Source organism: Neolewinella aurantiaca, from assembly GCF_008014675.1.
Taxonomy (GTDB): domain Bacteria; phylum Bacteroidota; class Bacteroidia; order Chitinophagales; family Saprospiraceae; genus Neolewinella; species Neolewinella aurantiaca.
The window spans coordinates 115,344-173,014 of record NZ_VOXD01000010.1 but is presented as its reverse complement, the minus strand read 5'-3'; the positions used below and the strand labels follow the sequence as shown (position 1 = coordinate 173,014).

Genomic DNA, 57,671 nt, shown 5'->3' with positions numbered 1-57,671 from the left:
CGGGTGCGGGGGTGGCTTTGAGGGCAGAGAATTGCTGCGTTTGGTGTCGGGTTAATTTGCTGGCATATATCGTTGTGGCTGAACAGAGATGGTGAAAGCGAGGTAAATGCCGGTCAGTATTCGTAATATTATGGTCGTTAACCACATTGATAAAACGTTGATTTGCCCGGTGATTCAGCCATAGCATTGAAAACTGATTTTTGCGAGCCGTGGCGGCGGAGAGGCCAGCCACGTTCTTTGCGGTGGAACCCTATCCGTAAGGCAAGCGAAATAGACGAACATCAAATTCGATGACCCACCATATATTCGAACCACATAAGGATCTGGCTCCATTCGTTAAATGTTACTGGACGCTGGAAGCGCCCAGAGAGGATACGCCAACGCGTAATACCATTGTCCCCGATGGCTGTATGAAGATGATTTTTCACTACGGTGCTCCGTACAAACACTATGATGAGCAAGGAACTGGTACGCTCCTTCCGAAAAGCTTTGTGATTGGACAATTGACCAGACCGTATGAAGTAGAGCCGGTTGGCGCTACCGGTACGTTTTTCGTGTGTTTTCATCCTAGCGGTTTTCAACCGTTTGCCACGAGACCGATAAAGAAAATGGAGAATACAGCCGTCTCATTGGAGGAATTATTCGGGGAGGACGGCCAGGAAATCGGGCAGAAGGTCTTGCAGGCTGAATTAACTTCAGAAAGAATCAGCCTTGTCGAAGCTTTTCTGCTTGGCCGGCTGGCGAATACAGAAACGATAGACCAGATAGTGCAGAGTACCGTAGAAACCATTCTGACTGCTAACGGGCAACTCTCCGTCGGAGAGCTGTCTCAACAAAATAATACCAACCGAAGGCAGTTAGCACGCAAGTTTTCGTCAGACATTGGTATAAGTCCCAAGCAGCTTTCTAAAACGGTAAGGCTTCAGGCTGCGCTGAAGATATTACTGAACAAGGATGTTGCCAGCCTTACCGACCTGGCTTACGAGCATGAATACTACGATCAGGCACACTTCATTAAGGACTTCAAGGAGTTTACCGGGCTCACGCCTAAAGAGTTTTATGGTGATCACCTGAAGATGTCTTTGGTCTTTGAAGGTGTGGATTAAACTGCATTCGAAGAATTAAGGTCAATGCACGAACGGCTGTTTTTTGCTCGAAATCGCAGACCAGAAATTCGACCAGGTAAAGTAATAACCCGGGTTTGTCCCATTTTTACAATTTTAGGTTTCGTTGCCGCCCCAACTTTGCATCGAACTTAAAATACAGTACAAATGAAAAGTGTAAATCCTGTTGGTTGGTTTGATATTCACGTGTCGAACATGGACCGCGCAAAGAAATTCTACGAAACCGTATTCAGCACCCAGCTTGTGGACTTCCCCATCGAGTGGGGCAGACAAGCAGCGTTCCCTTCAGACCACGGAGGCCTGAACATTTCAGGCGCTCTGGTGGAAAAGGAGGGCATGGCTGCAGGCGGAAATAACACTGTGGTCTACTTCGTTTCCGAAGACTGCTCCACGGAAGAAAACCGGGTTGAGGAAGCAGGAGGTAAAGTCGTCAGGCCCAAAATGTCGATTGGCGAATTCGGCTTTGTGTCCATACTCCAGGATACGGAGGGGAATATCATCGGGCTTCACTCGAGGAAATAACCAGACGGATCGCTGTCGTGCAGCAATCGATAAAGATTGCTGCACGACAATAATCCGGCGCACAGATAAAGGCCGTTGTGAACGAATTCGCAGACTTTACGAAACCGCCGGCTTTATTTGGTATGCTTTGCTTGGTATGAGTAGCGATTAAGGAGGGGCGTAACGCTCTGAACCGAAGGCGATTCAGAGTGTTACGCACCACCTCATGGTACAGGATTGTTATCGGTTTAGATCCCGAAAATTTCCAGCTGCTTTTCAATAATTTTTTTGACGTACAGCTTATCGTCAGCTACGATTATCTTACCGTAACCCGTAACACCTTCGTCGTTATTCGATCTCAACACTACCGCTGCTTCGTCTGGCTGCTGCAGGTCTTTAGCGTAGAGTTTATTGTCGCCCAACTGGGTAAAGTAAACGACGTCGTCTTTGATGTCGAATCCAATTATGTCTTCATATTCGTTGTCGTCTCCTGTGCCAGGAACGGTGTAAAGGAGTACAGATTCTTCGGTTGAACTACTCAGGTCGAATCGACGGACTTCGTTTTTAGATGAGAAGTAGAGGTAGTTGTCAATTACCCGCATATTTGCAGGGTGGATGAAGTCGTCGGTTGCAATCAATCGATCTGGAGATGATTGGCTGAATTCGTAGAAGTTATTAATGGGTGAATACGCATCAATACTTGAAGTGTAATACAATTTGCCCGAATCTTTAGACAACTGCGACCGTGAAATACCTACAATGGAGTGGGTGGATTGAACCCCCGCAGAAACATTATTCAGGTCCACAACTTTGATGTCCTGGGATTGTGCCCAGGAGTCGCCCTGATAGTATAAGGTGCTGCCTATGACTTTGAGTGTGTTGGGCCAATCCGTAGAATCTTCTATGACGAGTTCTGCGGTGTTTGTGCCTGAGTTCAGGTCTATACTGTAAATGGCCTGGTCGTAAATGAAGTAAAGGAATCCGTTCTCGACGTCGAAATCCTGAATTTCAGATGTTTCGTTTATTGAAGCAGAGAAATCTAGATTTTCGATGTACTGAGGGCCTGTTGTTTCTCCTGGGGCCGGGGTGATTGGATCATCGTCGTCGTTGCAGCTGGTACAAAGGAAAAGGAGGCAAAGGATGAATAAAAAATGGTTTTTCATTGCTTGGTTTTTTGGTAGCCTTATTCAGGCTTAGGAAAATGGATTTGGAAGGGGTGAAAATGACTATCAGTATACTGAATCTGGGTTTGGTGAGCAGTACCTGTGATATACCGGAACCAAAGTGGTTTGGGACTTTATCGCTTGTTATCGCGGCGTCTGGCGGCGTTGCTGAAAACCTTACCTAGCTCAGGCTAGGCGCGGCTTTCAGCGCCTAACCAGCCACCACGCTAACGGCGCGCTAATTGTCCCAAACCACTTCGTTTCCGGTATAACTGTAATATTTACGGTTGCAAATCTATCGCATTGAATCTCTCATAAAGAAAGTAATGAAGGAACGTAACAGTTATTTAAAGGAAAGAGGGTAGGAGGTTTTTCTCTGTTACTGTTTTTAACACAAAAGGGTAAAGGGACTGTAAAGTGCAGATTAACGCCCTCATGTTTGCCTCAATTTGGCCGAATGGCTTCCTGACGACCGAACTGCCCGGAGTTAAATGAAATTACGGTACTTCAGGGCACGAGAGCAGTATCTGGCCCGGAGTTCGGTTTTGAGAAATTGAGTGGAAGGCTGGTAAAGGGAACCCCGGGCTGGTTTAGTAGATAACGCCCTATCTTACCATCCCAAACCCCAGCTAAAATGATGAAAACGGTCTTTCTTTTACTTTGCTCATTAACCATTCTGCCCTGCACCAGCGTCCGCGCCCAAAAAACAACGCCAAAGAAACCGCCTGCAATTGAGGCGAAAACCGAAGGCCTCCAAAAAATGGATGGCTATTTCGACTTTTGGTACAGCGACGACGAGGGGAAGATTTACCTCGAGGTAGAGCGGATGGACGAAGAATTCCTCTACGTAAACAGCCTGGCCGCCGGCCTGGGGAGCAACGATATCGGACTGGACCGCAACCAACTCGGTAATACCCGGGTAGTAAGTTTTCACCGCGTTGGCCCTAAGGTGCTTTTGAAGCAACGTAACCTGGACTACCGCGCCATGAGCGATAACCCCGACGAAGTAGCCAGCGTCCGTGATGCTTTCGCGCAGTCTACCATTGCCGGTTTCAAGGTTGTCGCTAAAACCGGAGACGCGGTCCTGATTGACCTCACGCCGCTGCTGCTCTCCGACGCCCACGGCGTCGTATCCAAGCTGAAGCGCAGCAAGCAAGGCAACTACAAAGTGGATGCCAATCGCAGTGCTGTCTACCTCGACCGCACCAAAAATTTTCCGAAAAACAGCGAATTCGAAGCGAGCCTGACCTTCACGGGAGAGGCAACGGGAAGACAACTGCGCAGTGTTACCCCCACCAGCGGAGCCTTTACCCTGCGGATGCACCACAGCTTTGTGGAATTGCCCGACGAGAACTACACCCCCCGGACGTTCGACCCCCGCTCGGGCTATTACGCCCGCAGCTACGCCGATTACGCCACGCCGATTGACCAGCCGCTCGTAAAACGCTTCATTACCCGCCACCGCCTGGAGAAAAAAGACCCCTCTGCTAAAATGAGTGAGCCGGTAGAACCCATCGTTTATTACCTCGACCGCGGCGCTCCGGAACCCGTAAAATCAGCCCTGCTGGAAGGCGCCAGCTGGTGGAACCAGGCCTACGAAGCAGCAGGCTACAAAAATGCGTTTCAGGTAAAAGTCTTACCCGAAGGCGCCGACCCGATGGACGTGCGCTACAACGTCATCAACTGGGTGCACCGCAGTACCCGGGGGTGGAGCTACGGCAGCTCGGTTACGGATCCCCGCACCGGCGAAATCATAAAAGGGCACGTACTACTCGGTTCTTTGCGTGTGCGTCAGGATTTCCTGCTCGCACAGGGCCTCATCCCGGCTTACGCCGATGGTGTTACCCCTGACCCACGACTCGAAGAAATGGCGCTGGCGCGTCTGCGCCAGCTCAGTGCCCATGAAGTCGGTCACACCATTGGCCTCGCCCACAACTTTGCTGCGAGCACGAACGACCGGGCTTCGGTGATGGATTACCCGCATCCCTATATTACCCTGAAAAACGGTGAAGTAGACTTCAGCCAGGCTTACGCAGTCGGCATCGGAGAGTGGGACAAGCGGGCGATCATGTACGGTTACACGGATTTTCCGGAAGGGACGGACGAAAGTGCTGCGCTCGACCAAATTCTGAACGAAAATGATCGTCTGGGCCTGAAGTACATCTCTGATTCCGATGCCCGCCCGGCGGGCAGTATGCAACCCGATGCTCACCTGTGGGAAAACGGCACTGACCCAATCGAGGAAATGGACCGCCTGATGGACCTGCGGGAACACGCCCTCAATAACTTCGGGATGGACAACATCCCCGACGGAATGCCCGTATCTGAGCTCGAAAAAGTACTCGTGCCGGTTTACCTGATGCACCGCTACCAGGTGGAGGCCCTCGCTAAGCAAATCGGAGGCTACCACTATACCTACGCGGTAAAAACAAAAGGCCAGGGAAACAGCGTACGTCCCGTTGCCGCTGACCGGCAAAAGGCGGCAGTAGACATGTTGCTCAAATCAATGTCGCCCGCAGCACTCGCGCTGAACGAAAAACTACTGGGCCTGATTCCACCATCAGCGATGGGCTACTCGCGCGATCGCGAGTTGTTCAAGACCCACAACGGAGGAGCCTTCGATCCCCTGGCCATGGCGGAAACGGCCGCAGACAATAACCTCAAATTTTTGCTGCACCACCACCGTTTGGCCCGTATCGCAGAACAGCATGCGCTTTTCCCCGACTTTAGTGACGACGATAAATCGCTTTCGAAATACCTGGAATATGCTGGCGAAAGAATTCACGCCCAGCTCAAAGCGACCGGAGCCGGAAGCTACCCCAATCAGGTCGCTCAGATTGTCGAGAAACGTTACGTTGCTCACCTGTTGCAAGCCGCGGCTAATACAGGAGCCAGCGAACAGGTTCGTGCTGCAGCGCTGGGGGAACTGCTCAGGTTGAAGAATATTTTCAATGACTGGAAAGACCCCAAAGGTGCTAACGGCGCGCACTACGTTTACCTTACTCAGCAAATCGACCAATTCATCACTGACCCGGCAAGTGTGAAGATTACGCAGGCTCCGGCTCTGCCCGATGGTTCCCCGATCGGGTGTGGGGGGCTGCATTAAGGATCGGTTTCGGGTCGGAGAGCCGGCAGGAGCTCCGACCCGGAACGTTTTGTGCCGGTCTGTTCCGGAATATCCCTGCGGTAAAAGCAGGTCTGTATTAGTCTCTCTTCAAGAAAAACTCCTGTCATGTTACTCTACGTTCGCGGGATTACGCTATTGAATACGATACTTAGTGTCGGAGTTTTTTTGGGTGTCTCGCTGACGATTTTCTTGTTGTTCCGACAGTCGTACAAGAGTTATGCTAACATCTTTCTCGCGCTGGTGGTCTGCTGTTGCACAATGTGCATTTTGCCGGGGTACTTATACGGTGCCCGGCTTTTGCAGTACATCCCGCAATTTTCTAACGTCGGGATCATCCTCTTTCCAGTGCTTGGTCCTCTTATTTACCTGTACACCAAGGCGAGTACGCAACGCTCTTTCAGGCTGGAAGCACGCGATCTTTTTCACCTTGTTCCGTTTTTGCTGTTTTTTCTGCTCGACTGGAAGCTTTTGGTATCGTCCGACGTTAAGGTTTTTACCGACCATATAAGGATGCTGGAAGAAGGCATTTACCCTATTCCCGTATGGGAGCGCGCGCTGAAAATGCTGATAACCTTAGCTTATTTCCTGCTTTCGGTAAGGCGCGTCTTTCGCTACCAACAGCACCTTTCGGATACTTCGGTTCATATCGATCGTTCTTATGCGCAGTGGCTGCTGCTGTTCAGTTCAGTTTTGTTGATGCCGCTGGTAGCCATCGGCCTGGTGGTGTTTACCCAGTACCGGTTGGTTTCTGCTACGCTGCTTGCGGTGTCCTTCGTCAGCTTTATCCTGATGGTGTACCTGGCGGCTTTGCTGAAGCCGGCCCTGTTTCATAAGTTTCCCAACAGAATCGAAAAGGAGAGTGCAGCAGAGGTTGCCCGGAAGAAGTACGAAAGTTCTAACCTGCGGAGTGATCAGAAGAAAGCGATGGCGCAGAAGGTGTTGAGCTTCGTTGTCAACGAAAAACCGTACCTGGAGCCGGAGCTTACGCTGGGGCAACTGGCCGGGAAGGTTGGCATCCCATCTCACTATCTGTCGCAGGTAATCAATGAGGAAATTGAGCAATCTTTTGGCGATTTCATAAACGGTTACCGGGTCGAGAGGGCTAAGGCTATGCTTGCCGACGATGATTTTAGTCATTTCACCATCATCGCTATGGCTTACGAGGCCGGGTTCAACTCCAAAACTGCTTTTTATGAAGCGTTCAGGAAGTTCACGGGAACAACCCCGGGTAAATACCGTAAGTCTCTTTAGATCAGTGTGTTGAGTTGGTTTTAACGCATCCTGATTTGTAAATCAGGACATCCGGGATTTTAAATTTATAAGTCAGGAAGTACGCATTTATCTATCCGAACGCATCGGGTGAGAGGGGGCTATACATTTGCCATGTCTACAAAACAAACACTTGAACAGATTTATACTTTTATCCCATTATTTAACCCATTCCTTCAAAAAACACCCAGTCATGAATGTCCTTAAACAAGCCTTGATTATCGTTTTAGCCACCGGCTTTTCTTTTCTCTTAGCAGGGCCGGTTTCGGCCCAGTCCGTAGCGATGAGTTCTGCCGCTCCGGCTATTTTGCCGCTCAATGCCGGCAACATCGACATCGATGAAGTAGCGTTGTCAGCCCGTGAGCTGGAGAGCTACGGCGCGGGTTATCCCGGTGGCGCGGAGCAGCTGGAGACTTTTCTGAGGTCGAATGTTGTCTACCCGGAGTTGGCAAAAGAAAACAACTTCGAGGGCACGACCATCGTCCGCTTTAAAGTACTCGAAGACGGAAGCCTGAGTGAGTACAGCGTTCAGCAGTCTACCCACGAGATCTGTGACCAGGAGGTAATCGCCGCTCTTCGTGACATGAAAAAGTGGGTGCCCGCAAAAATCCGGGGCAAAAACGTCGCCACTTGGTGCAGTGTGGCCGTTAATTTTAAAATGACCTTTTGAGTATGCGCATTCGATTAAGTGCGTGATGAGCGTGTCCCTTATTGGGGATTTAGTGGCGCGATCGCAGGTGCAAAAGACGTTGAAGAACAAGGTATGTTCGTTCTCAACGCTCTTTGCATCCTGCGGTCGCGCCTTATTTTGTGCGCATGAATTTGCAACGTACCACAAATACTAATGAAGACTTTCGTGCCCTCGTACAACTCCTCGACGCCCATCTTGCGGTAACGGACGAAGACGAGCACGACTTTTACCATCAGTACAACGGCCTCGAGGATATCAAACACGTAGTAATCCTCTACGAACAAAACGTACCGTTGGCTTGCGGAGCTTTCAAGCACTACAACCCGGAGACGGTTGAAATCAAAAGGATGTTCACCGCCGAAACAGCGCGGGGCCGCGGACTGGCCGTGCGGGTGCTCGGTGAACTGGAAGCCTGGGCCGCCGAGGAAGGCTACCAAACGGCAATCCTCGAAACCGGAATACGGCAACCCTACGCCATTCGCCTCTACGAAAAACAAGGCTACCTGCGAATGACGGAGAACTACGGACAGTACGCTGGTGTTGAAAACAGCATCTGTATGAAGAAAAACCTCGGCTGAGTCAACATTCAGGACAGTTGTAAATTCTCAACAGACCAACGAATCAAAACACAAATCTCTCTTGATCCAGGAAGCTACCATAGAACGCATACTCGCCCGCTTAGAATCCGGTACCGATGATTTCAACGTCGAAATTCAGGACTTTGCCGAAGCGCAACCCAACCTCGCTGCTTACCTCACCAACGAGGACAGTGAAACACTGAACGAAGACGAACGGACACTGCTCTTGTTTGGCGCTATTGTCATCTACCAGTCCGTAATGGATGAGCGTATCGTCCGGGACGTTATCTCCGAAGAAATAATCGGGCAACTGGAAGAAGATAATTACGCCCTGATGCCGGCCAAGGGAGCCTTCCGGGACCGCCTTACACCTTTCTTCGAAGAGAGCGAAGAAGAAGAGCTGCTGGCTTTCGCCGAGGATCTCATCGTTGCGGAAGCCGACGAAGACGGCATCACTAAAGAAGCCCGCGAGCCGATGTTTATCGCCCTCAAAACAGTTATCGATTGCCTGCTCATTTGACGGGCGGAAAACCGGGTAAGAATATACGCCTGACCACTTTGACTTAGGTATAACCGTGCCTGCTGGCGCTACAATTCTACATCTCGTCTATATCCTCACCTATGCGGACGGGGCCTTCCTGTTGGCGATCGGCCACCTGATCGAGGGTTCCGTCTTCGAGGTGCATGCTCAACCAGGAACGACATTCTTTGAATGTCTCGAAGGAGTACTTCTCGTCGATGAGGCCGGGGATGAGGTTGATGCGCTCCATCATACTGCGGATCTGGGGATTCATGCCGACAAAGACAACCGCAATGCCACGACTCTGAAGGTCGAGTATAGCATCCTCCAACGCGTAAAGCCCCGATTGGTCAATGTACGGTACCTGGCCCATTCGCATGATGATGACTTCTACCGTTGGCAGGTTCTGGATGATGGCCTGGAATGAAGAAACGAAGCCGAAGAAAAGCGGACCGTCGAGGTGTTTAATGAACACCCGGTCGCCGACGCGCTTTACGAGGTCGCCTTCGTCTTCCCAGGGCTTGTCGCGGCTGAACTCTTTGAAACTGCCCGTAGAGGAGCCTTCCTCGACGGTGTCGGCAGTCTTCTTCATAAAGAGCATTGCCGCGAGAACCATGCCAATGGCGACGGCCTCGAGGAGACCGACGAAGACGGTGAGCACCAGTACCAGCAGCATCACTACGGCGTCACCTACCGGAATGGCCTTGAGGTGGCGGAACCCCTTATAATCGATGATGCCGATACCAACGGTAATCAGGATGCCCGCCAGTACACCGTTGGGGATGTACTGTACGATACCGCTGAGCCCCAGCAGAACCGCCAGCAGAAATACTCCCGCGATGATACCGGAAATTTTAGTCTTGCCTCCCGAATTCACATTAATCACCGTTCGCATGGTTGCTCCTGCACCGGGAAGTCCGCCAATGAAGGCCGCTCCCATGTTGCCGAGGCCCTGACCAATTAGCTCCTGATCGGGGTCGTGCTTGGTCTTTGTGATATTATCGGCCACTACCGAAGTAAGCAGCGAGTCGATAGCGCCGAGCGCTGCAAGCGTAAACGCAAATTCAATGATGCGCAGAAGGTAGTTGGTGTTAGAAAACTCACTGAAAAAGCCGAAATAAAAAGGAGGTAAGCCTTTTTCCACTTCCCCGATGACCGGGATCGCCCCCGGCTCGATGAAGAAGAATGCAACAATGGTAAAGGCGACGAGCGCGACCAGACTGGATGGTACCGCCGTCGTTATTCGTTTGAAACCATAAATGACAATTATCGTCCCGATGGCCAGCAAAAAGTTTAACCAATTGATGCCGTTGGTCTGGAAAGGGCGCAGGATGTTCTTCAGGGTACCAACGGTACCGCTTGCCTGGCGCTTGGCCTGGCGTTTGGCTTCATTCAGGATTTCCTCGTTCGTTACGTTGGAAAACGCTTCGTTGGTGGCCGCAATTACGGTGCCGTCCATTACTCCCTTCAGGATGCCTCTTTGTTCTTCTTCACGAATGATTCCTTCAAGAATCTGTTCCTCGGCGTGGACCATGCGCGATTCTACCAATGCAGTGTCTTCCTGTGGGTTGTATCCCAGTAAAGGAAACAACTGAGTGATGACAATGATGACCCCGATTCCACTCATAAATCCTGACACAACGGGGTAGGGAATGTACTTTATGTAACGCCCTAGTTTTATGATGCCAAAGATCATCTCAATCAGACCCGCAAGGAAGAAGGTCGCCAAAATCAAAGGCAGAGCTTCCTGAACCGTTTCTGCACCGGTCTCTACCATCGCATTGGCGATGATCGCGGCCGACACAACGGTCATCGGGGCCGTAGGGCCGGATACCTGGGTGGCGGTTCCCCCAAACATAGCGGCGATGATAGCGATCGCAATTGCACCATACAGACCAGCCATCGGCCCAAGCGCGGTCTGGGCTCCGAACGCAAGTGCGAGCGGAAGCGCTACGATACCTGCCGTAAGGCCCCCCAGAAAATCTCCCTTCAGGTTGCTGAAATCAAAGGTGAAAGGGTTTGTCATGATTAGGATTAAATTGAAGACTTGTTCGTCAAGCTTCTAAAGAAGAACGAAAGCAATCTTGATAGGTTTACTTGCATAGAAAGAATGATTGCTCTCACTCGTTTGTGTCGAATGACTTTATCCGGGCGCTAACGCAGGTGCAATGAACGGTTGAATGCATGGTTGCTACGCTGGGTGGGCGTTCCTGATAAAGCTTTGAATTTGAGCTAAATGTACAAAAAAATCGGCGCGGCCGAAACCCGTGACGATTTGGTTAGCTACAAAGCCTTATTACCCTCCTCACCTCCTTCATCGCTGAAACGACAACCACGCTGTGAGCCTGAATTATTGGCATGCCTCCGGCTGGTTGCTACCGGAGGCATCGGTCTTAATTCACGATAATTATGGGCAGGGTGCCCGATATGACGGGGTCTTTTACCGGTTGTGATGCGTAAAAAAAGTGATTTAATAACCGAACCATACTTGCCTTTTACAACTTACACCTTAAGCACGGCGTTGTTTTCTACTATACGAGTAACCATTTTACCTCCAGCTTTGACATCCGCTGAATTAAAAGACTATCTAAAACCTGAGAACGACCTGGAGGCCTCCTTCCTGGAAGATGCTGAATTTTGCAGAGGACTACAATGGGGAGTACCGCGTTTTGGCCACCCCGAAGGGTCCATCATGGCCCACATCTTAGAAGTAAATGCCAACATCGACCGTTTGCCCATTGATGCGGAAACCCGCAGACTGCTACGGATCATCTGCTGGGTACACGATACGTTCAAACACATCGAAGACAAAGGAAACCCCCGCGACTGGAGCAAGCACCACGCGGTTTATGCGCGCAACTTCCTCGCCCGCTACCTGTCTGATCCGCTATTGCTCAACGTTGTGGAGTTGCACGATGATGCCTACTACGCCTGGCGACTGGCACACCTTTACCACAAACTGGGCGAATGCGATGACCGTATCGAAATGGTAAAAGAAAAGGTCGGTAGCTACTGGCAACTCTTCTACCTCTTCTTTAAGTGCGATACCAGCACGGGAGACAAGAATCCCGCACCCCTCATCTGGTTCGAAAACACAATGGAGGATATTGAGGTCGTCGATTTTATCGACGAACCCAAAGGCGGAAGTGCTTAAAACCACAACGCTGAAAGGCCGAAGGCCTTACCTTCGCGCCCATGACTTCGGAAAGAATCATTATTGCCGTACTATTCGCCTGGACTCTCCTGGCCGTATTCTCTCACCTGGGCGATGTCCAGCTGGAGTTTTACGACGAAGCACGCCGTGGCGTCAGCGCATTAGAGATGTCGCGCGGCGAAGCACCTTCGCTGCTAACGCCGCCTTACTACGGCGCGCCAGACCACTGGGGAACCAAGCCACCTTTACTGGTCTGGTGCCAGGCCATCTGGATGAAGATTATCGGCCCGGGAGAACTGGCCGTACGGATGCCTTCTGCGCTGGCTACAATTGCGTTGTTCTGGCTTCTCACCTGGTGGGGGAAGCGCGACTGGGGCAGCCCGTTGGTGGGTAGCCTCGCCGCCGTTGCTGTACTTGGTAACTGGCTTTACATCAGTAACCACGGCGCAAGATCGGGAGATTTCGACGCGATGCTGATCCTGTTCCTTACCGCTCAGGTTGTTTTTTTCTACCGCTGGGTTACAAACGGCGAAAGCCGTTGGATCTGGTTGGCCGGCCTGTCCGTCTTTCTGGCCGGAATGACCAAAGGCGTCGCCGGCGGTTTTCTCCTGCCCGGCATTGGCGTCTGGTTGCTGCTCGACCCGGAGGGGCGAAAGAAACTGCTTAAGCCCGGCACATGGCTTATTCCCGGCGGAGCCATCGCTCTGGTCCTGTGCTATTACTTCCTCCGCGAACAAGTGGATCCCGGTTACCTGCAAATGGTCTTCGATAACGAGCTCGGGGGGCGCTTCGATGAAACCAACGAAGGCCATAAACACCCCTTTTATTACTACCTCCAACTGCTGGTCTCCGATTTTGGCTGGAGGCACTTGCTGCCGCTCCTGATTCCGGCTTTGGTTTACCTGTTCCTGTCCGAATACCGAAGGGTGACGTTGCTCCTCACCATCACAACGGTTTTATTTCTGGTGGTTGTCTCCGGCGCAGCGACCAAGCTGGTCTGGTACCACGCGCCCGCGCTCCCCCTGCTGGGGATGCTCATCGGTGCGGGGATGTTTCACCTCGGCAAATTGCTGTCGGAAAAAATCGGCGGACAAAAAGGAACCTTTATTGGCATTGCCCTGATGACCAGCCTCTTTATGGCTCCAATGATTCTCACAACCCACCACGTTCTGAACCGTAACCGCTACCCGGTAATGCATGAGTCGAAAAGCTCGCTGAAAGACTTCATGAGCCGACCCGAGGTGAAACCACCTTACTCGGTCGTGATAAAAGACTATCAGCCCAATTTCCGGTTCTACGTAGAACTGGCCCGGGGGCGCGGTGAAGCCGTAGAACTAAAACGCATCCAACGCCTGCGACCTTTCCTCTCCGCCGAGGTGCAACCCGTCTCCGAATTCGAGCCCGGAGAGCGCGTCGTTATCTGCCACGGCGAAACCTGGGAATACCTGTTCGACCGGTTCCAACTGAAACCCAAGTATAAGGACGGACGGTGCCAACTGGTGTTGCTGGGGGAGAGGAGATAGTGGGTAGAATGTAGTGGGTAGAGCGTAGTGCTGCCGCACAGGGGAGTTTGTAGAAAAAAGAGCGAAGTTGGTAGTGTTGCCGTGTTGAGGATGTGTACCAGGTATTTCACGATATAATTGTGCCACAGCGGGATAGCAAGAACTTCCCGAGACCAGTAAGTCGTACGTGTACTTGCACGAGCGAAGCGAGCATCCCCACTAAAACGTGCGGCAGCACTACCCACTACGCTCTACCGACTACCCACTAGAGTTCCTTCCTCAGTCGCGCTACCGGAAGGCCCAGTTGTTCCCGGTACTTGGCCACGGTTCGCCGGGCGATTTCGTAACCGGCTTCGGCGAGGGCTTTCTGGAGCTTGCCGTCGGCAAGCGGTTTGCGCTTATCTTCGTCGGCGATAATTTCGGAGAGCACCTTTTTGATCTGGGTGGTACTCACCTCCTCGCCTTCCTGGTTGGTCATCCCTTCGCTGAAGAACTCCCGCAGGGAGAAAGTCCCGAAGTCGGTCTGGATGTATTTGCTGTTGGCAACGCGGCTGATGGTACTGATGTCGAGCTCCGTCACTTCGGCAATATCCTTCAGGATCATCGGGCGGAGCATGGCGGTGTCTCCGGTTTTAAAGTAGCCTTCCTGATAGCGGAGAATAGCGTGCATCACACTAAAAAGTGTCTGCTGCCGCTGCTGAATAGCCTCGATAAACCAAGTAGCGGAATCGATATTCTGGCGGATGAACCCGGCAGCCTGTTTTTGGGCGGTGGAGAGTTTTCCGGCTTCCTTTTGTTTGCGGCGGTAATCGGCCAGCATTTGCTGATAATGATCGTTAACCCTGAGATCCGGAGCGTTACGGGCGGTGAGTTGAAGGCGGAATTTACCGTCTACGGTATTGAGGATGAAATCCGGCACTACCGCCTGGGCGGCCCGGCCTCCGGCGGCTCCGATGAGGCCTGAGGCTGGTTTGGGGTTAAGGCGGAGAATCTCGCCGAGTGCATCGCGAAGCTCGTCTTCGTCCACCTCCAGTTTCTCCCGGAGCTTGTCGTAGTGTTTTTTGGTGAAAAGCTCGAAGTGTTCCCGGATGATGGTCTGGGCAAGAATCAGGTCGGCATAAACCATGATGTCGAGGTCTTCGCCGTCTTCGATTTTGCTTTCCAATTGAAGCAGGAGGCATTCCCTGAGGTCGCGGGCAGCGAGCCCTGCGGGCTCGAGGGTCTGCACGATCTTGAGGACCCGCTCTATTTCCGATTTTGGAACGTCGAGGTGATAATTGATCAGCAGGTCATCGGAAATTGCGCTGAGGGTACGGCCCAGGTAGCCGTCATCATTGAGGTTTCCGATGATCTGCTTGCCGATCAGGATTTCCTGATGGCTCTCAAACTCGAGACTCATCAGCTGGTCCATCAGGTACTCGAAGAAGGAGGTCTCATCGGCGGTATAGCTGCCGGGGGCAACGTAGTCGTCGGTATCGGCACCGGCTTTTTGCTGGTAGCTGCCGGGGTCGTCGTCCATGTACTGCTGAAAATAATCGTCGTCGTATTCCGAGTTGCGCTCATCGGAGCCTTTGGCTTCGAACTCTTCCTGGCGGTCGGGGACTTCGCTTTCGTCATGACGGGCCTCTTCCAGAGTCGGGTTTTTTTCCAGTTCCTCTTTGATGCGTTGCTCCAACTCCATCACGGGCAGCTGTAACAGCTGCATGAGCTGAATTTGTCGTGGGCTGAAAACCTGGCCTTGCGAGATGTTTTGGGACTGTCCGAGCATGAAACTTATGGGTACTTGCTACGAAGAACAAACCGCAGGTAGTAAGGTTGGTGTTTTGGCCCGGTTTTTGCAGTAGCTTTTTTTTGGCGCAACCGCAGGTGCAAAGTCTCGCTTTAAAATCGGTAGATCATTAATACTCCTTCCAGAGCTTAAAGTCGAGTTTCGCCTGCAGCTTACCTCCGTCAACGGACGTAGCAATTTCCTCGAACTGAGGCTCTTTCCACTTAGAAACGGGTGGCCGTACAAAACCATAAGGCTCCTTCGGGATTCCCATCATGTTGAAGTCGAGCTTGCCGTTGCCGTTCAGGTCGTGGTATCCGGATATGACGTAATCGCCCGCGCTCGGGAGGTCAATTTCAAAACCAACAACATCGTCGTTGCACGCTTTTACCGCGCCCACAAGGGGGCGGCGTGCTTCGTAGTCGGCCGCGCTGGCGTATACCGCAAGGTGGAAATCTCCTTTGGCCGCAGCGGTAGAGCTTACCTGCAGGCTTACGTTTTGGGGAGAAGTAACAATAAAGAGGACGGACAGCAGAAAATGCATCAGCACAAAAGTGGGAGTTGGTTTACTAGGTAAACGCAAATAACTGCGGGCTTGTATGGGCGGAGGATGTTATTTTACCGTTAACGGGCCAGCCGGAAAACGGAGAGGGGTTAGGGGCAGTGCCACCGCAGGTGCTGGCAAGCGCACTCGTTTTGCTCATAAGCAAAAACGAGCAGGCTTCCCTTCAGGTGCGGTAGCACTGCCTTTCACACTAAGACTTCTAGCAGTAACGGTCGAAAGCCATTTTCAGGTTTTCGGCAATGATCTCTGCCGAGCGGCCTTCGATGTGGTGACGCTCAAGGAAGTGAACGAGTTTACCATCTTTGAACAGACCGATTGCCGGGCTGCTGGGAGGGTAGGGCAGCAGGTGCTCACGGGCGGTAGCCACCGCTTCGCGGTCTACACCAGCAAAAACGGTGTAGAGGTTGTCCGGCGCCTTCTCGTTCTGCGTGGCCATCTTAGCGCCCGGGCGGGCGTTGGCTGCTGCACATCCGCATACAGAGTTGACAACCAGCAGCGCCGTGCCTTCGGTGGCGCCCAGGGCTGCGTTGACTTCGTCAGCGTTTGTGAGGCTGGTGAAGCCAAAGGAAGTAAGGTCCTTCGCCATTGGAATCGTTAGTTCGACGGGGTACATATTTTCGTTTTTTTCGTTGAGGTAAATGGCTGACAACACAAATCGGTAGGAACGCCGTAAATTTGCGGCCCGGCTTGCTGTTCAGCTGTCCATATCTACAATTCAGCCACCTGTTTGGTTGGCCGCTTACTTTTAAAGGCACGTTTCTTATGCGAAATATTTGGTTGTTCTGTCTTCTGATCTGTGCCGTATTGTGCTTCGACGCTTGTACCAAAGATGCCCTGGCTGAACCCGTAGCCGTTACCTGCGAAGACGATACACCAACCTACGAAGACGATATCCGGGAGATTGTGGAGCGGACCTGCGCCTACAGTGGCTGCCACCTGGGCGGCGCTCCCGGAATCTACGACAGCTACGACGGCCTTCTTAATCACCTCGAAAACGGTCGCTTCCGTCAGCGGGTGATTTCCAGCAGGAGCGACCCTACCCTCGGTATGCCGCCGGATTACTCGCCAGACGGGCGGGCGACCAGCCTCACTCCCGACGAATTACTAATCATTACCTGCTGGCTAGATGCTGGCTTCCCTGAGTAGCAATCTGGTTTTTACTTGCCTTGCTCTGTATTCAAACTAACTTTGTACCTGCGGCCGCGCCCCGGTTTGTATTTCTGTACGGCAGTCTTCACCTTTTTTTGAAATTGCTGCACTCTGGATTTTCCCAAAACTACCCTTCAAATGAAAAATGTTTTACTCCTTTTGCTGGTCTGTTCCTGCACGCTCTCCGCTCAGCGTGAGCGCATTTACAGGACGTTCAAAGACACCCGCGTAGTGAATGTGCATAGTGTGGAGACACTACCGAAGGGGAAACTGGACATCCGGATCAGCCACCGGTTCGGGGATATGTTCGGAGACGATGGTGGCTTCAAAACGTTCTACGGCCTCGAAACCGCAGAGGACGTCGCCATCGGCGGCGAATATGGATTTACCGACAACTTCAACGTAGGGATTTACCGTGCCAAAGGCTCCGGCCGGACCCCGGAGAGCAACTCAGGCTTGCGCCAGAATCTGAATCTGGTAACCAAAATACGCTTCCTGCATCAGGAAAATGAAGGCTTCCCGTTTTCTGCCGCCCTGGTGGGAACAGCAACCGTCAGTACCGCCCAAAAGATCGAGGACAACGTGGACCTCATTCAGAGTTTTCCGAAATTTGCCCACCGTATGGCCTTCAACGGCAGCCTGGTGCTGGCCCGGAAAATGAACGGCCTGAGCCTGCAGATCATCCCTGGCGTAACGCACCGTAACCTCGTGCCATTCGCCGGCGAGAACACCATCTTCAGCCTCGGTGGCGCTGCGCGCTACCAGGTCTCGCGCGTTATGGCTCTGGTCGCCGACGTAACGGTACCGTTTAGCAATACCATTACTGCCGACAACGGTTACAGCGTTCCGGTTGGGGTCGGGCTCGAGTGGGACACGGGCGGCCACGTATTCCAACTCAACTTTACCAATGCTACCGGCCTTTTCGAATCGGACTACATCCCTTACACCATCACCAGCTGGGGCGAAGGAGAATTCCGGATGGGTTTCACGATCTCCCGCTGGTTTAACCTGTAACGGGTTACTGCAATGCCGGAAGCCGTTCTGCGCGGGCACCGTCCGATTTCGTAAAAGTTAATTAAGAGCAATGAAATATCTTCTTCCATTAATCATACTGGCCGGACTGGCCCTCACCAGCCGGCCCAACACCTTGCCCGTAGTTGACGGCGAAACGTCGCTCTACGAAGTGATGCGCGCCCTGGGCGCGCCGGAACGGGCGGACATTATGGTCCGGCCGGAAGAAGGCGCCTCTGAAGAGCTCGGCCGGGAGATCGTTCTGGAAGGCCGCCTCTCCGAAGGAGGAATGCAGTCGGCTCACTTCAAGTGTACAAGTTGCCACAACATCGTACGGGAAGATCCCGTATTGGCCGTCATGGACCCCACCGCCCGGCTTGCCTACGCCGAAGCTAACGATTTACCTTTCCTGCCCGGTACCACCCTGTGGGGCGCGGTCAACCGTGAGAGCTACTACAACGGAGATTACGACAAAAAATACGGCGATCTGGTAAAACCCGCCCGCCACGACCTGCGGGGAGCCATTCAGCTCTGTGCGACGGAGTGCGCCCAGGGCGAACCGCTCAATGAAGTGGAGATGGAATCTGTTATGGCTTACCTCCATACCATCGGTCTGAAAGTGAACGATCTACCCGAAGGAGCGCCGACCGTGAAACGGATCAACGACGCAATTTCGGAAAAAACCGCAGCGCCGGGGGTGGTGGAAGACCTTAAGGCGAGCTACCTGCTTGCCAGCCCGGCAACGTTTGTTCTGCCTCCCGAAGACCGTAAAGCCGGCTTTCCGGTGGCCGGCACACCCGACCCGGCCAACGGCCGGGCCATCTACATACGCGGATGCCTGCATTGCCACGAAAAACAGCGTTACAGCTTTTTCGAACTCGACGATTCCGAAAACCACTGGGCGTTCCTCACCAAGCACTTCCCGCGCTACGACCGCTATTCCACCTATCAGGTGGTTCGCTACGGTACCAGCCCGATTCCCGGCAAGCGGGCTTATATGCCTCACTACACAAAAGAACGGATGACGGATTTGCAGATAGAGGCACTCCGTGCCTACCTCGCTACGGGCAGTGCACGCTAACGCAGGGTGAAAAAACGGCTGTTGCAACCCGTAAAACTAAAAACCTGAGCATAATTGTCAGGAAATAACCCACAATGCCCCGCCTCACCGTACCTTTGCGTACGTTTTCGCGGACGACCCCGGAATTCCCCGGAACCTCCGCATAAAGCCAACACACAATGGCCGTAGACGTACTCTTAGGTCTCCAGTGGGGAGACGAAGGCAAGGGCAAGATCGTAGATGTTCTTGCTCCCCAATACGATATCATCGCCCGTTTCCAGGGCGGCCCTAACGCAGGGCACACACTCATCTTCGACGGTAAAAAGTTTGTCCTCCATACGGTGCCTTCAGGCATCTTTCGCCCGGGGCTGAAAAACATTATCGGTAATGGTGTAGTCATCGATCCCATCACGCTGAGCAAAGAGTTGGATAAGCTCGATGACGCAGGAATCGATTACGCCGGTCGACTGTTCGTTGCCCGGAAAGCTCACCTCATCCTGCCCAGCCATCGCCTGCTCGACGCAGCGCGGGAAAACGCCAAAGGCGACCGTAAGATTGGCTCGACGCTCAAGGGAATCGGACCTACTTACATGGATAAGACCGGCCGCAACGGACTCCGCGTAGGCAACCTCGAAGCACCCGACTTCCGGGAACGCTACGAAGAGCTGAAGGAAAAGCACAAGCAACTCGTTGGCCTGTACCCCTTTATCCAGTTCGACCTGGCTAAGGAAGAAGAGGCTTGGTTCAAAGCAATCGAACGGTTGCAGAAGCTTGAGTTCGTTGACGGCGAATACTGGATCAACGACGCCATCAAGCGCGGAGAAAAGATTCTGGCCGAAGGTGCTCAGGGTTCTATGCTCGACATCGACTTTGGTACTTACCCCTTCGTAACGAGCTCCAACACCATCACGGCCGGAGTTTGTACCGGCCTTGGCATTGCGCCGCAGCAAATCGGAGAAGTGATTGGTATTACCAAGGCTTACTGTACCCGCGTGGGGGGTGGGCCTTTCCCGACAGAACTGCTGGATGAAACCGGAGAGTTCCTGCGCCAGGAAGGCGGAGAGTTCGGCGCAACCACCGGGCGCCCCCGTCGCTGTGGCTGGATCGATTTGGTGCAACTCCGTTACACCATCATGCTAAGTGGCGTTACCCAGCTCGTTGTGACCAAAGTAGATGTACTCAACAACTTCGAAACCCTGCAGGTAGCCGATGCCTACGATGTGGAAGGCACCGTTACCGAAACCCTGCCCTTCGATTTGGTACGTGAGAACTTCAAACCGGTCTATACGCCGGTACCCGGCTGGAACTCTAACCTCACGAGCGTGAAGGAAGAGGCGAACCTGCCCGCCGCATGCATCGATTACGTTAAGTTTCTCGAAGAAAAACTCGGAACCCGCGTTAGCATGGTGTCTACCGGTCCTGACCGCGAGGAACTGGTGATGAGAGGATAGACGACCGTACTTGATGGTTTTCAGCAGGCGCGGCCGCAGGTGCAATGAGCGTTTTTAAGGAGCAAAGACAAGCCTTTAAAACTTTCATTGCACCGGCGGCCGCGCCTCTTTGTTCTTACATTTACCCCGTTAAAACCTGGTCGGCCCAGTATCACCTGCGGTGAACAGGCCGGGCAAAACCAAATTCATTCACAAACGGACGCTACCCCGGCTGGCGCCCGGCCCTCTATTCCTTTTAATGAAAGCATACATCCTTACCATCGGCGATGAAATCCTCATCGGGCAGGTGACCGACACCAACGCAACCTACATGGCCGAAGCACTTAGTGTGGAAGGTTACGAAGTAGTGGAGCACCTCAGTGTGGCCGATACCCGGGACGGAATCCGTAATGGCCTCGATCGTGCCCTGGCGGCAGCCGATATTGTACTCATGACCGGTGGTCTTGGCCCTACAAAAGACGACATCACTAAAAAAGTACTGGCTGAATACGTAGGAACTGAAATGGCTTTCCATCAGGAAAGCTGGGAGCGCCTGGTTAAAATTTACGCGGGCTTTGGGAAGGAAGCCGGACCGCACCACCGGGAACAGTGTGAATTGCCCGCCTCGGCAACGGTAATTACAAATAAAGCAGGTACCGCTCCCGGAATGTGGTTCGAGCACAAGGGAAAGATTATCGTCTCGATGCCCGGTGTGCCTTACGAAATGCGCTACCTCGTCAGCAAGGAGATAATTCCCCGGCTCGTTGCCGGTAACGTAGACCAGAGCCGGCAGCGCTCACTTACCATCCTGACCGCAGGCCTGGGAGAGAGTACCCTGGCCGAAGCCATCGAGGCGGTAGAAGATGCCCTGCCCCGGCACATCTCCCTCGCGTACCTGCCCAACCTTGGTACGGTGCGGCTGCGCCTCACTACCCGCGGCACGGACGAAACTGCGATGCAGGCCGAGCTGACCAAGTATAAAGATGAGATTGAAGCCATCGTTGGCCAGTACGTCTACGGCTACGGCAAGGAAGACCTCGCCCTGGCGGTACAGAAAAAGATGCAACAGGATAACCTCACGCTGGCAACAGCCGAAAGCTGTACCGGAGGGTCAATTGCACGCATGATTACCGGCCACGCCGGCTCCAGTGGCCACTTCCGGGGAAGTGTGGTTGCCTACGACAATGACGTTAAGAGTAGTGTCCTTGGCGTATCTACTGAACTCCTGGCACAGCACGGAGCGGTGAGTAAAGAAGTAGTGGAAGCGATGGCACAAAATGCCCGGCAGGTGCTGAAGTCAGACTATGCAGTAGCTACTTCCGGCATCGCAGGCCCGGGCGGGGGCTCCGATGAAAAACCGGTTGGGACCATCTGGATTGCAGTTGCAGGGCCGGATGGCGTGAAGTCCAAACTACTCAGTTCAGGCAAAGACCGGAAGCGGAACATCACTTACACCGTGCACATGGCGCTCAATCTGCTGATGGGGCAATTGCAAGGGAAATGATGCAACCTCCCGCAATACCCGAGGCAACTATAACCTCACTCGTTGTACCTTCCCATGACAAAATAACTTCTCCAATGCGACTTTCCTTTTTGTTTGCCTTTGTTTGCCTGACGCTTGCCTTCGGGTGCAGTAAAAAAACCAGCCCCTCAAATTGTGAAGCTACCGTTAGCGGAGTAGTAAAAACGGTGGCTTATGATGAAGTTGTCGACCTGGCGCCAGGCGAGACAGCTCAGGTGGGAAAATCTCAGGCAGCCATTACTTTCGTTGGCGTTGATTCCGATAGCCGGTGCCCGCGTGGTGTAAGTTGCATCTCGGAAGGAGAGGCGTTCGTGATCGTCTCCCGCGGAAGTGCCTACGCCAACGAAAAAGTTCGCATCGATGTAGATACCAAGAAAAGAAGCCGACTGACCACGGTAGGGGCAACCATCGAGATTATGGACCTGAGCCCTTACCCCGAAGCACGCGTAAAAATAGACCCGGCACAACGCCGTCTGCGCGTGCGTTTCAAGAAGTCGGCCAAAATGTAAGCACTTTGCTTTGACAAAGCGGTGCTGCGATTTTTTTCTTCTGGAGACAGTTCTATGGGTTGACTGTTCTTTCGGGCGGTTACCTTGCGGATACTCCACGTCTATTCAAATCCGGGCCTGATCAGGCTTCCACTTTACCATCAACTATCTCTCACTATGTTTTTTCCTATCGGAGATGATCAGGTTCATCAGGGCCATACGCCGTATTTCGCTTATGGCTTCATTGCGCTCAACGTCATCATCTATATCGCGCAACATTTTCTGGGTATTCCCGGAGTGATGGAGTATGGTTGCATCCCGGCTGATATTGAGGCTGGTCAGAATTACCATACCCTGATAACGAGCACCTTTTTGCACGGCAGTTGGATGCACCTGATCGGCAACATGCTTTACATGTGGATCTTTGCGGACAACATCGAAGCGAGCATCGGCAACTGGCCCTTTGCCGTTTTCTACCTGCTTGGCGGACTGGCAGCCGGAGGCTGCCATATCTACTTCAATCAGGGAAGCCCCATTCCTGCGGTAGGGGCCAGCGGCGCCCTCTCGGCGGTGATGGGGGCGTACATCGTAATGTTCCCGAAGTCCAATATCAGAGGCTACCTCGTGTTTTTCCGACTCAGCGTCCCGGCTTTTATCTTCCTTGGTTTCTGGTTTTTTCAGCAGTCGCAAGCGGGCTACGCCAGCCTGGGCGATACCAGTGGAGGTATTGCCTGGTGGGCGCACATTGGCGGTTTTGTGTTCGGGGTGGTATGCGGTTTTCTTTTCCGGACCTGGTACGAGATGCCGGGGCTGGTAGCCGGGGAAGGATCGTACGGAAACCGACGCCGGGGCCCCTTCGGATAACGGATAGAGCAGTAGCCCGCAAGCCTGCGACCCTGAACGTGCTTGCGAACGCCTGAATGTTACTTTACCCGGACCTTATACTGGAAAGTGTTACCTGCGGATTTACCATCGAAGTGTATGCTGATGATGTGTCCCTTCACGCCCTTCAGGGTGTGCTGACGGGATTCCCGTTTGTTGCTCTTCTGAGAATTGACCTCATTGAACCATCCGGTTTTGAGTTTTGTGTACCGGCCATCTTTGTCCACCTTACAAATCACGTAACTGGTTTTGCCTTTTCCGTCGAGTTCCTTGATGTCTACCGTCATGGTCGATTTATTGGCAGGAACACAAGAGATGTACATCCGGCCGCCGGTGCTGACGATCCGACCGTTTTCGTAGTTGCCGAAGTCGAGGCGGCGGGGGCCGATGGTTGCCCAGTTGCTGCTGCGCCCGTTCCAGTACTTAACCATCTCCTTCGTCAGGTGCAGATAAGTAGTTGGGTTGGTGAGGCAGGTGGGGAAGTTAGAAGGGGCGCACCCCCTGGTCTTCAGTATCTTGGATATCTGACGGTTGAGGTCGGAGACCACGGAAGGTGCAGATTTGCAACTCTGAGCACTGACGGAGGCGCAAAACGCAAACAGGAAAAGGAATGAGGTAAATAAACGCATGGTTATTATGGATTTGGTGGTGTACAATGGGCAGGACTGACGCATAGGATTCGATTTTAAGCTTTTAGCTCGAGATCATAATCACCGTTTAAGAGCTTGCAACCCAAAACGCGTAGCGTTTTCACTGGCCTATCCCCGTGGGCTGGGGGTTTAACACGGCTTAACTAGCCTATGCGTTAGCCCTGTGTGCAATAGGATGAAAAAACAGGAGGTTAAAGAAAGCGGTGGCACTCAGTTCTTTCCTTTTTCTGCACGGTTTCGTCGGCGTTTTTCGAGGAGGGGATAGGCCACATCGTCAAGCAGGAGGTCGAGCCAACTGCTTTTCTGAGGAGCAACCATATTTGGGTTGCTGCCCCGGCGAACGGTACCATTTCTGGCTCTTTTCTGTTTCAGAAGTTGGCGTTGGTCGGGAGTAAGGAGCTTGCTGACGGCGGCGCGTAGTGCGCGGCGAACTTCAGGGCTTGCTCCCGTCTGGTTTTCCGGGTGTTGGAAGAAGTCCTGCAACAGCGTTTCTACCTGCGGGACCTGTTCTTCGGAGAGTTGTAGTTTCCGGGAGATCTTGTCGAGCATGGTTTCTACCAAAGCAGGAGTCTCCGTTGTTGGGGACGGGGATGATCCGTTGTAGTCTTCCTGAGCCCGAAGGCCCAGGAAGGAACTACATACGATCAATATTAAGAAAGCCTTAAGCACGGGTTACGACTTCTTCTTGCGGATGACGATCACCTCGTCACCAAACTCGTCGATGAAAGCCTGGAGAATGTCCCGGCGGTTTTTTTCGTCACGTTGGTCGCGGTAATGCGAGACGACTTTTTTGCGCTGGCCCGCGTCGAGGCAGGAGAGGATGGCTTTACGAAAGGCCGCCAGTCGTTTGTCGCGCTGGGCTTTACTGGTAGGAGGGTTCTGTTTGTTGCTGTCGCAAAACTTCACGGCTTTTTCCTTGAGGCACTTCATCTGGCCGTAATCGAGGTCGAGGTGTTGGTCGAGGGTGGAAAGGTGTTTTTTTGCCAGGTCAGCACAGGTTGAGTTGCCCGATTGGGCGGATGCAATGCCTGCGAAAGAGCAAACAATCAGTAACGAAAAGAGAAAACGAATAATCATGATGGGATGAATTTTAGATGTGCCGGATTGCCAGCCCGGCGGTGAATGAATTTCGGATTAGGGACGTACCAATTGCCGGGATTCCATAAAGGCGACGAAATTTTCTTTAAATTCGTCGGTGACAACACGCTTGTCGGGCGCATCCGGTCCCTCTGCCGCCCGTCCCGGCAAAGCGAAACAGCAAGACACATTATGGACTCAGCCACGGATCTTGAGCTGGTAACCGCTTTCTGCCAGAAAGACGAAAAGCGGGCGTTAGGTATCCTTTACCAGCGCTACGGTCATTTGGTCGTGGGCCTTTGCCTCGATTACCTGAAAGACCGCGAAGCGGCCCGTGATGCCACGATGGATGTTTTTGAAAAGGTTACCCTTAAGGTCTGCAATCAGCCCATCGAGAGCTTCCGGGCGTGGCTTTTTTACACCAGCCGCAACTACTGCATCGACTTACTGCGCAAGAAGATCCGTGAGCGGGAGAAAGCCGGAAAAAATAGTACTGACGCGGTTGTGGAATTCGACGAGGGCGAACGTCCTCTTAGCGAAATCCGGCTTGCGCAACTACCAGGGGCGCTGGCTGCGCTTTCGGCAGAGCAAGCCAGTTGTATCCGGCTGTTTTACCTCCGAGGGCTGTCTTACGCCCAGGTTTGCGAGCAAACCGGTTACGACCTGAAAAAAGTGAAAAGTTACCTGCAGAACGGCCGCCGTAATCTGCGCATCAAACTAGAAAAAATGGCTCATGAGTGAACCGACAAAAGAAGACTGGCTGCGGGGAGACGCCCCCTCCGGGGAGCAGGACGAGTTTGCCCGCCACGCTGCGCGTGGCCGGGAGGAACTGGGGTCTGAAGAAGAGGCCCGGGACCTGATGAACGAGTTGGATAGCCTGTTTGCTGAGCGGTTTGGGGTGCCCGGAGAAAGTGTGGAGGCAACAGATTTGCCTTCAGTGTCAGAAGGCTCGGCAGCAGGTGCAGAGCAGGTTTTCGGAAAGAGCAAAGACGGGGCAAAAGTGCGTCGCCTTGGCTGGTACTACGCTGCTGCCGCAGTCATTTTGTTGCTCGTTGCGGCGGGGAGCTGGTGGGCGTCTCAACGAGACGCTTTTAACCCCGAAACGCTGTACGCCGAGGCCTTCAGCCCCTACGCCAATGACCTCAGCGAACGGACAATGGGCAGCGACGAACCCGCTGTTGCCACGATGCTCGACGAAGCACTACTGGCTTACGACCGCAGAGACTACGCCGCCGCTGCGGAGGGCCTCGGTCGTCACCTCGCCCAGCCAACGAATCCCGTACCTGCGGCCGCGCCCACCAAAGTTCGCCTCTACTACGGCATCAGCCTCCTGGCCGACAACCAGCCCGCAGCGGCAATCACCGAACTGGAGGGGCTGATGAACGATCCGGCAACCGGGCCTCCCGCTGCCTGGTACCACGCCCTCGCTCAACTGCGGCTGGGCCGCACCACCGAAGCCCGCGCTGAACTGACCCGGATTGCGACCGGTGAAAATGCTGCTTTCCGTGAAAGGGCAAAAGCTCTCCTGCCCAGGATTCCTCTTTGATTTGACCCTTTGTTTCATCCCTTCAATTTTACTCTGTTATGCGCTTTTTCCTCTTTCTGCTTCTTTCACTTTGCAGTGCTGCAACGCTGATCGCTCAGCCCGTACCGACGCAAAATGATCCTCCGATTACCAACGATGATTACCAGGAAATCTACAACAGGATACAGTCCCGCCTGACGGAACTGGGGTACCCTGCCGGTCGTGCTGGCAACGCCGCCTGGGCCCGGGGCCAGTACACCTTGCGCTACGAAGGAGCCAGTGCTGCGAGTGACTTTTCGGCGGACCTCACGAAACTCAGAAACCTGTACGGAGCAGGTAACGTGTCCGTACTGGGAGAATGCGGTTGTTCGGATGATTTCAGGATTTACAACATTCACGTAACTCCGCTGGGCGGCGAAGAAAAGGGCAAAGGCGGAAGCCGGAAAGTAGCCCAGGCAATCGGTCAGGAGGAAGTGGAACCGAACTACTACATAATTCCGGGACTCAACCAGTTGGAGGCCAACACTCCGTTCAATAACCTGCCACCCAATTTTGCCGTCGTACCGAGTGGCAAGCCGGCTTTGCCGGTGACCGTAGCCGTATTGGATACGGGTATCGACCCTTACTTTCAGCACCCCCAAACCACGAAAGGTCATGGACCGCTTTATTTATGGGAAAACAATTCTCCTGACGACCCCAACGATCCCTTTTGCCTCGATGGAGATCTGTTTGGATGGGACTTCATCAACAATGACAATGCTCCCCTCGATGATCATTCGCACGGTACGCACGTCGCCAGTGGTATTGCGAGTCAGTTGACCAGCTACGCCCCCGACGTAAACTACCGCTTTATGGCGGTGAAAATGCTGGACCAGGCGGGCGTAGGTACTACCTTCCACGCGTCCTGCGCAGTAGCGTACGCCGCTTACCACAAGGCTGACGTCATCAACGCCAGCTGGGGCTTCTACGGGGAACGTGATGCTATTCTTCAGAAAGCTTTCGCTTATGCCCAGGCCAGAGGAGTTGCAACGGTTACCTCTGCGGGTAATTTCAGGAAGGAGCTCTCCACTACAAAGCATTATCCCAGTGAGTTTGCGCTGGAGACGAATCCATTGCGCAGTATCCTCTTTGTCTCTGCTTCCCAAACAGGTAGTGGAACTAATCTCTGGCGCAGAACAAATTTTCGCTCAGCTCCGCTGGTGCCGGGTATGGACTTTGTGGCGGCAAGAGGAACCAACGTTACCGCACTGGTGCCGAGTTATTTCAATATTCCGAATAACGTGGGGCGAAAAACAGGAACTTCCGTAGCAGCGCCTTTAGCTACCGCTTTAGCAGCCCACTACAGGCACCTTCACCCCGGAGACGGCCCTGTAATACTACGAACCAACTTACTCAACGAGATCAATGCGCAGGGGGCCGCTGCTAGTGTGGCTTACCTGGGGACGATGGTGCCCTACCGGGTTTTTAACTGGATTGTTTTGCCGTAGAGCCCCCGTAATTTCTGGGTGTTTCCCTTTTCCTGAGTAACTTTCCCTGCCGGAGATTACCGGGGAAAGTCCATCACCTATGAAATTCACCTTGCTGAGACCAGCCCTGCTCGGGCTGTGCTTGCTTTGTACTGTAATGCTAACCGCCCAGGAAGAATGGGAAGATCCGCTAGCCAGGACGGAATACGACTCGCTGTTGCGGTTGGCGGAAAACTATCCTAATGATTCTGTAAGCAGGAAGTCTTATCTTCTCCACCAGGCGGGACGCCGGGCGTATGCCGGAGGCGTCTACCAACTGGCGGTAGACGCAACCAGGCAGGCGCTGATGTTGCGGCAAACGGACGAGCAGGTGCATATGGATGGTTTGCTGGTATCCGCGTTCAACATTGGGAGTTACCTCAGCACGATGGGTAACTACAGCGAAGCCAATGATTACTACACCATGGTGATTGACCGTGCACCTAACCGGAAGGAAGGGGTTGCGCTGTTTCAACTTGCGTCTAATTACGGTGCCATGGGGCGCTTCCCCGCCGGGGAACGGGCGTTCAGTGCCGCAGCGAAGTTGCCACCCTTCAACGACGACGGCTACTCCGCCGCAATGCTGAAGCAGGGAGCGGCGCTGTTGCAGCTGGATAAAAACAGCCAGGAAGGTGCCCGGGCCGCTATCGGCTTACTGGAAGAGGCCGTCTCTTTATTCGAAGAGTACGACGATACCGACGCCCAGATAATGCAGGCCCTTTACCAAAGCGGCTGGGCTTACAGCGATGTTGGTAACTACGAGGCTTCCATTCATCAGTTGAAAAAGGCAGAAGTGATTGCGGATCAGCTGGGCGTAGAAGGATGGGAACGGGCACCAATTCTGACCAACCTGGGCCTGACCTACCGCCGAATGGGGCAACCCGAACGGGCACTCGCATATTACCGCAGCGCACTGGCGGCAGAAGAAGTGGAAGAACTTGTCCCTCCCGATAAAGCAGTTGCTACCGACTACGACAACATCTCAACCCTGATGCTCTCTCTGGGGAAGCCGGACTCGGCACTTCATTACGCCAGCAAAGCCCTGTCCTGGCGCCTGCCGGATTTCAAACCGGCATCGGCGCTGGTTAACCCCTCCGTCGGGCAAATGACGGAAGGCCACCTCGACCTGCTGATCTATCTGAGCGATAAAGCCCGGGCGCACCGGGCTATTGCTGAGCGCGGGGACACCGAACACTACGAATACGCGCTGGCAACTTACCGCCGCGCCGACGAACTGCTGGACCGAATGCGCCAGAATCAGTTACTGGAAGATACCCGCACATACTGGAGAGCCGATGCACGAAAACTCTACGAGGAAGCCATTGATATAGCTAAAGCAGCGGGTGACCCCGTCTCCATGTTCTACTTTCTCGAGAAGGCCCGTGCCCGCCTGTTGCTGGATGAACTCAGCGCTACCCGCGCTGAAGACCACTTGCCGGAAGATGTTTTGGAACGACTGCAGGCCGCCGTCGCCAGTTCCCGTCGTCCGGGCAGTAGCACAGCCGAAAGCCTGCGCTTTCGTAGTTTGCAGGATAGCGTATTTGCGGCTTTTCCCGCTTATGCTGCGGCCCGGGTCGGGAGTCCGCCGCCAGATCCGGCCCAATTGGGATACATCATCGGGAACCGTACCCTGATTGAGTTCTTCGTTGGCAAAGACCAAACTGTAGCCCTTGTATGGGCTGCTGATCGTGGGCTGGAATTTATAGAGCTGGCTCCGCCATCGGCCTGGGAAGAAGACCTCCGGCTGTTTCGCGCCAGTTTGCTGACACCAGGGGAGGATTTTTCTGCACAAAGTGCATCCAACCTCTACCAGCAGTTGGTCGTTCCGCTTGAGTTGCCGGCCAACGGTGCACTTACCATTGTGCCCGACGGCGACCTTTACCTGTTGCCATTCGGTGCTTTGCTCAGAGAGGCTCCATCACCGGGAGACAGCTACCAGTACTGGCCCTGGCTTGCGCGTTCCTACGACATTCACTATGCTTTCTCTGTTCAACTGCTCGACGTAGCGAAGCAGCAACGGGGCCGGGGCAATGGCCGTGCGTTGGCGCTTGCGCCGGTTGCTCATCTAACCGGAGGGGATGTTTTGCCCCGCAAGCTGGAGCTTCCGGCAACGCTGCGTACCCTTCGGCACCTTGCCGGTGTTTTCCCGACCGATACGCTGGTAAACGCAGCTGCCAACGCAGCTGCCTTCCGGGAAAAAGTAGACGATTATAGCCTGATCCATCTGGGGACACACGCATACCTCGACGAAGGGGGGAGCTTCCTGCTGCACGATGCTGTCAACCCCAGGTACTCAGCCGAACAGCTTACGGCACATAATTTCAGCGCAGACCTGGTGGTGGTGGGGGCCTGCGAGACGGGTCTGGGCGAGGCGCTCTACGGAGAAGGCGTGGCCAGCCTCGGCCGGGGCTTCGCCCGGCGCGGAGCGCCGGGTATTGCAATGAGCCTGTGGTCGATCAACGACGGAGCGACCGCCGATCTGCTCAACGGGATGTACGATGAACTGGCCGCAGGCAAGGGCCCTTCGGCGGCGCTCAGCGCAGCCGGTACCCGGTACCGGGACGAGGTGACCAACCCCGCTTTCGGGCATCCGTATTATTGGGCAGGGCTGGTATATTATGGCCCGGACATGGCCATCGATCTCGGTCGCAGGGCCGGTGTGCGGTGGCCCTGGGCCCTTGGTGTGCTTGGCCTGGGCGCTGTTTTACTATTTCTGCGGAGGGGCCGCCAGTTGGCGTAGCACCCGCCAGTAGTTTCCGTGCTCAAGGCGTAGCACCCGTTTGGCGATCTTCTCCGGAGTGTCTTCCGGGTCGAGCCGCACGGCTGCCTGGAAAACGTAATCGCCCTCGTCGTAAGCTTCGTTGACGTAATGAATGGTTATGCCGCTTTCCAGCTCTCCGTTGGCCTTTACGGCTTTATGAACATTGGCGCCGTACATGCCCTTCCCGCCGTAGGCTGGGAGTAGGGCGGGATGGATGTTCAGCATCCGGTTTGGGAAGGCCCGCACGAGGTACGGCGGGATGAGCCATAGGAAACCGGCCAGGGCGATGAAGTCTACCTTGAAAGCTTCGAGGTCCGCCAGCAGCTCTTCGGATTCGTAAAAGGAATTGCGCTTCACGACCAGAGTGGGAACGTCGCGTTCGGCGGCCATCATCAGTGCGCTAGCCTTCGCTTTGTTGCTTACGAGAAGAACGACCTCTACCCCGTATTCGGGGTTGGCCTGGAAACGATCAATGATGGTGCGGGCGTTGGAGCCGCCGCCGGAGACGAAGATGGCGAGTTTCATGTAACTGGTTGAAATTGGTATTCCGGGCGTAAAGATGGGGATTTCGGGATAGGGTGAAGGGAATAGTCTGGCCCTTAGGAAAAAGATTGAAGCCCGCTAACGCTTACTGCACCTGCGTACGCGCCTGAGATTCCTCCCTCCTGTTGATCTTGACCCGTACCGACTTACTAATCGGCGTATTACTCTTCCGCGCCGTCCGCGTAATCGGGACCAGTGTATTTGCCTCCGGGAAGTAGGTTGCAATGTTGCCGGAGGGGACAGAATACGGGACAACCTGGAAGAGACGGGCGTGGCGAACCTCTCCGTCGTACTCACTCGTCAGGTCTACCTTGTCGCCGGTCTTCAGGCCGGCTTTTGCCATGTCTGTTTCGTTCATCATCACTACGCGGCGTTCGTTGTGGATGCCGCGGTAGCGATCGTGCATGCCGTAGATCGTGGTGTTGTACTGATCGTGGCTGCGGACGGTCATCATCAGGTATTCACCAGTTTCTAAACGGTGGTTACTGAGAGCCGATACGGTGAAGTGTGCTTTGCCATCTGCGGTGCCGAAGTTACGGTTGCGGGGCCCGTTGGGAAGGTAAAAACCTGCGGGTTCGCGGACTTTTTCGTTGTACCGCTCAAAGCCCTTTACACAACTTGCGATGGCGTCACGGATAGTATCGTAGTCATTAGCCATAGCTGTCCAGTCTACGGTGCTTTTATCGCCTAGTGTTGCTGCGGCAACGCCGCAGATAATGGCGACCTCGCTGCGCAGGTGCGGGCTCTTCGGTTCCAGTATGCCCTTGCTCATCTGCACTACGCCCATCGAGTTTTCGCAACTCACGAATTGCTCGCCCGTGGCGCGGATGTCTTTCTCCGTACGGCCCAGACACGGCAGGATCAACGCCCTTTTGCCGTGTACAACGTGGCTTCGGTTGGGCTTGGTACTGATGTGAACGGTCAGGTTGCACTGCCGTAAACCATCGGCTGTATAGGTTGTGTCGGGTGTTGCAGAAACAAAGTTCCCGCCGAGGCCGAAGAACACCTTTACCTTGCCTTTGTGCATTGCTTTGATGCTGTTGACGACGTCGTAACCGTCTTCTGCCGGAGGTTCGAAGTTGAAGTTGGCTTTCAGTGCATCCCGGAGTTCAGGCTTCAGTTTTTCCCAAACGCCAACGGTACGGTCGCCCTGTACGTTGGAGTGGCCCCGGACGGGGCAGATGCCCGCGCCTGTTTTTCCGATGCTTCCCTTGAGGAGGAGCAGGTTAATCATTTCTTTGATGACGTCAACGGAGTTCTCGTGCTGCGTTAACCCCATTGCGTAGCAGAGCACGATTTTTTGGGAGCCGTGGATCATTCCTGCGGCTTCGTAAACCTCGGCGGCAGAAACACCACTGGCGTCGATGCATTCCGTGAGGTTGGTGTCGTCAAGCATTTTTGTCCAGTCGGCGTAGCCGGCGGTGTGTGTTTCGATGAATTCCTGATCGAAAACGGTACCTGGTGCTTTCTTTTCTTCTTCCCAGAGGATCTTGCAGATGGCGCGCACGAGGCTCATGTCTTCGTTGATCCTGACTTGCAGGAAAAGGTCGGTGAGCGAAGTGCCCCGTTTGAGGATCTCCAGTGGGTTTTGCGGATCGATGAAGCGCATCAGCCCCGCTTCCGGAAGGGGGTTGATGCTGATGATGCGCCCTCCGTTCTTCTTGCATTTCTCGAGCGCAGAAAGTTGCCGGGGGTGATTAGTGCCCGGGTTCTGGCCAACTACGATAATGAGGTCGGCCTCGTGGAGGTCTTCCAGCGTAGTGGTGCCTTTACCGATTCCGATCACTTCGCTCAGGGCAGTTCCGGTGCTTTCGTGGCACATGTTGGAGCAATCGGGAAGGTTGTTGGTGCCGTACTGACGCACGAAGAGCTGGTAGAGGAAGGCCGCTTCGTTGCTGGCGCGGCCGGAGGTGTAAAAAGTGGCTTCGTCCGGCGAATCGAGCCCGTTGAGTTCTTCGGCGATGGTTTTGAACGCGTCGTCCCAGCTCACGGGTGCGTAGTGGGTTGCGCCGGGGGCGAGGTACATCGGTTGGGTGATGCGGCCGGATTTTCCCAGATCGAAATCAGTCATTGCTCCCATCTCGTCGATGGAGTGCCGGGCGAACCATTCCGGCGTAACGCGCATATTGGTAGCTTCTTCAGCGATGGCCTTTGCGCCGTTTTCGCAGTATTCAGCGACTGGGCTTCGGCGTCCATCTGGGTCTGGCCAGGCGCAGCCGGGACAGTCGAATCCGCTTTTTTGATTCAATTTGAGCAAAGTACGCATGCCTTCACCGAAGTGCATATACTCTTCTACGTGCTGCATGCTGATTTTTACGGCTTCCAGGCCTGCAGCGTATTCTTTCCTTTCGCGGATTTCGAGGTCGAAAAGACGTTCGGGGGTGAGCTCATTCATTGAATCATCAGGTTTGAGGGACGATAGTCAGAAATGGCTATCGAACATTTAGGAAGGCTTGCAAAGAGAAGTTGTTGCCAGGCATTTATGTTCAATTTCCGGCGCGGCCGCAGGTGCAATAATGTGAATAAAGCATGATTGCCGACAAGAGGCTGGCCAAATACTTTTCAGCGATCACAACCTTAATGCGATTCTAACCCAGGCTTAACACTTGACGGTGATCTTTGCAGCAGTGAATTGTTAACCAGAATAGATAGCTTCATTCCCTGGTCATTTAAAACCAATTTTATCTCCTGAGTATTTTGTAGCCCTTTTGTGTCCACTGGCCGTGCTTTTAGTACGGCCTGTTTTTTTTTGGGGGGACTTGTTGCTCTTTTAGAAGAGTCTGTATCCCTGGGTTATTTTACCCTGAAGCTTTCAAGTATCGCCTCAATGTCTGCCTGCGCCTGAGTTGAGCCGGTGAGATAAGTTGCGAGGAAAATGAAATAGCCACCCTCTTTTCTGAAGAGTATCGTCAGGTGAGCAGTCTCTTCCTTATCAGCTCCTGTGGCAAAAATCTCATAGCCGCTCATACCTGCCAGTTCGACTTTACGTGGGTATTCCTCAGATGCAGCCTTGTATTTCCCGGGCAGGGTGGCCAGCCGTAACGTCGTGAAGGCTTCTTTATCTTCTATCTCCTGAGTGTTATAAGAACGATCAATGATTAGTGTCGCACGGTCTTCGCTTTCGGTCTGGACCTTCCCGTCTCGGGTAAGTAACAGGCTGTTGCCAATAACCGATGCAAACTGCAGGTTCCCCGCCGACTCATCCACCGTGAAGGAGAGCCGCGACTGTGGGTCTGCACTGGTTACGTCGCCAATTACAGCGGAGCGTACACTCTCCCGGATGCTGGCGCCGAGGGCAACTGAATCTTTTACCGAAACGCCGTTTATCAGAGTTGTTTCAGTAGCGTCTCCGTAAATAAGTATTGCCTTAGTGAAAGTCAGCCCCTGAGAGTATTGATCTAATTCTACGTAGAGTGCACCTATTCCGGCAACGGTCGCTTCTTGTTTTTTATTTAGCGTCATTCCTCTACTGGCCAGCATTTCTTTCGTGAAGCCCGCCGAAATCTGATCGAATGGTCCGGGTATGGATGTCACCATAATCATGGCGGTTGGGTCTTCCGGGTTTTGAAAGCCAGTGAAGTTCTCGCTTACCGAAAAGTCGGTAGGGGGGATGAGGTAAATATTCGTTCCGGCAACGAGTTGGTGCGCGCTGGTGGGGGAAGAGTAGTTGTTTATCGGCTGGGCGAACAGGGCGGTGCTTAGACCGAAAAAGATGACTAAAAACGAGATGAATTTCATTGGTAGATTTTGAGCCTGCTGTTTCTTGCTTCATCCATAACGACTAAAAAATCCCAGTCATAATCAGGCCGGTAGTTCCCACGCGCACGAGAACCAAAGAGGATGATCTCTGCGTATGGGACGATGTTTAGAATTGCATTCTTAACTCTCGGCAGGATGTCTGCTAAAGCGTCAGTAGAAGATATAATAGGATGTTTATTGGTGAACGGTTTGATGTCCGAATCAGTTGCCAGCCTTAGAATCTAAACTCGCCAGTCGAATCCTTTTTCGCTCGAACAAATGATGATACAACTTACAGAAAACGACATTACTAACTCTTAGTACAAGTCGCTGTCTTAGCTAAAGCGAAAAAGTTCGCCTGTCGAGTTTAGTAGTAAGCAATCAAAATCAATTGCTACCCCTTTCTTGCCATCCCACCTCTTTCTCAAAAATCCACACCCCAAACCGTACCTTAGCCCCATGTCCGATACCAACGATAAAAAACTATTCCTTCTCGACGGCCACGCGCTCGTCTACCGTGCTCACTTTGCATTCATTAACCGGCCCATGATCAATGGTAAGGGGGTGAACACATCGGCTATGTTCGGATTTACCCGGACGCTGTGGGACCTGATGAAAAACCAGAACCCCACTCACCTCGCGGTAGTGTTCGACCCGAGTGGACCGACCTTTCGTAACGAAATAGCTTCAGACTATAAGGCCAACCGCGAAGAAACTCCGGACGACATTGTAGTGGCCTTCCCGTATGTCCACCAGATTCTGCAGGGGTTCAATATCCCGATCATCATCATCGATAATTACGAAGCAGACGACGTGATCGGAACGCTGGCCAAGCAGGCCGCCCGCGAAGGCTTCGAGGTTTACATGGTTACCCCCGATAAGGACTACGGCCAGTTGGTAGAGGAGGACATTTATATGTACAAGCCCAGTCGGATGGGCAACGGGATTGACATCCTCGGCGTAGAAGAAATCAAGGCCAAATGGGGCATCGAACATCCTGAGCAGGTCATCGATATGCTCGGCCTGATCGGGGATAAAGTAGACAACATCCCCGGTGTACCCGGCATCGGGCCAAAGACGGCTGAGAAATTCATCAAACAGTTCGGTAGCATGGAAGTACTGCTGGACAGTACGGATGAGATAAAGGGCAAAAACCAGGAGCGCCTGCGGGAGTTCAGGGAGCAGGCTCTCCAGAGTAAAAAACTGGCTACCATCATTACGGACGTACCGGGAGTAACCTTCCACGAAGAAGCCTACCGGATCGAGAACTTCGACCGGGAGCACCTGACCGATATCTTCCGCGAACTCGAATTCCGCAGTATCGCCAACGATATTCTGGGGGTGAAAGACGAACCCGCCAGCAAGGCTGGTGCTCAGGGGAACCTCTTTGCTCCATCAGCCGACCCGGCACCCGCGGCCGCGCCCACCTCCGCAGGAAGCCGCGCAGCGAAAAAGGGAAGCCGCTACGCTAAACCCGCCGCTCACGCCCTGGCCGACAATCACATCGGTAACACCGAGCAGGTCTACAAAAAAATAGAAACCCCCGAAGAACGTGCAGCACTGATTGCGGAGTTGAAGCAGCAAAAACTATACGCTTTCGATACCGAAACAACAAGTGTAGATGCCACCTCGGCCGAGTTGGTGGGCCTGAGCTTCAGCTGGAAAGAGGGAGAAGCTTACTATGTTCCCGTGCCGGCCGACCGGCCCGGTGCCGAAGCCATCGTAGCTGAATTCGCCGAATTGCTCGCTGATGAAAACACCGAGAAAGTGGGCCAGAACATCAAGTACGATCTCACGATGTTGGAGCGCTACGGGGCTCCGGTGAAGGGGAAGTTGCTGGACACGATGGTGATGCACTACTTGCTACACCCCGATAAGCGCCACAAAATGGACCTCCTCAGCGAGGAGTACCTGAACTACAAGCCCGTCCCGATCGAGACCCTGATCGGTAAGGGGAAAAAGCAACTTACGATGCGCGATGTGTCCGTCGATAAAGTAGTGGACTACGCTTGCGAAGACGCGGACATAACCCTGCGCCTCTACAAAGCATTATGGCCGGAACTGGAAGAAGAAGGACTGGTGGAACTCTACGAAACCATCGAGGCTCCGCTCATCCCCGTGCTTAAAAATATCGAGCTGAACGGTGTGAAACTCAATGTGCCTTTCCTGGAAGAGTACAGCAAAACGTTGAGCGGAGAAATCCAGGGTCTGCAAAACGAGATCTACGACGAAGCCGGGTCTCCTTTCAACATCGGCTCGCCGAAGCAGATCGGAGAGATCCTGTTCGGACGCATGGAGCTGCCGTACAAAGGCAAGAAAACTGCCACCGGGCAGTTTAAAACTGATGAAGCTACTTTACTGGATCTCGCGGGAGAAGCCCCGATCGTACAAAAAATTCTTCGTTACCGGAGTTTGACTAAACTGCTGAGCACTTATGTAGACGCTTTGCCTCTGCTGGTCAATAAAGAAACCGACCGTGTTCACTCCAGCTTTAACCAAACGGTAGCTGCAACGGGGCGTCTTTCGAGCTCAAACCCGAACCTGCAGAACATCCCGATGCGTACTCCGCAGGGCGCTGAAATACGGAAAGCCTTTGTGCCGACCGACGAGAACCATACGCTCATCGCTTCCGATTACAGCCAGATTGAGCTACGCCTGGTCGCCGCTTTAAGCGGCGATAAGGGTATGGTAGATGCCTTCCAGGAAGGTCGTGATATCCACACCGCCACCGCTGCACTCGTCTTCGACGTTCCGTTTGAGGAAGTAACCCGTCACCAGCGTAACCAGGCCAAAACGATCAACTTTGCCATTCTCTACGGGGCCGGGGCTACCCGCCTGATGCAGCAGTTGGAAATAACGCGAAAAGAGGCTTCGGAGCTGATCAAGAATTACTACGAACGCTTCCCCGGCCTGAAGCAATTCATGGCCACCAGCGTGGAAACTGCCCGCGAAGAAGGCTACGCCATGACGCTGCTGGGGCGTAAACGTGGTCTGCGCGACATCAACTCCAAGAGCGGCCTGACCCGCTCCATCGCTGAGCGGATGGCAATGAACACGCCTATTCAGGGAACGGCCGCAGATATGATCAAGGTGGCCATGATCCGGATCGATAAAGCACTGAAGGAAGGAGCGTTTAAAACCAAGATGATTATGCAGGTGCACGATGAATTGGTGTTCGATGCGCCCAAAGACGAAGTCGACCGCGTTGTGCCGATCATCGAACAACTCATGCGTGAAGCAATCCCTGACCTCTCCGTTCCAATCGTTGTGGAAACGGATATGGGAGACAACTGGCTCGAAGCCCACTAGCAAATGGGAAGGACGGACCAGGGAACTTTACCCTGGCCCGCAGCCGTTAGAATAGTGACGATGTTTTCCGGAGCCGGAAAGCAAACAAACTTCTGATCCTTCAATAATTCGCTTCAAAGTGCCGCGCAAAGGGAAAAATTATACCAACAACCTGAAAGGTCCGGCGGGCCAATGCGAACTATGCGCCAGGGAGAAGCCTCTGACGGAGCACCACTTGATTCCGCGGGCCGTGCACGGAAAGAAATACTTCCGCAAGCTTTTTACGAAGGAGGAAATGGTGCACCGCCGGATCAGCGTTTGCCGAACGTGCCATAAGGGTATCCACCGGATCATACCGGACGAAAAAGAGTTGGCCCGCAATTTCAATACCCGGGAAGCCCTGCTGGCGGACGATCGAATTGCGCGACACATAAAGTGGGCGGCAAGGCAGAGGTAATAAGAAGTTTGAAGGGGCGCGTACGCAGGTGCAAAGCAGGTTTCATGAGAAGGGGATGGCCTTCAACAAAAAAGGCAAGCCAGCTTAGCTGACTTGCCCGAACATTAACCAAAAACCCAGCAAAAGACATGACCTTAGATCTTGAGCTTACCGACGAATCAGTAAAAACGCTCGTGATTATGGTGTGTCACTCGAGGGGTAACTGTTCTAAAATGAACGCTACCTCGGTTTCACTGAAGGTTGGCAATTTCGTTTTAGAACCGGCGATGGAAGATGGTTTATAAGGCTTCGCATCTGAATATCTTACCTGCAGTTTCGTACAACTGACTTACGTAGATATAAGGTAGGGCGGTTTCGAATTGTTCGCTTATTGCAGGATTTGCCTCCGGTTGGTACAGCTTGTGCGAACATCAAACATCAGATGGGGCGTTTACGTATTATCGACAGGCTGCGAAGCCTGAATCATTAATATTTATCGGGTATACACGGAACTCCACAGGAGAAGTAACTACCCAACTCAACAACCAATCTATTATGTCAACCGCCGAAAAAGCCTCAACAAAGAAAGCCATCATTGCTCACCTGCTGGAAGAAAAGGAAGCCTCCTATAAAAACATGATGGCTATGCAGGAATCTGAAGTCGAAAGTGCCGAACAATCGAATGAAAACGGAGATGGTCAGTTCCAGGGCGGTAAAACCGGTCAGGCCCTCAACCGGGTGGAAGCACGGGCCTCTGTAGTCGAAGCGTTACAACGGGATATCAATATTCTTACGGGACTGGACTCGATCGAGCCAACGGTGGAAGTACAACTGGGTGATGTAATCGAAACGGATCAGGGCAACTTTTTTGTTGCCGTACCTGCCGATGAGTTCACCGTAGAAGGTAAGTCTTACCGTGGAATTTCTACCCAAAGCCCGCTGTTCCAGGCCCTGAAGGGAAAAAAAGATGGAGATACGGTGTCGTTGAACAATAATGAATTCAAGTTGATAAGCAGCTATTAAGCGGATGTAAAACGACAAAAAGGCCCCACCGGAACCATAATCCGGAGGGGCTACATCATAATCTCACGAAAATTCTTAGTTCGAGGTTTGCATCGTACGTTAAAACGACCTACCTTCGGAACATCTTTAGTGCTTTTTGTTTTGATCCCATGAATGTATACAGCCGGTGCCCCCGTTGGGCCCGGCTTTTTTTGTGGGTGTTCTCTAAGCGTGTGAGTGTGTAGCTCGAAAAAAGGGTCGTCGTCCCAACTCAACTGCCAGGACGACGCCACTTATAAATCATAATCCCATGAACATATTTCTTATCGGATTTTGGGAGCTTTCTCCCTCCGATGATACAAATATGCAGCAGGAATTGAGCGAAATGAAAAACATATTTGCTTATTTGTGAATCACATTTTTATGTAAAATGATGTTTAGTTACTGATTGTAAGTCATTTGTGTTTTTAAAATGTGAAAATTATTTAAGCATTTTGCTCTTTAGTCTCTTCAGTTTTTTGTGAGAAAGCTTCAATTTTATCAGGAAAGAGGTGCTAAGGCGGGGCAGAAGTCGGGAAAACCCGACCTTGCTTCTGCAAAAAAACAGAAAAAGAGCATGGAATTATCGGAAGCCCAGCGAATCGTTGACCAGTGGATCACAACCATCGGTGTGAAGTATTACGGAGAGCTTACGAACACGGCGATTCTGATGGAGGAAACGGGAGAAGTAGCCCGCCTGATGGCGCGTATGTACGGAGAGCAGTCTTTTAAGAACCCCAAGGATGCGGATACTGCAAAGGATGACCTTGCAGATGAATTTGCGGATGTACTCTTCGTTTTGATTTGTCTCGCAAACCAAACCGGCGTTGACCTGACCGATGCTTTGCGCAAAAACCTGGACAAAAAGACCAGAAGGGATGCTACGCGGCACAAGAACAACCCGAAGTTACGGGACTGAACAGCCCTCAAAAAAGCGGGTAGCACTGTCTGCTCACATGAAGTGATTGTCGACAACGCTACCCGCCGGGGTGGTTACTTGAAAAAGCCGAGCTTGCTGCTGTAGAGTCGTCCGTTTACTTCGAGGCTAACGATGTAAACCCCGGAAGACCAGCCAACACTGCTCATTGCTACCCGTTGCGACTGCTGTCCTGCCGGACGGCGCCCCTGGAAGGGAGAACTGAGTTTTCGGCCGGAAACGTCGAAGAAGTGAATCCCTACGTTAGTGGCTGCGGGCAGGTCGTAGTCGATGACAACGTCGCCACCGCTCAAATAAGCTTTCATGCCGATGGTGGTGGCAGGGTCTGGCGTCCGGGTATTGGTAACCCCCTGGCAGTAAAGGCCAAGGTCTTCCATTCTTTCGAACCGCTGCCCCATGACGCTGTCAACGAGGTCGGCGTCAATGCAGAGCCAATTGCTCAGTACAGTAGCGTAAACGGACCTGAAGTCTACCTCGAAGTTCAGGTTTCCGTTGTTTGCATTCTGCAGGTTGGCAAGGCCGCCCGTTGCGCCGTTTCCGTTGAGACCTTTGCCGAACAGCATAAGCGGTGCTGCGGCACCATGATCGGTTCCTTGCGAGCCGTTTTGGTATACTCTGCGGCCAAATTCACTGAAGGTCATACTGAGTACCCTTTCGTCGATTCCCCCGTCGCTGAGATCGTCGTAGAAGGCCGCCACGTTTTTGCTGAGACTGTTCATCAGGTTGGCGTGGGCGTTGGTCTGGCCCGCATGGGTGTCGAATCCGTCGAGTTCGACTACAAAAAGGCGGGTGCCGAGTTGGCCACGTAGGAGGCGGGCAACGAGGGCGAGTTGGTCGCCCAGTCGGTCGTTTTCGTATTCGGCAGAGTTCTCTCCCGCGTCAAAAGCTTCTGCGAGTACGCCCGCATAACGGAAGGTGGTATTGGCTACCGCCCGTATGTAGCTTAGTTGCTCGCCGTAGGAGCACTCAGGTACATCCTCAACGTCGTAGAGCTGGCCGGTACGGGCAATTTCGTACAACTGGGTCGGGTTCTCCGTTGAAATGGCGTAGTTGAAATTATCGGAATTGTTGAACAACAGATTGCCAACGCCACCAATCTGGATGGCCGGAGGTGTCTCCGGCGGAGCACTCAGGAAGTCTGGGTAAAGATCGTTGAGATAGCGGCCAAATACCCCGCTGCTCACCGTCTCGCTGGCGTCGGAAGTTGTTGCCCAGATATCGGATGAGCGGAAGTGGCTAAGGCTTTGGTCGGGGTAACCTACGTTTTGTACTACCCGCATCTGGCCATCATTCCACAGAGTACTGAGCGGCTCGAGTTGGGGGTGAACAGAAAGGGTAGAGGTGAGGTCTACCGCATCGGCCCGGGGAATATGGATGTCGGGGCGTAAGCTTTGGTAAGTCCCGAAATCGTGGATGGGGATGATGGTGTTGAGGCCGTCGTTGCCGCCCTTTAGCCGGATCAGGACCAGCACCCGGCTCTCGTCACCGTCTGCCAGGGCAGCGGTGAGAGGTGACATCGCGAGCGAGTTTACCGGGAGTTTATTGAGTAAAAAACCGGATGTGCCCAAGATACCCAGGTTGCGCAGGAAGTTCCTGCGGCTGTGGTCCTGGTCGTGAGCAAGGCCGTCGGACAGTTTTGCGCCCTTACGACTGCCGGAAGAGATGTTGTTTTTGTGTCCCATGTTTGGACTATAATTTACGGCTTCGCCCTGAGGGCTTTGGCCGGATGGATCGAAATGAGTGTAACGTTAGCTCCGGCTTTCTGCCGGCGCGAAGTCCTAGTTGAGTTGGGCTTCGGGCATGCGGCCGATGTGGCGCAGCAGCAGGGTAATCTGCCAGGACGCAGTGTCCCAGTAAAGATTCCATTCACCGGTGTCGTAATAGTTGGAGGGGATGTCCCATTTCAAGACGCCAATTGCGGTTTCGTACGCCATTTCACTGACTAAGCCGCGGGGGACAAAGTAATCTACAATGGTACGGGCGATAACTTCCGGCGAATTACTGTCGGAGGTTAGGAGGCGGGCAAAGTTGGGGTATGTTGTTGGGTCGGCATTATGAACAGCCCAGGAGAAGCCGTCGATAAAGTCCCAACGCAGGGTGAGCCGGTTTGAGTCGATCCAGGCGCGGTCTCCGGCCCATCCGGCCACGTCGGTAGGGTGGCCAACGTACTGGCCCATGTTGGCAACCGCCCACAGCCCCCAGCCCCTGCGGTCCTGGAAATCTCCGAAGTCTCCTTGCCGGAGGAAAGAAACCATCAATTCCATCGGGCTCTTGATGAGTACTCCTACGTTTACTGCTTCGAAAAAGTGAGCGCTGGAGAAGAGTTCCCGCAGTACGGGAGCTATCTGGAAGTTGTTGGCGATGAATGTTTGGGCCATGGCTTCCACCACGTCTTCGTTGGTGGCTGTATTGACGTAGTAGTTGTAAAGCTTACCGCAGATAAACCGGGCGATCAGTTGTCCGCGTTCTTCGAAGAGTACGTCGATGAGGGTGCTGTAATTAAAATTGCCGGTACGGCCAAAGACCGTTTTGTCGGAATCATCGAAGCCCCAGTCTGCCCATTCCACGCCGCCGCAGTAGCTTGTCCATCCGTTCCAGCCCGTCAGGGCGCGGCTGGCTTCCACGATGTCTTCCTGTGTATAGCCGTTGTTTTCGCCCAGGGTGAAGAGCTCGAAGAGTTCGCGGGCGTAGTTTTCGTTGGGGTTGTTTTTGGTGTTTTCGAAGCCATTGAGGAAGAAGAGCATGGCGGGGGTCTTCGTCATCTCCTTCACGAATTCCCGGTAATCCCCAAAGCCGTACTGGTCGATCAGTTTCAGGTATTCTACTTGATAGGTTGGGCAGCTGTGAGATTCGTAAATAGCAACGAGATGATTCTGCCAGAACAGGGAGAGTTTTTCGCGTACTCCGTAAGCGATGGCGTCGTCGATCCAGTCTAAGTAAATAGAGATGAAGCTCTCGAATACGTCGACTTCGTTAGCGGTGAAATCATCGTAATCCCAATCTGCCCAGACGGGGTCGGGGCGGCTTTCGCGCGTGATGGCGGTCTCGAGGAGCCGGTTAACGGTAGCAGCGGGGCCGTCGGTAAGGGCCTGGACAATATCGTCGGGGCGGGCGCCGAAGCCCGCACGCCGGTAGAGGTGCTGGACGCGGCCCACATTCCAGGGGGCTTCTTCGGAAGGGACATAAGCTTCCAGCCCAAGCGTGGCGCAGTTCATCATGATGTATAAATTATGGGGTCCGTTTCGGTTGGTTAAGGTAGTTGAAATCAGGTGGATTTCAGGGATGTATACCTGCCTTTAACGTTAAGAGGGAGCGTTTAATGTTCTGCCAGGCTCTGCTTGCCGTCTTTTCGGGCGAGCAGAGCAGCTGCGTTCGGAAGTAACCGTCCCAACCGGAATGTTGAAAACCGACCACATAGATGTAACCGGAGCAAAAACATTCCCTGCACCTGCGCCCGCGCCTTAATCATGTGAAAATGTACGCTTAATTGTTCGGGTAATCCAGTATCTTGCAGCATGCGGGAAACCGATTTCATAGAAAAGAATAAAGACAAGTGGAAACGTTACGAACGGGCATTGGAGCGTGACGAACAGGACCCTGAGTTGCTGAAACAACTCTATATCCATACTACAGATGACCTGTCTTATTCCCGCACTTTTTACCCCAACCGTTCGGTGAGGGTGTACCTCAATACGCTTGCTCAGCGTACTTTCTTACAGATATATCGTGGCAGAAGGGGAGAGGCGGGGCGTTTTTTCACGTTCTGGACCGATGAATTACCCCGTGTGGTGTACAACCAGCGGCGATCACTGCTTATTTCGCTGGTCACCTTCGTGATAGCGATGCTGATCGGCATCATCAGTTACCGGATCGACCCCGGCTTTGCCGAAACGATCATGGGCGAGGCGTACATGAATATGACGCAGGAGAACATTGCCAAGGGAGACCCGATGGCGGTGTACAAACAGACCTCGCCGTTTTCGATGTCTTTGCGGATTACGCTCAACAACATCATGGTGGCACTGGTAACTTTTGTATCTGGTGCATTTTTTGCCGTCGGGGCCATTGTTCAACTGATCCGCAACGGCGTGATGCTGGGGGTCTTTCAGTATTTCTTTTACGATCAGGGCATCTTTCAGGAGAGCTTCCTGACGATCTGGATCCACGGCGCGCTGGAGATCAGTAGCATCGTGATCGCCGGCGGAGCGGGGCTGGCCATGGGGCGCGGTTTGTTGTTTCCCGGTACGCTTTCCCGCTTCGAGGCGTTCAAAGAATCTGCCCGTGACGGGCTCAAGATCATGCTGGGTACCGTTCCGCTGTTCATCATTGCCGGTTTTCTGGAGGGGTATCTCACCCGGCATACCGAGTTGCCCGATGCCATCAGGGGCCTGTTTATCCTGCTGTGTTTTGCTTTCATTTTGTGGTACTATGTGATGTACCCCAGAGCGGTGGCGGCAAGGCCGTTTCGGCCCACAACCGAAGCACTCAGAACCCGGGATATTACTGAGAAAAAAATAAGGCTGGGCTTCATCCGGAATGCGGGAGAAAACATGACCGATGTGTTCAGGATTCTGCGCCAAAACACAGGCTTGCTCTTCGGCGGCCTGGCCGGTATTACGCTGCTGTTCACCCTGTTTTCTTTCCTCTTTTACAACTCGGCTCCGTCTACCCGCTATGTGTTCGACGGAGAATTCTGGGGCGATTTCCACAACGCCCACGAATTACTGACCACATTTTCACGGAACAGGGGGCTGCTTTATCTTCTCTTGGTAGCCGGTGGGCTCTACGGCTTTCTCCGTCTTGCTTTCGAGGTGTTCTGGAGAGCCTCCGACATTGAACTCTTGCCGGCCAACTGGCGCTCTGAGGCATTTCTTTACCTCGTTTGCCTCGGTATTTCCGTATCTATGGCTTTTGGTGGAGAGGTGGCAGGGTTACTCGCTTTTCTGGCGCTTCCCTTTGCTCTGACCTTCGCGTACACAGGGTATTCCGGGCAGGCAGACATCCGGCAGACCTTCCGTTTCGTGTACACCAATCTGGTGAGAAGTTACGACAGCTTTATCATGATTCTAATCATGGCTATCCCTACTATGTGGCTGATCGATACGGCCATCGGGAGCCTCTTGTTTTCTTTCTTCGACTGGGTGTTTTACGCCGATGCCATTACGATCGATAACGCCAATGTGGTGCTGCAATCGGTGCTTTACTTCTTTCTGGTCGGGACGCTGTTCGTCATCTGGGGGGTGTCTTTCGCACTCAACTTTTATACCCTACGCGAGATTGAGCAGGCCAATAGTTTGCTGGAGGAAATCGAGGCTTTCAACACAAAGCGGCGTTTGCGGGGCATCGAGCTGGAACGATGAGGCGCTAACGCAGGTGCAGGGCTACGTTTGCAATAAAACCGGATGCTCCCCTCTGAGGTCAACACTAAAGGACGCGCCGCTCGAACCACAGCAAAACAAGACAGAGGACGCCGTAGATCACCAGAATACTGAGCCAGGTTTCAAGCCCTAACCTGAAACCGTAACTGAACACGATCGGCGCCGCCGCCGAAGCAAGGACCACCAGAAGGCGAACCGTACTCTTGATGCTGCCCAGAAAACGGGGCCCGTAGCGCTCGGCCCAAAGGGCCGGCATCAGAACTGATTCCGTACCTGCGGTCATGCCCCCAAGGGCAAAAAAGATCAGGACCGAAGCCGAGCCTTTGATAAAGAGCAGGCATACAAGCCCGAGTAGTAGTGGCCCGTAGGCCAGCGGGAGCAGGTTGGCGGGGCCGTACCGGTCCGATATTCCGCCTGCACCCAGTAAAAAGACCACCCGCGAGGCGCCGTAGGTGCTCAGCCCGATGGCCATCAGCTCAGCCGTATAGCCACGCAGCTCCGCAATTACCGACTGGTTGAAAACCAGACCCGTAAACACAAAGGGCAGGAAGATGAAAACCGGGATCAGTAACTGAAACCGGCGGTCACGGAGCACTTCGCCCCGCGTCCAGGAAGTGAGCCCGGCGGCGGCCGGGTCGGCCTTCGCCTGCTCTTCGGCAACCGTGTCTCCCCGCTGGAAATTATCGTAACGGGGGATCAACAGCCAAACGGCAGGAATGAAAACCACCAGCAACAAGGCGGCCATTCCCATCCATACCGGTCCGTATCCGTATTGGCTCATCACGTACACGGCCAGCGAGGGGATGGTTACTTCGGCCAGCGAAATACCGAGAATAGCGGCAGACAATGCCTTGCCGCGCCCCTGCGTGAAGTAGCGCCCCGTAACCGTAGACCCGATCAGCGTCATCACCCCCTGACCGCCCAAGCGGACGAAAAACAGGGCTACGATGAATACGTAAACGTTGGCGGTAGAAGCAATAGCAATACAGGCAAGAATAAGCAGTACTGCCACCGTAGTGCTCACGTACCTGATCCGTAACCGGTCTACCTGAGTCCCGATCGAGGGCAGCGTAAAAGCTGCCGCCAGCGTCGCACCGGAGTAGAGTGCAGCAAAGGTGCCTTCTTCCCAGCCCATGCGGGCCGTTACGCTTACCACAAAAAGGCTGATGAAGAATGTCTGGCCTACTGAACTGAAAAAGAAGTGCAGAAAGCCGTAACTGAGGTAGCGCGGGTGGGTTCGGATCAGTTGAAGTATCGTCATGGCGATGCTAACACCTAAAGGCAGCGGAAGTGGACCTGAAACGTTAATTTTTTAGTGGCGGACACCATTCCAGCGTGATTACCTGTCTTTTACGCACACTCACGAATTATGAAACACCTACTTGCCCTTTCTTTTTTGCTGCCATTCTACCTGAGCGGACAGTGCTACGGATCATTCGAAGTTTTTGGTGCGCACGGACGCTCAAACGAGCCGAATACCTTTCTCCGCGAGCTCGGTTTGGAGGAAAATTACAGCCCGGTAAACGTAAATCGGTTCGGTTTTGGTGCCAGCTTCAGGCTGGGCCGGCAAACCTACGCCCGGGTTGCCATGCAGTTCTCTCAGTATGGCTTCGGGTGGAGCAGTAACGATCTCCGGTGGGGAACCCAACATGACGGCGACGGCGGCTTCGACCCCAACCTTGACCCTGATCTTTCCAGTTCTGTGAAAGTAGAGAACCGTGATTATTACGGCGAAGGTGTCCTTGCTCTTGGCTATCAGCTCAGAACCAGATCGTCATGGAAACCATTCGCGGAAATTGGCGGTGGAATAGGTAAATACATCGCCAGCGGTAGCCGGACGGAATACAATTTTATACCAAATGACGGAGGAGAGGGCCTGCAAATCGAGGCAGTTGATTGGTACCGTTCCGTCGGCTACGTTGGCCGGGCGGGCCTTGGCACAAATTATGTGTTCAACGATCACTTCGCGGTGTACGGGATGGCGGTTTTTCAACAACACCTGCGCACGATAAACCGAACGGGCTCAGCGAAGATTCATCCCTGGCAAGCTACCCTGGAACTCGGCGTGCGCGTATTCGTAGATCCGAGATAATTCAGGGGCGCGGCCGCGGGTGCAAGGAAAGGGTGGAGCAACATCGCTCGTCCCGGCCTCCGACTGTGGTTTATAGCGTAAAAACTCGGAACGACTGCTCATAACCGGGCGGCGGGAGCCGCAACTTTTCTTCAGCCTCATTGCATTCTCAACGTATGCTTACCACCAGTTTTATCACTACCCGCTTGAGCGAAGTCGCCGTTGAGCGAGGCATTACAATTCGGCACGCCAACGAATCCGGTAGCCGCGCCTGGGGGTTGGAAAGCACTGATTCGGACTACGATGTTCGTTTCATCTATCAGCACCCAAAAGAATGGTACCTCCGCCTTGATCGACCCAAAGATATGATTGGCCCCATTATGGAACTGGACGGAGAGCTTGACCTTGCAGGGTGGGATCTCCGTAAAGTACTCAGTCATATTGCTGGCAGTAATGCCGGAGTGATTGAGTGGCTTTATTCGCCGGTCGTTTACCACCTGGAGGAAGGCTTTCTGGTGCAACTCAGAGCCCTGTCGGCGAATTACTTCCAGCCAGCGAAAGTAGCCGCCCATTACCTCGGTATTGCCCGCAGTGCGAAACTAGCCGGTTACGACGAGGCTTCAGACAATTGGAATTTGAAGAAATATTTCTACTTCCTCCGGCCTATTCTCGCCGCCGACTACGTTCTCCGCGAAGGGCATAACCCGCCCGTTACCTTTGCCGAGCTACTGGCGCGCATCAAGTCCACAGAGATTAGAAATGTGCTGGATGAACTCATCGCTCACAAAGTTACCGTAGGCGAAAGCCACCGTATAGTCGTTCCGCAGCTGCTGACCGATTACTTCGATACCTTCCGGGAAACAACCAGTACATTGCTGGACGAAACCCCACGCAGAACCACCGAACGTACCGAAGCCGACGCCCTGTTCCGCGACCTGATCGGCTATTGAACACTGCTTAGGTCGAGCGTTTGTAGCCCGATCTCGCAGCGTTTACCGCGCTACAAGCGCTCAACCACTGAAAGAGATATGAAGGTAGAAAACCTCCTCCTGAATTGTCGCTCCGGCTCCCATGCCTACGGCCTTGCCACCGAAACATCGGACGAAGATTTCCGGGGTGTGTTTTACGCAGCCAAACATGACTTCTATGCAGGCGCCGCCCCCGAGCAGGTTGCCGACGCGAATAATGACCGGGTCTACTACGAACTCGGTCGCTTCGTTGAACTGCTCACAAAGGCCAACCCGACGGCCCTCGAACTACTCGCCAGCCCGGCGGAGGCCATTCTCTACCGCCACCCGGTTATGGAACAACTGCGGATCGAAGACTTCCTGACCAAAGCGTGCAAAAACACCTTCGCCGGTTACGCAATTACCCAAATCCGGAAGGCGCGCGGACTGAACAAAAAAGTCCACAACCCGATGCCGAAGGAGCGTAAACCGGTAGAACACTTCTGTTATGTACTCACCGACGGCAAAAGCATACCTCTGCTTACCTGGCTCTCAAAAACCTCCTTTGCATCCTGCGATCTCGCCCTCGTACGCATCGATCATACCAGAGGCGTTTACGCTGTTTACCACGATCCTGGCGGTACCTGGGCCGAAGGAATCACCAGCGGGCCGAATGCAAACGACGTACACCTGAGTAGTGTCCCCAAAGGCCAGAAGTGTCTCACCTATCTCTCCTTCAATCACGATGGCTACTCGGTCTACTGCCGAAACCACCGCGAATACTGGCAGTGGGTCGGTGCCCGCAACGATGTCCGCTACGAGTCTACTCTGAGCCACGGCCAGGGCTACGACTCTAAAAATATGATGCACACGATCCGGCTTCTCGACATGGCCATCGAAATTTTTCGCGATGGCCAGTTGAACGTCCTACGGCCAGACCGCGACTTTCTGCTGCGGGTAAAAGCGGGCGCTTTCCCCCTGGATACGGTGCTTGAAATGGCAGAAAGCAGGCTGGCAGCGCTCGAAGCGTACGCCGCTAAAAGCAACTTGCCCGCTACCGTCGACAAGGCGATGGCAGCGGGCAGGCTGGTGGGGATGCGGGAAGAGTTGTACTGACCCAAAGGTTCTTACAACAGTTGCGGCTTCAGCCGCTGACTTCTAAAGCAGTAAAACAAAGGCTTAGTACCCCGGATTCTGCTCTAATGCCCCTTCACTGAGGTCTACCTCTCCCTGTGGGATGGGGAACAGTTCGTGCTTTCCTTCGATGAAGGGCTTGCCCAGTGCCTGCATGATCGATGCGGCCCGGTTCGTCCGCACGAGATCGAACCAGCGGTGTTGCTCGAGGGCCAGTTCGACCCTGCGTTCGCGGAGGATCGCTGTTCGCAGTTCTTCTTGATTGGTGGTGGTTACGTCCGGGAGGATATTGGGATTGTTGCCACGTGCCCGGGCGCGTACCTGGTTCAGGTAAGGAAGTGCTTCGTTGCTGCGACCCAGTTCGTTCAGCGCTTCGGCGGCGATGAGCAGCAGGTCTGCGTAGCGATAGATGCGGATGTTGCCCGGTCCGTTTCCGTTGCCGCCGGGGTGATCTACCACGAACGCTTTTTGGTTGAAGCGTTCCCCAACGATGTTGTCGTCTCCAATTACTATATCGGAACCGTCAGGGAGTACTTCGCCGACGTACAGAATGGTGGCTTCCCGCCGGGGATCGCCCGGCTCAAAAGCTGAAATCAAGTCATCGCTGGGACTGTTGAAGCCCCAACCCAGGTTCGGGGTTCCACGCACACCCTGAACTTCGTTGTACTGAGTGCCACCGCCGCCAATCTCGTAGGCGGCCGCCTGTACTTCAAAAATGCTGCCGGGGCCGTTCTCTCCCGCCTGCGAGAAAATGCTGGTATAGGAGGAGCTCAGGCTGTACTCGTTGCTGCTGATGACCGACTGCGCGTAATCCAGTGCAGACTGGTAATTGCCCCGGGTAAGTTCTACTTTGGCGAGCAAGGCCTCGGCGGTTCCTTTCGTTACCCGGCCCAGGTCTGCGGCAGGATAGGCTGATTTGGTGGGGAGCACAGAAGCACCGGCTTCGAGGTCAGCAATGATCTGAGCGTAGACTGCGTCTTTGCCGGTACGCGGAATCGCGAAATCTGCCGGGAAGGGTTCCAGGATCATTGGGACATCACCAAACCAGCGTACGAGGTTAAAGTAGAAGTAAGCACGGAGTACTCTGGCTTCGCCCAGCAGGCGCTCCCGCAGTTCTTCGTCCATCTCCGGTACCGTCGGGATGCGCTCGATGGCGAGGTTCGCACGGAAGATGCCATCGTAGTAGCCCGCCCAAACTGAGGCCGGGGCTGTATTGGACGCGGTAAACTCAAAGTCTTCAACTTCCTGAAGGAAAAAACCATCGCTGGGGAAGCTGCCTTTTTCTGAATCGTCGCTGACGATGTCAGTCATGCCGATGAAGCTGAAAACGTGGACCTGCCATTCGCGCAACTGGCTGTAGATCGCGTTGACGGATTGAACCGCCTGATCTTCTGTTTGGAAGTAATTATCGAGGGTGAACTCTCCCTGGGGTGTCCGGTCAAGCACTTCGGTACAGGAAACTGCCGCAAAAAACAAGGTGAGGGAGAGAATGTATTTCAAGAATTTCATGTGGATAGGTTTACTAAGCTTAAAATTGGATGTCGAGGCCAGCCGTGATGGTTTTGGCGATGGGGTAGATATCTCCCCTGTCGATACCGTTGTCGAAAACGGAGCCGTTGTAAATCTCCGGGTTGTAACCGGAGTAATCCGTTGACGTCCACAAGTTGGTGCCGCTGAGGTAAAGCCGGAACGATTGCATCCGCAAGCGGTCGGTTACGGCCTTGGGTAAGGTGTAGCCTACGGTCAGGTTTCTCAGGCGGATGTAAGAGCCGTCTTCCACAAAACGGGAAGAAAGGGTTTCGATGTTCTGCCCGGCCAGGGTAACTCGTGGCTCGGTGTCGCTGGTGCCTTCGCCGTTCCAGCGGTCCAGGAAACTGACTTCATAGTTGTAAGCGCCGAAGCGGGACATCTTCTTTGCGTTGATGATTTCGTTTCCGAACTGACCGGTGAAGTCGAAGGTGAGGTCAAAACCACTGATGGCAACCGAGCCGTTCAGGCCCAGGATCGCGTCGGGAATAGCAGAGCCGAGCACCACACGGTCTTCGTCCGGAGTGATTACACCGTCACCATTCTGATCCTTGAAGCGCAGATCGCCCGGCCGTTGGGTGCCCAGGGTGGCAAACTGATCGACTTCCTCCTGGTTCTGGAAGACGCCGTCGATCTCGTAGCCCCAGAAAGAACCGGCGGCAAATCCCGCCCGGGAGTTGGTGCCCAACTGCCCGCCGATGCCGAGGCCTCCGGCGAAGAAATCGTTCTGTTCGCCGTCAAGTTTAAGTACTTCGTTGTGTACCAGGCTGAGGTTCCCCCCCAGCGAGTAGCTGAGCGCGCCCCGGACTTCCCGCCACTCCAGCTTGAGGTCGAGGCCACGGTTCAGTACCTCCGCGATGTTACGGACGGCTGCTCCGGCACCGATGTAGTCGGGGATGGGAGCATTGAACAGTACGCCGCTGGTTACTTTGCGGTAAGCATCGGCTTCCAGCTGAAGACGATTGTCGAGCAAACCGAGCTCGATACCAAAATCCGTTTGGGTGGTGGTCTCCCACTTCAGGTCAGGGTTGGAATGCGTTTGGAGGGTGGCACCCGGCAGCAGAATTTCATCGACTCCGAATACGGCATTGACGCCGCTGCTGACCAGCGGTGTGTAACCAAAGTCTCCGATCCGGTCGTTGCCGGTTTGCCCCCAGCTCGCCCGCAGTTTGAGCCGGCTTATTGCTCCGCTGGCGTTCCAGAATTCTTCCTGGCTGACGTTCCAGCCCAGCCCGACGGAAGGGAAGAAGCCGTAACGGTTGTTGTCTCCGAAGCGGGAAGAACCGTCAACCCGCCCCGAAACCGTAAGGAGGTAACGACTGTCGTAGGTGTAGTTGATCCGCCCCAGGTAAGAGAGCAGGCCCCAGTTACCACCAAAGGTACCGTTGCTGTTGGTAGCGGTCGTTACGTCTCCGGCATTGAGGTAGAACAGCGAAGGGTCTTCGCCAATCAGCCGCTGCCGGCCACCACTGATGAATTCTCCGAAGTTGTCCTGCGAGGTAACTCCCACCAGACCGTCTACGTTGTGTTTGCCGAAGGATTGATTGTAGGTGAGTGTGTTCTCCCACAACCAGTTTCTGCGGTAGGCATTGAAGACGCTGATGTTGTTCTCTTCGTTCTGCTGGCTGGCTGATACAAAGAATACGGGAGTGAACGCACGGTTTTTGGCGTAAGTGAAATCGAGCCCGAAGCTGGTCCGGAAGGTAAAGTGCTCGCCCAGGCTCGCGCTGGCAAATGCATTACCAACTGCCCGGTAATCCTGGCTTTTGTTGTTGTTGAATTCGATGGTGGCAAGCGGGTTGCCGGTGTTGCCCCGGATGGCCGTGTTGCCGAAATTACCCAACGAGTCGCGCGGAGCAGTAATGGGGTCGGCCCGGTAAGCATTCAGCAAAATACCGCCCGAATTTACGTTGTCGGAGGAACCGAGAATGAGCCCGATGTTGGTGCCCAGCTGCAGCCAGCTTTTTACTTTGCGGGTGGTATTGATGCGGGCTGTGAACCGCTCAAAATCGGAGCCTTTGATGATGCCTTCCTGCTTGAAGTAATTAGCGCTAAGGTTGAACGACGAAACATCGTTGCCTGCAGCAAAACTCGCCTGAATATTCTGAATAGGAGCGGTCTGGAAGATCTCATCCTGCCAGTTGGTACCCTCGCCGTACTGCTCGGGGTTGGCGTACCGGGCCGGCCGGCCTTCGTTGATGTCCGCTTCGTTGATGAGGGTGGCGTATTCGGTTGCGTTCGCCACGTCAATGGTTTTAACGACTTCCTGCGTGCCGGTGTAAGCACTCACCGAGATGCGCCCTGCACCCGCGTCCGCGCCCTGCTTGGTCGTCACGATGATTACACCGTTCGCACCGCGAGCTCCGTAAATTGCCGTTGCGGAAGCGTCTTTAAGTACCGATACACTCTCCACATCGCGAGGATTGAGGAAGGATATATCGCTCAGAATCATCCCGTCGACCACGAAGAGAGGGTCCGCATTGTTCAGCGTACCCACGCCCCGGATGCGGAAGATGGCATCGGCTCCCGGCGTACCGGAGCCGGGGATGATCTGCAGGCCGGAGACTTTGCCCTGAAGCGCCTGGCCAAGTGATTGGGTAGGAACGTCTACAAGGTCTTCGGTGGAAACGACAGAGACCGACCCGGTGAGGTCATCTTTTTTCTGAACACCGTAGCCGATCACGACCACTTCGCTCAGTAATTCGGATGCTTCGGACAGCTCAATATCAATGATGCTGCGGTTGTTGACGGCTTCGGCGCGCGGCGCGAAACCGATGTAAGTGAAATAGAGGCTGTCGCTGCCAGCTGGCAGGGAGAGCTCGTACCTTCCGTCGAGATCGGTTACGGCTCCGGAGGAGCTGTTATTGGCCCGTACACTCACGCCAATCAGCGGATCTCCGTCGCCGGTCACGATTCCGCTTACCGTTGTTTGGGCGCTGACGCTGGTGCAAAGGAAGGTAAAAAGAGCAAGGAAGAACAGGATACGTTGTCGCATGATCTTTGGTTTTATTTGATAGTTTACTTAAAGGTTATGGTTACGGATTTCTCCGCACGGGAATCGCCACCGACGAATACCTGGTACTCGCCTGCCTCCGGACCGAACGTCATGTCACGACGGTAAAAAGACAGGTCTTCTGCCGTAAGCTCGAAGCTTACAGTTTTGCTTTCACCCGCCGATAATTCGACGCGCTGAAAGGCTTTCAACTCCCGTAGTGGCCGGGTTACACTGCCGGCAAGGTCGCGTACGTACAACTGGACTACTTCGGTGCCGGTACGCTTTCCTGTGTTCGTCACGGTGGTAAGGATTTTTACTTTACCGTTCCTGTTCATTTCTGTTTTGTCGGCAACAGGATCTCCGTAGGAGAAAGTGGTGTACGTAAGACCGTAGCCGAACGGGTAGAGCGGGGAGTTTTCCTCGTCCAGGTACTTACTGGTGTATTTCTCGTTGGGGTTTCTGGGCCGGCCGGTGTTCTTGGCAGCGTAAAAGACGGGGACCTGACCGACGGAGCGGGGAAAGGTGAGGGGAACCTTCGCCGAAGGTGCATCGTCGCCGAAAAGTAAGTCCGCAATGGCATGGCCGGCCTCGGTGCCGGGGAACCAGGCCTCCAGAATGGCGGCGGCCTTTTTGTCGAGTTCGGGGATAGCGAGCGGCCGTCCGTTGAACAGCACGGCAACGAAAGGCTTGCCCGTTTGGCTGAGTTCTTCCACGAGTTGGTCCTGTACGCCCGGTAGGCCAATGTCTGCTCTGCTGGCGGCTTCGCCGCTCATCTCCCACGTTTCGCCGAGGGCCAGGATGACCGCGTCGGCGGAGCGGGCCGCTTTCAGTGCCTCGTCGAAGCCTTTTCGGTCGGTCCCTTTGATGGCGTCCACGTCGACGAAGTCGACTTTAACAGCGGAGCCGAGGGCCTCTTTCAGTCCGGTCAGTAGAGTAACTACGTCTTCGGCCCGTCCGTCGGCGTGCCAGGCTCCGATCATGTCGGCTCCGGAATCAGCCAGGCTGCCGATGACGGCAATCCGCTTGAGGTTCTTGCTGAGGGGCAGGGTTTCGTTATCGTTCTTGAGCAGGATCATGCTCTCGCGCGCGATACGGCGGGCAGCTTCCCGGTGGGCCGGAGTGAGGATGTTGGCTTTCTCGCGTTCTGAATCCGAGTATCGGTAAGGATCATCGAAGAGCCCCAGCGCAAACTTCATGCGCAGCACACGACGCACCGCATCGTCGATCATCTTCATGGCTACCTCTCCGTTTTCAACCTGCTTGCGGAGGTTATTGTAAAAGACGGCCCCTTGCATATCCATGTCTACGCCTGCATTTACGGCGAGCAGTCCTGCTTCCGCTTCGTCTTTTGCGATACCGTGTGGGATCATTTCGTTGATGCTGGTGTAATCGGTTACCACAAAGCCCATAAAGCCCCAGTCTTCCCGCAGGATTTCGGTGAGAAGGTGTTCGTTCGCCGTTGCGGGTACACCATCGAGCTCGTTGAAGCTGGTCATGAAGGTGGCTGCTCCGGCATCAAGGACTGCCTTAAATGGAGGAAGGTAAATATCGTGCAGTACCCGCTCAGAGATGTCTACAGTATGGTAGTCCCGGCCAGCCTGAGCTGCGCCGTAGGCGGCAAAGTGCTTGGCGCACGCCAGCAGGGTGAAGGGGTCGGCAAGGTCGTCGCCCTGAAAGCCACGGACCCGCGCTGCACCCATTACGTTGCCCAGGTAAACGTCCTCTCCGGCACCTTCCATTACCCGGCCCCAACGGGGGTCGCGGGCAATATCCACCATCGGTGCAAAGGTCCAGTGCAGCCCAGCCGCTGCCGATTCGCGGGCAGCAATGCGGGCCGATTCCTCCGCCGCAGCAGGGTTGAAACTCCCCGCTTCTGCCAGTGGAATCGGGAAGATGGTTCGGTAACCATGGATTACATCGTATCCAAACAGTAAGGGAATTCCCAGGCGGGTTTCCTCCACGGCAATTTTCTGAAGCCTGCGGTTGTAATCTGCCGTATGAGCATTGAAAATAGCTCCCAGACGACCAGATTTGATGTCGGCCTCGTACCCTTTACGGATGGTTGGTCCCGTTACGTCCCAGTCGCTGGTGAACAGCGTCATCTGGCCTACTTTCTCTTCCAGCGTCATTTTGTCTAACAGCTTGTCAATCTCAACTTCGTGGACCTGATTGTACCAGGCTGGCACTACGGTTTGAGCCTGAATACCGGCTACTGTAAGAATAAACAGCAGGACGAAAGACACTTTTGTTGAATGAGAGAAGTGGTTTGCTGCTCCGAGGTTTTGCATGATGTTTACGCACATATTTTTTTGTTTTTTACGCGGCTTCCGAAAGTTCAGTGAAACCTGAGAAGGGTTCGGAAGTGTCTTCAGGTATGTTGTCTTATTACTGCTGGCTGCCTTTCGGCAGGTGTATCAAACCATTGTCTCGGCTCCCTTCGAGGTGCCGGCCAGCTACTTGGCCATCCATCCTCCCGTGAAACCGGACCTTTCCAGCCCTTTCCGGATGTATTTGTTCTTTTTCATCAGTTTCCAAATCAGCCCTGAACGGTGGTTCTCGATCTGGATCAGAATCGGACCCTGATCGATCCCGAGATAATCAATGTCGAACCATC

At 53.8% G+C, this 57,671-nt stretch carries 47 protein-coding genes (1 of these 47 only partly in view); 28 read left to right on the top strand and 19 right to left on the bottom strand.

From position 1 onward, the window contains the following. Nucleotides 1-290: 290 nt before the first annotated feature. Nucleotides 291-1,106 (top strand): helix-turn-helix domain-containing protein, encoded by an 816-nt coding sequence (locus tag FUA23_RS08655; RefSeq protein ID WP_147930331.1) that lies wholly within the window; start codon nucleotides 291-293, stop codon nucleotides 1,104-1,106. A 165-nt stretch (nucleotides 1,107-1,271) separates the two neighbouring features. Continuing rightward, nucleotides 1,272-1,646 (top strand): VOC family protein, encoded by a 375-nt coding sequence (locus FUA23_RS22730; RefSeq protein ID WP_147930330.1) that lies wholly within the window; start codon nucleotides 1,272-1,274, stop codon nucleotides 1,644-1,646. A gap of 227 nt (nucleotides 1,647-1,873) precedes the next feature. Here FUA23_RS22730 and FUA23_RS08645 read toward each other — a convergent pair whose 3' ends face one another. Continuing rightward, nucleotides 1,874-2,788 carry a hypothetical protein gene (locus tag FUA23_RS08645; RefSeq protein WP_147930329.1) on the bottom strand — a complete coding sequence of 305 codons (915 nt, stop codon included), beginning with the start codon at nucleotides 2,786-2,788 and terminating at the stop codon, nucleotides 1,874-1,876. Between the two features lie 634 nt (nucleotides 2,789-3,422). On the opposite strand from FUA23_RS08645, the gene FUA23_RS08640 reads away from it, so the two are divergent. From FUA23_RS08640 to FUA23_RS08620, 5 genes are all read left to right on the top strand, one after another. Beyond that, nucleotides 3,423-5,894, top strand: coding sequence for a zinc-dependent metalloprotease (locus tag FUA23_RS08640; protein WP_246144108.1), 2,472 nt, complete (start codon nucleotides 3,423-3,425; stop codon nucleotides 5,892-5,894). A gap of 126 nt (nucleotides 5,895-6,020) precedes the next feature. After that, a complete protein-coding gene (locus FUA23_RS08635; RefSeq protein WP_147930328.1) occupies nucleotides 6,021-7,166 on the top strand; it encodes a helix-turn-helix domain-containing protein in 1,146 nt (381 codons plus the stop codon). A gap of 211 nt (nucleotides 7,167-7,377) precedes the next feature. Continuing rightward, nucleotides 7,378-7,854 (top strand): energy transducer TonB, encoded by a 477-nt coding sequence (locus FUA23_RS08630; RefSeq protein WP_147930327.1) that lies wholly within the window; start codon nucleotides 7,378-7,380, stop codon nucleotides 7,852-7,854. Between the two features lie 146 nt (nucleotides 7,855-8,000). Beyond that, nucleotides 8,001-8,453, top strand: coding sequence for a GNAT family N-acetyltransferase (locus FUA23_RS08625; protein ID WP_147930326.1), 453 nt, complete (start codon nucleotides 8,001-8,003; stop codon nucleotides 8,451-8,453). 61 nt (nucleotides 8,454-8,514) lie between these two features. Then, nucleotides 8,515-8,973: a hypothetical protein gene (locus FUA23_RS08620; protein WP_147930325.1), complete on the top strand. Its 459-nt coding sequence runs from the start codon at nucleotides 8,515-8,517 to the stop codon at nucleotides 8,971-8,973. A 76-nt stretch (nucleotides 8,974-9,049) separates the two neighbouring features. Here the strand turns inward: FUA23_RS08620 and FUA23_RS08615 are convergent, their stop codons facing one another. Continuing rightward, nucleotides 9,050-10,999: a SulP family inorganic anion transporter gene (locus tag FUA23_RS08615; protein ID WP_147930324.1), complete on the bottom strand. Its 1,950-nt coding sequence runs from the start codon at nucleotides 10,997-10,999 to the stop codon at nucleotides 9,050-9,052. Between the two features lie 666 nt (nucleotides 11,000-11,665). Between FUA23_RS08615 and FUA23_RS08610 the strand changes: the two genes are divergently transcribed. Both FUA23_RS08610 and FUA23_RS08605 read left to right on the top strand, forming a co-directional pair. Next, the gene (locus tag FUA23_RS08610; protein ID WP_246144107.1) at nucleotides 11,666-12,127 is read left to right on the top strand and encodes a hypothetical protein; all 462 of its coding nucleotides are present in this window, start codon (nucleotides 11,666-11,668) and stop codon (nucleotides 12,125-12,127) included. Between the two features lie 41 nt (nucleotides 12,128-12,168). After that, on the top strand, nucleotides 12,169-13,650 hold the full coding sequence (locus tag FUA23_RS08605; protein ID WP_147930322.1) for an ArnT family glycosyltransferase: 1,482 nt from the start codon (nucleotides 12,169-12,171) through the stop codon (nucleotides 13,648-13,650). Between the two features lie 244 nt (nucleotides 13,651-13,894). On the opposite strand, the gene rpoN is transcribed toward FUA23_RS08605, so the two are convergent. From rpoN to FUA23_RS08590, 3 genes are all read right to left on the bottom strand, one after another. Further along, nucleotides 13,895-15,397 carry an RNA polymerase factor sigma-54 gene (gene rpoN / locus FUA23_RS08600; protein WP_147930321.1) on the bottom strand — a complete coding sequence of 501 codons (1,503 nt, stop codon included), beginning with the start codon at nucleotides 15,395-15,397 and terminating at the stop codon, nucleotides 13,895-13,897. Nucleotides 15,398-15,527: 130 nt separating this feature from the next. Then, on the bottom strand, nucleotides 15,528-15,941 hold the full coding sequence (locus FUA23_RS08595) for a DUF2141 domain-containing protein (protein WP_147930320.1): 414 nt from the start codon (nucleotides 15,939-15,941) through the stop codon (nucleotides 15,528-15,530). Between the two features lie 220 nt (nucleotides 15,942-16,161). Next, nucleotides 16,162-16,575, bottom strand: coding sequence for a BrxA/BrxB family bacilliredoxin (locus FUA23_RS08590; RefSeq protein ID WP_147930342.1), 414 nt, complete (start codon nucleotides 16,573-16,575; stop codon nucleotides 16,162-16,164). 149 nt (nucleotides 16,576-16,724) lie between these two features. Here FUA23_RS08590 and FUA23_RS08585 point away from each other — a divergent pair, with 149 nt between their 5' ends. From FUA23_RS08585 to FUA23_RS08555, 7 genes are all read left to right on the top strand, one after another. Beyond that, nucleotides 16,725-17,108 (top strand): hypothetical protein, encoded by a 384-nt coding sequence (locus FUA23_RS08585; RefSeq protein WP_246144103.1) that lies wholly within the window; start codon nucleotides 16,725-16,727, stop codon nucleotides 17,106-17,108. Between the two features lie 141 nt (nucleotides 17,109-17,249). Further along, nucleotides 17,250-18,125 carry a DUF5777 family beta-barrel protein gene (locus FUA23_RS08580; protein ID WP_147930318.1) on the top strand — a complete coding sequence of 292 codons (876 nt, stop codon included), beginning with the start codon at nucleotides 17,250-17,252 and terminating at the stop codon, nucleotides 18,123-18,125. Between the two features lie 70 nt (nucleotides 18,126-18,195). Beyond that, a complete protein-coding gene (locus tag FUA23_RS08575) occupies nucleotides 18,196-19,203 on the top strand; it encodes a c-type cytochrome (RefSeq protein WP_147930317.1) in 1,008 nt (335 codons plus the stop codon). Nucleotides 19,204-19,361: 158 nt separating this feature from the next. Then, entirely contained in the window at nucleotides 19,362-20,633 is a 1,272-nt protein-coding gene (locus FUA23_RS08570) for an adenylosuccinate synthase (protein ID WP_147930316.1), read from the top strand. A 238-nt stretch (nucleotides 20,634-20,871) separates the two neighbouring features. Beyond that, a complete protein-coding gene (locus tag FUA23_RS08565) occupies nucleotides 20,872-22,116 on the top strand; it encodes a competence/damage-inducible protein A (protein WP_147930315.1) in 1,245 nt (414 codons plus the stop codon). A gap of 74 nt (nucleotides 22,117-22,190) precedes the next feature. Next, a complete protein-coding gene (locus FUA23_RS08560) occupies nucleotides 22,191-22,643 on the top strand; it encodes a hypothetical protein (RefSeq protein WP_147930314.1) in 453 nt (150 codons plus the stop codon). A 156-nt stretch (nucleotides 22,644-22,799) separates the two neighbouring features. Continuing rightward, complete coding sequence (locus FUA23_RS08555) at nucleotides 22,800-23,486, top strand: rhomboid family intramembrane serine protease (RefSeq protein ID WP_147930313.1); 687 nt, start codon at nucleotides 22,800-22,802, stop codon at nucleotides 23,484-23,486. A 59-nt stretch (nucleotides 23,487-23,545) separates the two neighbouring features. On the opposite strand, the gene FUA23_RS08550 is transcribed toward FUA23_RS08555, so the two are convergent. From FUA23_RS08550 to FUA23_RS08540, 3 genes are all read right to left on the bottom strand, one after another. Beyond that, a complete protein-coding gene (locus FUA23_RS08550; protein WP_147930312.1) occupies nucleotides 23,546-24,133 on the bottom strand; it encodes a hypothetical protein in 588 nt (195 codons plus the stop codon). Nucleotides 24,134-24,364: 231 nt separating this feature from the next. Continuing rightward, nucleotides 24,365-24,823, bottom strand: coding sequence for a hypothetical protein (locus tag FUA23_RS08545; RefSeq protein ID WP_147930311.1), 459 nt, complete (start codon nucleotides 24,821-24,823; stop codon nucleotides 24,365-24,367). A 3-nt stretch (nucleotides 24,824-24,826) separates the two neighbouring features. Further along, nucleotides 24,827-25,231 carry a hypothetical protein gene (locus FUA23_RS08540; RefSeq protein ID WP_147930310.1) on the bottom strand — a complete coding sequence of 135 codons (405 nt, stop codon included), beginning with the start codon at nucleotides 25,229-25,231 and terminating at the stop codon, nucleotides 24,827-24,829. A 45-nt stretch (nucleotides 25,232-25,276) separates the two neighbouring features. Between FUA23_RS08540 and FUA23_RS08535 the strand changes: the two genes are divergently transcribed. The 4 genes from FUA23_RS08535 (at nucleotide 25,277) to FUA23_RS08520 (ending at nucleotide 31,001) form a co-directional block, all read left to right on the top strand. Then, nucleotides 25,277-25,972 (top strand): RNA polymerase sigma factor, encoded by a 696-nt coding sequence (locus tag FUA23_RS08535; RefSeq protein ID WP_147930309.1) that lies wholly within the window; start codon nucleotides 25,277-25,279, stop codon nucleotides 25,970-25,972. Continuing rightward, the gene (locus tag FUA23_RS08530) at nucleotides 25,965-26,777 is read left to right on the top strand and encodes a tetratricopeptide repeat protein (RefSeq protein WP_147930308.1); all 813 of its coding nucleotides are present in this window, start codon (nucleotides 25,965-25,967) and stop codon (nucleotides 26,775-26,777) included. The genes FUA23_RS08535 and FUA23_RS08530 overlap by 8 nt, the downstream gene beginning before the upstream one ends. A 38-nt stretch (nucleotides 26,778-26,815) precedes the next feature. After that, complete coding sequence (locus tag FUA23_RS08525) at nucleotides 26,816-28,243, top strand: S8 family serine peptidase (RefSeq protein WP_147930307.1); 1,428 nt, start codon at nucleotides 26,816-26,818, stop codon at nucleotides 28,241-28,243. Between the two features lie 79 nt (nucleotides 28,244-28,322). Continuing rightward, nucleotides 28,323-31,001 (top strand): CHAT domain-containing protein, encoded by a 2,679-nt coding sequence (locus FUA23_RS08520; RefSeq protein WP_147930306.1) that lies wholly within the window; start codon nucleotides 28,323-28,325, stop codon nucleotides 30,999-31,001. Here FUA23_RS08520 and purN read toward each other — a convergent pair. From purN to FUA23_RS23090, 4 genes are all read right to left on the bottom strand, one after another. Further along, the gene (gene purN, locus FUA23_RS08515) at nucleotides 30,969-31,547 is read right to left on the bottom strand and encodes a phosphoribosylglycinamide formyltransferase (protein WP_147930305.1); all 579 of its coding nucleotides are present in this window, start codon (nucleotides 31,545-31,547) and stop codon (nucleotides 30,969-30,971) included. The two genes, FUA23_RS08520 and purN, sit on opposite strands and share 33 nt — an antisense overlap. 103 nt (nucleotides 31,548-31,650) lie before the next feature. Then, the gene (locus FUA23_RS08510; RefSeq protein ID WP_147930304.1) at nucleotides 31,651-33,960 is read right to left on the bottom strand and encodes an FdhF/YdeP family oxidoreductase; all 2,310 of its coding nucleotides are present in this window, start codon (nucleotides 33,958-33,960) and stop codon (nucleotides 31,651-31,653) included. Between the two features lie 398 nt (nucleotides 33,961-34,358). Further along, nucleotides 34,359-35,303, bottom strand: coding sequence for a hypothetical protein (locus FUA23_RS08505; protein ID WP_147930303.1), 945 nt, complete (start codon nucleotides 35,301-35,303; stop codon nucleotides 34,359-34,361). Next, nucleotides 35,300-35,458, bottom strand: coding sequence for a nucleotidyltransferase domain-containing protein (locus tag FUA23_RS23090; RefSeq protein WP_406603407.1), 159 nt, complete (start codon nucleotides 35,456-35,458; stop codon nucleotides 35,300-35,302). Before FUA23_RS23090 ends, FUA23_RS08505 begins: the two co-directional genes overlap by 4 nt. Nucleotides 35,459-35,762: 304 nt before the next feature. On the opposite strand from FUA23_RS23090, the gene polA reads away from it, so the two are divergent. The 4 genes from polA (at nucleotide 35,763) to FUA23_RS08480 (ending at nucleotide 40,987) form a co-directional block, all read left to right on the top strand. Next, nucleotides 35,763-38,612 carry a DNA polymerase I gene (polA, locus tag FUA23_RS08495; RefSeq protein ID WP_147930302.1) on the top strand — a complete coding sequence of 950 codons (2,850 nt, stop codon included), beginning with the start codon at nucleotides 35,763-35,765 and terminating at the stop codon, nucleotides 38,610-38,612. A 564-nt stretch (nucleotides 38,613-39,176) separates the two neighbouring features. Then, the gene (locus FUA23_RS22260; RefSeq protein WP_187270940.1) at nucleotides 39,177-39,332 is read left to right on the top strand and encodes a hypothetical protein; all 156 of its coding nucleotides are present in this window, start codon (nucleotides 39,177-39,179) and stop codon (nucleotides 39,330-39,332) included. A 250-nt stretch (nucleotides 39,333-39,582) separates the two neighbouring features. Next, a complete protein-coding gene (locus FUA23_RS08485; protein WP_147930301.1) occupies nucleotides 39,583-40,050 on the top strand; it encodes a hypothetical protein in 468 nt (155 codons plus the stop codon). A 595-nt stretch (nucleotides 40,051-40,645) separates the two neighbouring features. Beyond that, the gene (locus tag FUA23_RS08480; protein ID WP_147930300.1) at nucleotides 40,646-40,987 is read left to right on the top strand and encodes a nucleotide pyrophosphohydrolase; all 342 of its coding nucleotides are present in this window, start codon (nucleotides 40,646-40,648) and stop codon (nucleotides 40,985-40,987) included. 74 nt (nucleotides 40,988-41,061) lie between these two features. Here the strand turns inward: FUA23_RS08480 and FUA23_RS08475 are convergent, their stop codons facing one another. Together FUA23_RS08475 and FUA23_RS08470 are read right to left on the bottom strand one after the other, a co-directional pair. Then, the gene (locus tag FUA23_RS08475) at nucleotides 41,062-42,687 is read right to left on the bottom strand and encodes a DUF1501 domain-containing protein (protein WP_147930299.1); all 1,626 of its coding nucleotides are present in this window, start codon (nucleotides 42,685-42,687) and stop codon (nucleotides 41,062-41,064) included. A gap of 96 nt (nucleotides 42,688-42,783) precedes the next feature. Then, nucleotides 42,784-44,223 carry a DUF1800 domain-containing protein gene (locus FUA23_RS08470; protein ID WP_147930298.1) on the bottom strand — a complete coding sequence of 480 codons (1,440 nt, stop codon included), beginning with the start codon at nucleotides 44,221-44,223 and terminating at the stop codon, nucleotides 42,784-42,786. A 297-nt stretch (nucleotides 44,224-44,520) separates the two neighbouring features. On the opposite strand from FUA23_RS08470, the gene FUA23_RS08465 reads away from it, so the two are divergent. Further along, nucleotides 44,521-46,365: a stage II sporulation protein M gene (locus FUA23_RS08465; RefSeq protein WP_147930297.1), complete on the top strand. Its 1,845-nt coding sequence runs from the start codon at nucleotides 44,521-44,523 to the stop codon at nucleotides 46,363-46,365. A gap of 64 nt (nucleotides 46,366-46,429) precedes the next feature. Here FUA23_RS08465 and FUA23_RS08460 read toward each other — a convergent pair whose 3' ends face one another. After that, on the bottom strand, nucleotides 46,430-47,644 hold the full coding sequence (locus FUA23_RS08460) for an MFS transporter (protein ID WP_147930296.1): 1,215 nt from the start codon (nucleotides 47,642-47,644) through the stop codon (nucleotides 46,430-46,432). A 108-nt stretch (nucleotides 47,645-47,752) separates the two neighbouring features. Between FUA23_RS08460 and FUA23_RS08455 the strand changes: the two genes are divergently transcribed. The 3 genes from FUA23_RS08455 to FUA23_RS08445 all read left to right on the top strand — a co-directional run bounded on the left by FUA23_RS08455 (nucleotide 47,753) and on the right by FUA23_RS08445 (nucleotide 50,517). Further along, nucleotides 47,753-48,475, top strand: coding sequence for a hypothetical protein (locus FUA23_RS08455; protein WP_147930295.1), 723 nt, complete (start codon nucleotides 47,753-47,755; stop codon nucleotides 48,473-48,475). Between the two features lie 155 nt (nucleotides 48,476-48,630). Further along, complete coding sequence (locus FUA23_RS08450) at nucleotides 48,631-49,404, top strand: nucleotidyltransferase domain-containing protein (RefSeq protein ID WP_147930294.1); 774 nt, start codon at nucleotides 48,631-48,633, stop codon at nucleotides 49,402-49,404. A 78-nt stretch (nucleotides 49,405-49,482) separates the two neighbouring features. Then, nucleotides 49,483-50,517 (top strand): DNA polymerase beta superfamily protein, encoded by a 1,035-nt coding sequence (locus FUA23_RS08445; RefSeq protein WP_147930293.1) that lies wholly within the window; start codon nucleotides 49,483-49,485, stop codon nucleotides 50,515-50,517. Nucleotides 50,518-50,580: 63 nt separating this feature from the next. Here FUA23_RS08445 and FUA23_RS08440 read toward each other — a convergent pair whose 3' ends face one another. The 4 genes from FUA23_RS08440 to FUA23_RS08425 form a co-directional block, all read right to left on the bottom strand. Next, nucleotides 50,581-52,044, bottom strand: coding sequence for a RagB/SusD family nutrient uptake outer membrane protein (locus FUA23_RS08440; RefSeq protein WP_147930292.1), 1,464 nt, complete (start codon nucleotides 52,042-52,044; stop codon nucleotides 50,581-50,583). Nucleotides 52,045-52,063: 19 nt separating this feature from the next. Beyond that, nucleotides 52,064-55,057, bottom strand: coding sequence for a SusC/RagA family TonB-linked outer membrane protein (locus tag FUA23_RS08435; protein WP_147930291.1), 2,994 nt, complete (start codon nucleotides 55,055-55,057; stop codon nucleotides 52,064-52,066). A gap of 23 nt (nucleotides 55,058-55,080) precedes the next feature. Further along, nucleotides 55,081-57,360 carry a glycoside hydrolase family 3 N-terminal domain-containing protein gene (locus FUA23_RS08430; protein WP_246144101.1) on the bottom strand — a complete coding sequence of 760 codons (2,280 nt, stop codon included), beginning with the start codon at nucleotides 57,358-57,360 and terminating at the stop codon, nucleotides 55,081-55,083. Between the two features lie 150 nt (nucleotides 57,361-57,510). After that, on the bottom strand, nucleotides 57,511-57,671 hold the final stretch of the coding sequence (locus tag FUA23_RS08425; protein ID WP_246144099.1) for a glucoamylase family protein. The gene runs 1,255 nt beyond the window's last position; 161 of the gene's 1,416 nt are visible here — the last part of the coding sequence; the start codon falls outside the window, past its right edge; the stop codon is at nucleotides 57,511-57,513.

Coding starts and splice junctions, on each gene's coding strand:
- FUA23_RS08605 (WP_147930322.1), top strand. CDS start 12,169: ATGACTTCGGAAAGAATCATTATTGCCGTACTATTCGCCTGGACTCTC.
- FUA23_RS08430 (WP_246144101.1), bottom strand. CDS start 57,360: ATGTGCGTAAACATCATGCAAAACCTCGGAGCAGCAAACCACTTCTCT.
- FUA23_RS08645 (WP_147930329.1), bottom strand. CDS start 2,788: ATGAAAAACCATTTTTTATTCATCCTTTGCCTCCTTTTCCTTTGTACC.
- FUA23_RS08580 (WP_147930318.1), top strand. CDS start 17,250: ATGAAAAATGTTTTACTCCTTTTGCTGGTCTGTTCCTGCACGCTCTCC.
- FUA23_RS08450 (WP_147930294.1), top strand. CDS start 48,631: ATGCTTACCACCAGTTTTATCACTACCCGCTTGAGCGAAGTCGCCGTT.
- FUA23_RS08505 (WP_147930303.1), bottom strand. CDS start 35,303: ATGAAATTCATCTCGTTTTTAGTCATCTTTTTCGGTCTAAGCACCGCC.
- FUA23_RS08460 (WP_147930296.1), bottom strand. CDS start 47,644: ATGACGATACTTCAACTGATCCGAACCCACCCGCGCTACCTCAGTTAC.
- FUA23_RS22260 (WP_187270940.1), top strand. CDS start 39,177: ATGACCTTAGATCTTGAGCTTACCGACGAATCAGTAAAAACGCTCGTG.
- FUA23_RS08575 (WP_147930317.1), top strand. CDS start 18,196: ATGAAATATCTTCTTCCATTAATCATACTGGCCGGACTGGCCCTCACC.
- FUA23_RS08595 (WP_147930320.1), bottom strand. CDS start 15,941: ATGCATTTTCTGCTGTCCGTCCTCTTTATTGTTACTTCTCCCCAAAAC.
- FUA23_RS08610 (WP_246144107.1), top strand. CDS start 11,666: ATGGCCCACATCTTAGAAGTAAATGCCAACATCGACCGTTTGCCCATT.
- FUA23_RS08465 (WP_147930297.1), top strand. CDS start 44,521: ATGCGGGAAACCGATTTCATAGAAAAGAATAAAGACAAGTGGAAACGT.
- FUA23_RS08550 (WP_147930312.1), bottom strand. CDS start 24,133: ATGCGTTTATTTACCTCATTCCTTTTCCTGTTTGCGTTTTGCGCCTCC.
- FUA23_RS08635 (WP_147930328.1), top strand. CDS start 6,021: ATGTTACTCTACGTTCGCGGGATTACGCTATTGAATACGATACTTAGT.
- FUA23_RS08560 (WP_147930314.1), top strand. CDS start 22,191: ATGCGACTTTCCTTTTTGTTTGCCTTTGTTTGCCTGACGCTTGCCTTC.
- FUA23_RS08435 (WP_147930291.1), bottom strand. CDS start 55,057: ATGCGACAACGTATCCTGTTCTTCCTTGCTCTTTTTACCTTCCTTTGC.
- FUA23_RS08555 (WP_147930313.1), top strand. CDS start 22,800: ATGTTTTTTCCTATCGGAGATGATCAGGTTCATCAGGGCCATACGCCG.
- FUA23_RS08530 (WP_147930308.1), top strand. CDS start 25,965: ATGAGTGAACCGACAAAAGAAGACTGGCTGCGGGGAGACGCCCCCTCC.
- purN (WP_147930305.1), bottom strand. CDS start 31,547: ATGAAACTCGCCATCTTCGTCTCCGGCGGCGGCTCCAACGCCCGCACC.
- FUA23_RS08540 (WP_147930310.1), bottom strand. CDS start 25,231: ATGATTATTCGTTTTCTCTTTTCGTTACTGATTGTTTGCTCTTTCGCA.
- FUA23_RS08615 (WP_147930324.1), bottom strand. CDS start 10,999: ATGACAAACCCTTTCACCTTTGATTTCAGCAACCTGAAGGGAGATTTT.
- FUA23_RS08485 (WP_147930301.1), top strand. CDS start 39,583: ATGTCAACCGCCGAAAAAGCCTCAACAAAGAAAGCCATCATTGCTCAC.
- FUA23_RS08470 (WP_147930298.1), bottom strand. CDS start 44,223: ATGATGAACTGCGCCACGCTTGGGCTGGAAGCTTATGTCCCTTCCGAA.
- FUA23_RS08640 (WP_246144108.1), top strand. CDS start 3,423: ATGATGAAAACGGTCTTTCTTTTACTTTGCTCATTAACCATTCTGCCC.
- FUA23_RS08570 (WP_147930316.1), top strand. CDS start 19,362: ATGGCCGTAGACGTACTCTTAGGTCTCCAGTGGGGAGACGAAGGCAAG.
- FUA23_RS08630 (WP_147930327.1), top strand. CDS start 7,378: ATGAATGTCCTTAAACAAGCCTTGATTATCGTTTTAGCCACCGGCTTT.
- polA (WP_147930302.1), top strand. CDS start 35,763: ATGTCCGATACCAACGATAAAAAACTATTCCTTCTCGACGGCCACGCG.
- FUA23_RS08455 (WP_147930295.1), top strand. CDS start 47,753: ATGAAACACCTACTTGCCCTTTCTTTTTTGCTGCCATTCTACCTGAGC.
- FUA23_RS08445 (WP_147930293.1), top strand. CDS start 49,483: ATGAAGGTAGAAAACCTCCTCCTGAATTGTCGCTCCGGCTCCCATGCC.
- rpoN (WP_147930321.1), bottom strand. CDS start 15,397: ATGCTCGGACAGTCCCAAAACATCTCGCAAGGCCAGGTTTTCAGCCCA.
- FUA23_RS08535 (WP_147930309.1), top strand. CDS start 25,277: ATGAATTTCGGATTAGGGACGTACCAATTGCCGGGATTCCATAAAGGC.
- FUA23_RS08655 (WP_147930331.1), top strand. CDS start 291: ATGACCCACCATATATTCGAACCACATAAGGATCTGGCTCCATTCGTT.
- FUA23_RS08440 (WP_147930292.1), bottom strand. CDS start 52,044: ATGAAATTCTTGAAATACATTCTCTCCCTCACCTTGTTTTTTGCGGCA.
- FUA23_RS08510 (WP_147930304.1), bottom strand. CDS start 33,960: ATGAATGAGCTCACCCCCGAACGTCTTTTCGACCTCGAAATCCGCGAA.
- FUA23_RS08565 (WP_147930315.1), top strand. CDS start 20,872: ATGAAAGCATACATCCTTACCATCGGCGATGAAATCCTCATCGGGCAG.
- FUA23_RS08475 (WP_147930299.1), bottom strand. CDS start 42,687: ATGGGACACAAAAACAACATCTCTTCCGGCAGTCGTAAGGGCGCAAAA.
- FUA23_RS08480 (WP_147930300.1), top strand. CDS start 40,646: ATGGAATTATCGGAAGCCCAGCGAATCGTTGACCAGTGGATCACAACC.
- FUA23_RS22730 (WP_147930330.1), top strand. CDS start 1,272: ATGAAAAGTGTAAATCCTGTTGGTTGGTTTGATATTCACGTGTCGAAC.
- FUA23_RS08525 (WP_147930307.1), top strand. CDS start 26,816: ATGCGCTTTTTCCTCTTTCTGCTTCTTTCACTTTGCAGTGCTGCAACG.
- FUA23_RS08585 (WP_246144103.1), top strand. CDS start 16,725: ATGCGAAATATTTGGTTGTTCTGTCTTCTGATCTGTGCCGTATTGTGC.
- FUA23_RS08625 (WP_147930326.1), top strand. CDS start 8,001: ATGAATTTGCAACGTACCACAAATACTAATGAAGACTTTCGTGCCCTC.
- FUA23_RS08590 (WP_147930342.1), bottom strand. CDS start 16,575: ATGTACCCCGTCGAACTAACGATTCCAATGGCGAAGGACCTTACTTCC.
- FUA23_RS08520 (WP_147930306.1), top strand. CDS start 28,323: ATGAAATTCACCTTGCTGAGACCAGCCCTGCTCGGGCTGTGCTTGCTT.